Below are 54,902 nucleotides of genomic sequence, written 5' to 3' on the forward strand. Positions count from 1 at the left end.
CGGTGAGCCGGAACAGTCATGCGGTTGTTCGGGTTGTCACCAATCTGGCAGACCACGTTACCGTGGCCGTCATCGGTACCAACCTCAAGGCATTTCTCAGCGGTCTGGAAGAAAGAAATGTATACGAAAAGCATGCAAATCGAAATCAGGACAGACACCGCACCGGTGATAATACCGGTCAGTGCGAATGCCTTACCCGCGCCAACTTCCTTAGTCTTCTTCAGGGACAGCGCACCCAGAATAATCGCAGCAATACCCAGCAACGCACCAAACACGAGGAAACCGGTCAGAACAGCCGCAATACCGAGGATCATTGCCGCCAGCGCCATGCCGGGAGCCTTCTTCGTCACGGGAGCCGCATACGGGTAACCCGCGGGCTGACCGTAACCGTAAGCGTCCTGCTGGGGCTGCTGCTGGTAAGAGTTCTGCTGGTAGTTGTAGTCAGCGGGCTGAGCCTGGTACGAGGCTTCCTGGCCGTAACCGTACTGGTTCTGCTGAGCGGGCTGCGTCTGGTAGGATGCGTCCTGACCGTAGCCGTACTGCTGCTGACCGTAGGTGTTCTGAGCCGAAGCACCCTGGGCTGAGGTACCCTGAGCAACGTTCTGGCCGTAAGCATTCTGCGAAGAGGGCTGCGCACCAAACTGGCCGTACTGGCTCTGCTGAGCCGAAGACTGCTGAGCCGAAGACTGCTGAGCCGAAGACTGCTGGCCCGAGTTCTGCTGCGCCTGGCCGTAGCTGTTCTGAGCGGATGCGCTCTGACCGTAGTCCTGGCCGTAAGTGTTCTGACCCGAAGGAGCCTGGCCGTAATCCTGACCGTACGAGCCCTGGGCGGAAGAATTAGGCTGCTGAGCAGCGTAGGGGTTCTGTGCGTTCCCCTGGTTGTTTCCGTAGTTATTCTCAGACATCCGTCGTTCTTTCCTTCACAGTTGCAGCGAACAATTTATACTCGCCCAACGCACCGTTGCGCGCTGAGTTCGGTTCCATTATATAAATAAGCCGTCATTTGGGTCATCTGTGAAGTTCAAGATTTCAGATTCAGCGCCCAGAATCCACCAATCGGGCAGAATCAGCGCAGAAAAAGAGCAAGGGACCGAATAGTTCAACACTATTCGGTCCCTCAACGCTTCAAAGACTCAACGCGATTTAACGGCGGTACACCTTGTACTCATCGGGGCTCATCGTCATGGTTTTACCCTCGATGGTGCACACGTAGTTGCCGTTCGAATCCTGCACGGCCTGCTCAGCGCAGTCGCCGAGCATGCCAAGGCCAATCATGCCCAGAACCAGCACGACAACAGCAACAATCATGCCCAGCGCACCGGTGACAATGCCACCAATCGCCATGCCCTTACCGGAAGCGGTACCGTTCTTCACCTTCACCAGCGCAACAATACCCAGCACGATACCCGCCAGGCCAAGAGAAAGTCCACTAAAGATAAAAATACCGGTCAGAACACCCAAAATACCGCAGACCAAGGAGGCGATAGCCAGCCCCGAGCCCGGTTTCGGCTGGTAGCCGGGGTAGCCGCCCTGCATGTTGTATGCGGGTGCCTGCTGCGGTGCGGGAATGAACTCGCCCGGGTTCTGCTGGTAGTTCGGGTTCTCAGACATATGTCTCCTCAAAGAATGAATGGTGCTCGCGGTACGCCACGAATTTTTAACCATTATACGTGAGGAACCGCGCCCCGCCCCTACCGGCAAGTTCCTGGAGCAGCCGTGCATCCCGCCGTTGCCTCAGCCCTAGCCGAGGTTGCGGTAACGCATCGCGCGGCGCGCCTCCAGGTCATCCTGACGCTCACGCAAAGCCTGACGCTTATCGTACTCACGCTTACCGGTCGCCAAAGCAATCTCAACCTTCACACGACCATTCGAGAAGTACATCTTCAACGGAACCACCGTGTAACCGGTCTCCTTCAGCTTCTGCGCCAACTTATTAATCTCAGAACGATGCAGCAGCAGCTTACGGCGACGACGAGCCGCATGGTTCGTCCACGTACCGTAACCATACTCCGCAATATGAATACCCTCGAGCCACAACTCGTTATCGGTCACCTGGCAGAAACCATCCACAATGGACGCCCCACCATCACGCAGAGACTTCACCTCAGTACCCAGCAGAACAATACCCGCCTCATAGGTATCCACAATGTTGTAGTTGTGGCGAGCCTTCTTATTCTGGGCAATAATCGCGTTATTCGGATCCTTCTTCGCGTCTTTCTTCTTTTTCTGAGCCATCACTCAATCCTTATACGTCTTAGCTCTCTTCAGCCGCGCGCCCCGAAGCACGCCAGCGAATACCAGCATCAATAAAGGCGTTCAAACCGCCATCCAAAACATTAGAGGTATTACCCTCCTCATAGCCAGTACGCAGATCCTTCACCATCTGGTACGGATGCAGAACATAGGAGCGCATCTGATCGCCCCAGCTTGCCTTAATATCACCGGCAAGCTCCTTCTTCTTCGCGTCCTCCTGCTCCTTACGCAACAGCAACAGGCGAGACTGCAGCACACGCAAAGCCGCCGCACGGTTCTGCAACTGCGACTTCTCATTCTGCATCGACACCACAATACCGGTCGGCAAGTGAGTCATACGCACCGCCGAATCCGTCGTATTCACCGACTGACCACCCGGGCCCGAGGAGCGGAACACATCCACCTTAATCTCAGACTCGGGAATCTCAATAGCATCCGTCTGCTCAATCAGAGGAATTACCTCAACCGCCGCGAACGAGGTCTGGCGGCGGCCCTGATTATCGAACGGCGAAATACGCACCAGGCGGTGAGTACCCGCCTCCACCGACAGGCGACCAAAAGCGTACGGCGCGTTCACCTCGAAGGTCACCGACTTCAGGCCCGCTTCCTCAGCGTAGGAGGTGTCCAGAACCTTCGTCGGGTAGCCGTTCTTCTCCGCCCAACGCAGGTACATGCGCAGCAGCATCTCCGCGAAATCAGCAGCATCCACGCCGCCGGCGCCCGAACGGATCGTCACCACAGCCTCACGCTGATCGTACTCACCCGAGAGCAGCACCAGCACCTCAAGCTCTTCCAGCTTGGCGCGGATCTCACCGCACTCACGCTCAGCATCAGCGAGTAGCTCGGCGGCAGTCTCCGCATCCTCCGCTTCGGCAAGCTCCACCATCACCTCAACATCATCAATGCGAGAAGACAGCGAACGCAGACGATTCAGCTCCGACTGCTTATACGACAGTGCGCTCGTCACCTTCTGCGCATTCTCCACGTCATCCCACAAATCGGGTGCGGCAGCCTGCGCAGACAGGTCTTCAATGGCGCGCTCAATCCCCTCAATATCGCTCACAGCAGCAATAGAGGTGAAAATCGCGCGAAGCTCTTTAATCTCAGCAGAAAAGTCGAAGGATGCCATAGCTTTTAACACTATCGCGAAACTGCCAGAAAGTCCCGCCGTTACAGCCCGCAACAGCCCACAGCGCAGAAGGATAAGGCAGGCAGAGGGCAGAAGCCACGCAATGAAGACCTAAAAAGGGCATAAAACGAGGGCGCATCCGCTAGCCGTTACACTACCTTGCGGATGCACCCTCGCAGTCTAAGGGGGCTCACAACACACCAATAAGCGAGTGCGCCGATATGCCCGTGCTGATAAGCCCGTGCGCCGATAAGCCCGTGCACCGTTGATGGACGCACTAATCGGTGGACGGGCCCTGGCTCGTCTTCAAACGCGACGAACCATGAGCGGTTACCTCAATACCATCAGGCACCAGAATCGACAGCAGCGGCGGACGAATACGAGCCGACAGGTACACGTGCACACTGTGATCAGAATCCACGGACACGTTCTCCAGACGCAACGCCTGAAAATCCTGCCCCGGCTGAACCTCAGCCAGGTACGCGCTCGCATACTCCCACGCCGCCGAACCACTCGCTTCATCAGGAGTGCGCATCGTGCGGGTAATCGAGTTCGCCTGAGCGTCCGCCACATCCTGCAGATGCTGAGTTTGCAGATACGCGCCCGTAATCGCCACTGTCACCGAACCGATGAGCAGAAGCAACGCCAGCATGCCCACAATCAGCGGGGCAATGCTGCCCTCTTCCGGGTCTGAGGCGACCGGGTCAGCGGCGAGGCGGTCTGAGGCGATCGGGTCAGCGGCGAGCGCCCGGCTCTGCGCACGGGCACGAACCTGTAGACGGGCACGACGGCATGCGTTAGCGTAGCGCTCCCGCACCGAGGAAAGCAGGCGAGCCGGCGATAACAGGTGAGCGGGCGAACCATTAGGAATCAGCATGACCAGACCCCCAACTCGTCGCATGAGAACTCACCGGAATCACGCCGCCACCCATAAACGAAGGCAGAAGCGGCAGACGCGCCTGAACCGTCACCGTGGCGTACGCCTTCGTACCCGAGACGCACTCCCCCGACGCACAGCTCAACGACACGCTCACATCGGAAGGCTCAACCCCGTAATCAGCGGCAGCATGCGCCGCCAGACGCTGAGCCAAATCCGGGCCCACCGACGAGTCCTGCGGCTGCTCCTGCACATACAGCACCACCTGGGCGCTCGCCGCATGAGCCGCCATCACCGAAGACTGCAAGCTAAAAATCGTCAGAATACCGTAGAGTACCGGGATGAGCAGAGTAATACCCAAGCCCAGGAACTCCACAATGGCGCTACCCTCTTCAGAGTCGTGTTGCTCAGAAAGAGGCCGACCAGAGCGGCTCTTCAGGCGTTCCTTCACACGCCGCCGAAGCGAAAAGCCACTAATCACCGGAACGATGCTCCGCATAAATCGCATGCCCCTTCACCTCAATAGAATCCGGAAAACCCCACGGGCCCAGCACCGGCAAAGGAGACTTCACCGTCACCTCCAAAGTGCGCACACCCGTAGAATCACTACTCTGACGGTACGAAATATTCTCAGCATATGAAGACGGAAGAACCCCCTCAATCATCTGACGGGTACGCTCCATGCCCTCCTGCGGAGTGCGGTCACGCATCGTACCGTAACGTGCCCCAGCCGCCGCCGCATCCACCAACATGGTTCGTGTATACAGGGCGAAAGAAACCTGCAGAATCGCCATGGTCAGCAACACCAACAGCGCACCGACCATGACGAATTCCGCGCTGGCGTCACCGCGCTCGCTCTCCTCCACAGAATGTTCCGCAGAGGATAGCTCAGCGGCAGTCAGCTCAGAAGCGATGCGGGGCTTACGCATTACTGGTGAACCAGAGCAATCGCGTCGTTGAACATCTTGGTCAGAGCAGGCTGAGCAATCGCCAAGATAGCGGCAACCAGCACGGCGCTCATCATGGTGATCATGACCCAGCCGGGCACGTCGCCGCGCTCGGGGTCATCCTGCTTGTTCTTCAGGCGCAGAGCCAGCAAAGATGCGATAGCCAGGGCGATCAGCACGGTGAGGGTGGTGCGGAAACGACGGAACATAATTTTCTCCTTCTATCAAAGGGGGTAGTGTGTGGTTGGTGCGGCGCGCCAGGCAATCAGCCCAGCCCACCGCGGTGCAGCCGGTACAGTGTGTACCCGCCGCAAAATCTAAAAGTTCAAACGCATGAGCGACAGGCCCGGGAAGACCGCAAAAATTACAGTCAGCGGCAGGATGAAAAACACCACCGGGGCGAGCATCGCAATCTCCTTCTTACCGGCTGTTTCCATCAGCTCACGCTTAGCGTTATCGCGCACATCCTGAGCCTGCGCACGCAACACATCAGCCAGAGGGGTACCGCGCTCAATCGCAACAGCAATACCCTCAACGAAGCGGCTCAACGCCGGAACGCGAGTACGCTCCGCAAACTCCTGCAACGCGCTCAGCAGCGAAATACCGGTGCGGGTCTGCGCCAAAATCTCAGAAAACTCACGAGCCAACTCGCCGCGAGAGGTCAAACAGATACGTTCCAAAGCCGCCAGCGCCGACTCGCCCGCCGTCACCGACAGAGCCATCATCTCCGCCAGCGCCGGGAACTCAGCAACCAGCTGCTTCTCACGCTTAGTCACCGCCTCACCCAGCCACCAGTCACGCGCCAGAAAGCCGCTCAAACCACTCACCAGCACCAGCACAAGAGCCACCAGGATAGAGAAACGCTCCTGCACCACGCCAATGACGGTCAAGGCACTCATGACGGTCACACCGGCAAGAGCCCACAGCAGCTGCTCGGCACGAAACGCGCTCACACTCTGCGAAGAGCCAGCACGACGCAGACGCTCCTGCACCGAACTATCACTCAACGACGAGCCGCTCAACGACGAAGACAGCGAACGCAGAAGCGGTGCGCAGAACGCCGAAATCGCCTCCAGCAGGCTCGGCTCATGGCGCTCCTGCTCCTTCAACAGCGACTCACGCAGAGTCTCACCGCGCAGCTGCGACGCCACACGATCAGAAAACGAAATACTGCGAGTATTCAGCACCGACGAAAGAATCAGACCCACGCCGGTCGCCAACAGTAGACCAAAAATCAGAGGCAGGTTCACCCGAAAACCCTCCGTTCACGCGGCAACTCACCAATACGCAGCATCAGACGGTACGCCGCCAAAGAAATAGCGGCACCGGCAATCATCAGCATCGCACCGGCAAACGAGTTATAAACCATGCGCGCGGCAGGCTGAGTCGCCATCAGACACAGCACAAACCAGGGCGCCACGCAGGAAAGGCGAGCCGCATTCACAGTCCACGACTGGCGAGCCAGAAGCTCCGAACGGGTACGCGCATTCTCACGCAGAAAATCACTCAGCGTGCCCAGCAGCTTACCCAGGTCCGAACCGCCCACCTCGCGAGCAATCTTCAACGCCTCAATAATGGTGTCCGCCACCGGGTCAGAGAGGTACTCCTTCAAACGGTTCAGCGACGGCACAAACTCACCCGACGCACGGTAATCACGCGAGAAATGGGCGAAGGCATCACGCAACTCTTCCGGGCCGCGGTACGAGAGCTGAATCAGCGCCTCCGGCAGCGACAAACCCGCACGAATCGCCGAACGCAGGTGGTCCACCGCATCCGGCCACAACTGCCAAATACGGGCATCCGCCGCGCGAGCACGATGATTCACAATCACGCGAGGTGCCGCAAAACCACCAATCAGGCCCAGCAAGCCAAGCGGCAAAAGCTGAGTGACCATCAACAGCAGAACCGACGCGCTCACGCCGCTGGCAACGCTCACCCACATGAACGTGCGAGGAGTCAGCGAATGCATACCCGCCTTACGCAGCGCCACAACCAGCGCCGGGTCGTTACTCGGCTTCGGCGGCTTGCCGTTATCCGGAAAGCAGGAAAGGTAAATCAGGCAGACGCCCAACCCCAAAATCAGGCTCAGAAACAGAGGCATCACTGACCCGCTTTCGCGAGGGCCAGCACCTGCTCAGGACGGTGACCGGCACGAATCCAACGGTCCGGGTTCGGCAGCTCCAACGCCACGCACACCATCTGACCGTCACGGCGCACAAACAGCGGGGACATCTCAATCACTCCGTCCTCAACGCGGCCACCCAGCATGCTGATCTCTTCGACCTGACGCTGACCGCGCGAATCGCGGCCGCAATGCACCACAATGTCAAAGCAGGACGCCACGGTCGGCACCACGAACGCCGAGGAAATATTCTCGCCCGCCAGCAGCGGCAGGGTACAAATCTTGGTCACCGCGTCACGCGCCGAGTTCGCGTGAATCGTGCACATACCCGGCAGACCCGCGTTGAGCGCAATGAGCATGTCCAGGGATTCCGCCTCACGCACCTCACCAATGAGGATGCGGTCCGGGCGCATACGCAGAGCTTCCTTGACCAGGCGGCGCAGCTCAATCGCGCCGGTGCCCTCAAGGTTCGGCTGGCGGCACTGCAGGCCCACCACATCGCGTAGCGGAACCGCGAGCTCAAAGATTTCTTCGCACGTAATCACGCGCTCACGCGGCGGAATAGATGCCGACAGGCAGTTCAGCATCGTGGTCTTACCCGCCTGGGTCGCACCCGAAACGAGGATGTTCATGCCGCTCTCCACCGCCGCGTGCAGCAGGGACGCCGCGCCGGCACTCAGCGAGTTCATGCGCACCAGGTCGGGCAGGCGGCGGGCACGCACCACGAACTTACGGATATTGATGCTCGTGTGCCTGCGAGTAATATCCGGAATCACCGCGTGCAATCGGGAGCCATCCGGCAGGGACGCATCAACAAACGGGGAAGAAAGGTCCACGCGGCGCCCCGAAGGCTTGAGCATGCGCTCCAGCAGGCTATTGATTGCCTCGGCGCTCAGGTGCAGACCGGTCAATTCACTTTCGCCGTTGCGGGCGATAAAGATTTCATCGGGAGAGTTAATCCAGATTTCTTCAACGCTCTCATCATCGAGAAACGGCTGAATCACACCAAAGCCGCAGATTTCATCGTGCAGACGCTGAATCACGGATTCGCGGTCACCCAAATCCGGCAGGGAAATGCGGGCGCGCCGCTGCTCATAATCGGTCAGGTGCTCGTCAATGAGCCCGCGCACCGCATGCTGGTCCTCGTGCGGGTCCAGGCTGCGGTGGCGCATTGCCTCACGGATATTCTCCTCGAGCAGACTTAGATGCTCCGCCCGGGTATCCAGTACGGTGTTCTCCATTGAAATGATCCGATGCTGTGTGTGGTGTGGTTGTGTGGAATACGGTGAAGCATTGATACATCAATGCCACCATCACCCTACCCTCAGCACATCAAATTTATCAAAATGTAATAAAACGCCAATTAATATTTACGAGTATAGTATTTGAGTATTTTTGATGCATAGAATTGCACATATCGTTACCCAACGTGCACCAAAATCCAAAACACCTAGTCAGCTGTGACTCGCAGAACAGTTGCAGGTACGCCCCTCGAACCGCTCACCGTTGACCACCGCTATATTACACTCGGTGCACACGTAACATTTCGTCTTAAAAGCCGCAGCCCCCCTAGTAAACCGCAAGAACCCTACCCAGCAGCAGCGCCTTCCCGTGCGCAACTTTCGGGCGCTCCTTCCCAGGCACAGCAAAGGGGCGTGCACTCCCCCATCGGGAATACACGCCCCATCACAAGCGATACATCTAGCGGTTAGTCGCCGCCACGAATCACCTTCACGGCTTCCTTAATCGGACCGTCAAAACGCAGGTTACCGTGCTCCAGCACCACGCCGCGGTCACAAATCTTAGACACCAAATCCAGGTCATGGCTCACAACGGCAAGAGTCTTACCGGCAGAGCACAGCTCCTGAATCTTCGCAATACACTTCTTCTGGAACGGCTCATCGCCCACCGCAAGAATCTCATCCACCAGGAAGATATCCGGGTTCGTATGAACCGCAACCGAAAACGCCAGACGCAGGTACATACCCGAAGAGTAGAACTTCACCTCGGTATCGATAAAGTCGTGAATCTCAGCGAAATCCACAATCGAATCGAAGGAAGCCTCAATCTCATCCTTGGTCATACCCAAAATCGCGCCGTTGAGGTACACATTATCGCGACCAGTCAGATCCGGGTGGAAACCAGCGCCCACCTCAATCAGACCCGCAATATTGCCGCGCGTGAGAACCTCACCCTCATCGGCGCGCATCACACCAGAAATCATCTTCAGCAGCGTGGACTTACCCGAGCCGTTCAGACCCAGAAGAGCCACACGCTCACCCTGACGAATATCCAGGCTCACGCCGTTGAGCGCATTGAACTTCTCCGAAAGATCACCCTTGCGGCCCTTAATCAGCCACACAAAAGCTTCCTTCATCGAACGGGTGTGGCGCAGAACGAAGCGCTTCACCAAATTCTCCACGTGAATCACCACGGGAGCGTCCGGGCTCACCGGCGGGAACTCAAGCTTCTTAATATCCACAGAATCAGAGCTCCTGGGCGAAGTTGCCCTCAAACTTACGGAAGAGCAAATCACCAATCAAAACGGTCAGCAGAGAAATACCAATGGCAATCGGAGTCCAGAAGCTGAAGAGATGCGGAACCACCTGCGAAGCAGGAAGCGCCAAATCCTCAGGACGGAGCGTCGGATGCCAGAAGCCATAGTGGAACAGCTCCACCGCAACGGTCAGCGGGTTAATCATGAACACGTTGAACACCCACGGGTACAGGGTGTCACGCACCATGGTCCAGGAGTACAGCACCGGCGAGAACCAAGTAGCCACCATCAGCAGCATGTCCACGATGTTCTCCGAATCTCGGAAGAACACGTTAGCCACACCGAAAATCAGACCCAGACCATAGGACAGCAGCATCACGATGAGCATGCCCGCCAGAATCGACTCAAAAGCCAACAAGGACGGATGCCAGCCCACCGCAAAGCATGCCAGGAGCATGACCACAATCTGCGGCACAAAATGCACCAGAGCCACCCACACCGTAGACAGCGAAAACAGCTCACGCGGCAGGTAAATCTTGCGAATCAGAGCACTGTTAACCACCATGGCGCGAGCACCATTGCCGAACCCCTCCGAGAAGAAGTTAATAGCAATCATGCCCGAGAAAAGATACACAGCGTAGTTGTGCATACCGCGTTCCAGGCCAAGGAAAAGACCCATGGCAATGTAGAACACCAGGAACTGCACACCCGGCTTAATGTAGGACCACAGAATACCCAGCACCGAGCCGCGGTAGCGGACCTGGATTTCCTTATCGACCAGAAGTCGAAGCAGGTAGCGATTCTTCATCGCATCCAGGATGCCGCGGCCGCGACCGGGCGCCTTCAGGGGAACAGACTTCAAATCGCTCATCGGGTCAGCTCAGAATCCGTATGCTCAGCAAAGGTCTTAGCCCACGCATCGTAGGACGCAACCTCTGCAGCCTTCGAACGGTACTGCTCACGCAGCTGCTCCCAGCCGGTCACCAGCTGGACGTGCAGCTTAGCTGCCTGAGCCAGCTTCGACTTCAACTGCTCGGGGTCGCGGCGGTACCAGAACAGGCCGGTACCCTCAGCGTTAGTCGCCAGAGCCGAATCGAACTTCGACAGGGTCCACCAGTTGGTCTCACCGTAGTTCAGCTGAATCTGCGGGTGAGCCTTCGCCTCTTCGCTCACCGGCTTGAACAGCTGACGAGCAACAGTCTTCGCGGTCCAGGAAGCAAGCTTCTTGTAACCGGGGGATGCGAAGGAACGGCGGCCACGGAACGGAGGCTTCTTCGTCTGGATAGCCGGGAAGTCATCCACGTTCGGCTTCACCTGAGACTCCGGGTATTCCTTAGCCATCGCACGAATCACCGGCAGACGCTGCGAGAGCGAGGGGTGCAGGTGATCGGGGCCGGAGAGCAGATCCTCCAACGCCATCAGGCGGCCGGCCTCAGTGTAGTACTGCATGGACAGGGTGTGCTTGACGTCCAAGAACAGGGACTCCAGCAGCACGCGGCCACCCTTATCGAAGGGCGAGTGCAGCAGCGCCGTAATGAGGCGGTTGCGCTCGTGGTAGTACGCCTGCCAGCCGACCGAGTCATCCTTATCGGTCCAGGACACGTGCCACACGCCCGCACCGGGGAAGGACACGGTAGCGAAGCCCGCGGCCTTAGCGCGCAGACCGTACTCAGCGTCATCCCACTTCAGGAACAGAGGCAGGGACAGACCGATTTCCTTGATGACGGCGGTCGGGATGAGGCACATCCACCAGCCGTTGTAGTCCACGTCCACGCGGCGGTGCAGCCACGGGGTGTTACGCAGATTGTGGTGGCCCAGGTTGTGACCCATAGCCATGTCTTCGTGCGGCTTAGCGTAGAAGTTACGCCACGGGTCAACAACCTCACCGAACGCGTGCAGGACCGAGCGGTCGAACATGTCGAACATGTGCGCACCCACGATGGTGGGTTCCTTGCAGTAGTTCGCGAAGGTCACCATACGCAGAATCGACTCGGGCTCAACGATAACGTCATCATCGAGCAGCAGCACGTAATCGGAACCGTTGTTGACAGCCTCGAACATACCGCGCGAGAAGCCACCGGAACCACCCAGGTTGCCCTGGTTGATAATACGGAACTTACCGGAGAGGGGCTTAACGACCTCTTCGAAGTCCTCGTGGTCCTGCACCTTCTGGGTGCCCTGGTCCACAATCAGGAACTCGTGCACGGCATCGAAAATCTCGGGGCTCTCACCCAGAGCACGAATGTTGTTAATGCAGTACTCCACCTTGTTCATGGTGGTAATCTGCACAGTCGCCTGACCGGCCTTCACGTCTGCGCGGGGCTCAATATCGCCCAGCCAGTTCGCCTCAACCAGCTCAAGGTCGCCGGTGCCAGCCAGGTCGAACCAGTACCAGCCGCCGTCACCGAACGGTGCCAGGGGCAGGGTGAAGGTGTTGGTCTCCTCGCCGGAGAGCAGCTTCGCATCCACGCGCTGAATCACGCCACGGCCGTTGGACTTGTACACAATGACCATGCCCTCGCCGCGAGTCTGAACGCTCAGCACAACCTTCTGCAGGTCAGTCCAGCGGCGCCAGTACGAGGCGGGGAACGCGTTGAAGTACGTACCGAAAGACAGGCTCTGGCCCGCGTTCACGGTGATGGAGCGGCGGCTGTTCAGGCTGTTCGCGGCATCACGGTTCGCGCTAGCGTTCGACACAGACTGACCGGAGGTGTTCATCGCCTCCGCAATGGAGGTGGAAGCATCGCCGTCAATACGGGTCGGCAGCTGAACGCCGGTTGCGACACTCGCGTCCACGTACAGGGGCACGACGTCAGTCTCAACCGCGCTCGGGAAAATAACCCGCTGCAGGTTCTTCAAAGTCTTATCAGCCATGGTTATGCGTCAACACCACCGGACTCGAGCTTCGCACCGTTAGCGAAGTGCGGGCGGATCTTGTTGTCGAACATGGACAGTGCAGCGCCGATAGCCATGTGCATATCCAGGTACTTGTAGGTACCCAGGCGGCCACCGAACAGCACGTTGTTCTCGCCCTTAGCCAGGTCGCGGTACGCCAGCAGCTTCTCACGGTCCACGGAGGTGTTGACCGGGTAGTACGGCTCGTCACCCTTGTTCGCGAAGCGAGAGTACTCGCGCATGATGACGGTTGCGTCCTTGGTGTAGTCACGCTCGGGGTGGAAGTGACGGAACTCGTGGATGCGAGTGAAGGGAACATCAGCATCGGGGTAGTTCATCACGGAGCAACCCTGGAAGTCCTCAATCGGCAGGACTTCTTCTTCCAGGTCGATGGTACGCCAGGACAGGTCGCCCTCAGCGTAGTCGAAGTAGCGGTCAACCGGGCCGGTGTAGACCACGGGAATCTGACCCAGGACGTTCTCGCGAGAGTACTGGTGACCGGGCTCGAAGAAGTCAGTGTTCAGGTGCACCTCAATGTTCGGGTGCGCCGCCATACGCTCCAGCCATGCTGCGTAGCCGTCAACGGGCAGACCCTCGTACTTGTCGTTGAAGTAGCGGTTGTCGTAGTTGTAGCGAACCGGCAGGCGGGAAATGATGGATGCGGGCAGCTCTTCCGGCGGGGTCTGCCACTGCTTAGCGGTGTAGTGCTTGATGAACGCCTCGTACAGGGGGCGACCAATCAGGGAGATACCCTTATCGTTCAGGTTCTGCGGGTCGGTGCCAGCCAGCTCGCCAGCCTGCTCAGCGATAAGCGCCTTTGCCTCTGCGGGAGAGTAAGCTGCGTTGAAGAACTGGTTGATGGTACCCAGGTTAATCGGCATGGGGTAGACGATGCCGTTGTGGCGGGTGTACACGCGGTGCACATAGTTGGTGAACTCGGTGAAACGGTTCACGTACTCCCAGACACGCTCGTTGGAGGTGTGGAACAGGTGCGCACCGTAGCGGTGCACCTCAATACCGGTCTGCTTCTCCTTCTCGCTGTATGCGTTACCACCGATGTGGGAACGGCGGTCCAGCAGGGCAACCTTCAGGCCCAGCTCAGTGGCAGCCTGTTCTGCGATGGTCAGACCAAAGAGGCCCGAACCGACTACTACGAGGTCAGCGGTCAATGTTTTCTCCTGTATTATCACGGCGCACCGCCGCTTCTGCGAGGGCGGTATTCACCTACCAGATTGGACACATCCGAGTGTTCTCAGTCGCGCCGCAATCCGCACGGGTGGAGGCAAAAAGCGTCACCCGTGATGGATATAGTCATAATCTAAGATACCCGTTTATCATGCGTCACGCATACTTATGACGTGCTTTTAGGGGCTTTTGGACTATTGTTCGCGCACTCTTTCTCCGAGTGAATATTCTTCGCGAACCCCGAGGTCACGCCGGTCTGAGACAGTTCTTTCTTCTGCGTATTTTTACGGTCTACTCATGGTGAAGGAATTTTATTTACGGGTAAATATTCACCCTGCCCTAGTTGCGGCGGTAATTAGCCGCCACCTAGAACTGTAGGCGCAAGGGGTGGTTCGAGGGGGCGTTTCATGACTCTCACACGCTACAAAGAAGTACCCCCATCAGCACTTTTGGGGATGCACACCGGTGTATGCGAGAGGTGATTGAGGTGGTTTATCCACAATTTTTCGAAAAACAGGGCGAAAAATTCAAAAAATACGAACACTTTAGTTTATATACAGACAATTTATTGAGCCTTAATGCTTTTTAATGTTTTCTGAGGGTATGACTCTCTTCTTTCTCGACCACCACAACACCACCCTCCCCTACCCCCGCGTACTCCGACTCGACGGCGAGGCGGCACCCACCGGAATACAGCTGCGCCCCGGTAGCGCACACCGGCAGGCTCTAGAGCAGGCGCTCAACCACGCCCTGCAACACTCTGCCGCCGGCGCGCACGCTCAGGCACAGGAGACTACGTTCCAGCTACGCCCAGCGCACGATAAGGATCCCGCCGGAGCCTCGATTGCGCCAAACAGCCACATTCCGAACGAATCTCAAACTCCGGGCGCGCCCGCCGTCAGCCTCCTGCACATTCTGCGCGGACCCGACGCGGGCGCAACCTTCCCCATTATCCGCGGTCGCACCAGCCTCGGCAGGGCGGCACTACCTGCCCGTGGAGGAGAACAGCCGCACCACATTCACCTGCAAGACCCCTTCCTCAAGCCGGTGCACGGCAACTTCTACGCCGATAGCTCCGGCATCCGTTGGATCGAGAAACGCCCCTCCGCAAGCGAGGGTAGCGAGAAGGTGCAGAGCAGTATGAAAGCACAGGGCGGCAAGAAGGTGCAGGGCGGCAAGAAGGTGCAGAGCGCCGAGCCGCGCATCCTGCGCTGGGACGAGCCTTTCCGCCTCGGCTCCTCACTCTGCATGCTCACCTCACCCAGCGCCGACCGCGAACACACCGCCAAGAAGGCGAGCGCCACCGCTTCCACCGGTTCCTCCCTGGCTTCTTCCCCCGACTCTTCCAGTGGCGAGCCCGCGCAGACGCTCGCTCCCCTGGGCGATGCTGGCGATCCCTTTGAGCCGGTGGTGGTGAACCCTCCCGCGCCGCGTAAGCTCAAGCAGATTCTGTTGAGCGTGTGCCTGCCGATTGTGGTGGGCTTGATTATTGCGCTGGTGACCGGTATGTGGTTCCTTCTGCTAATGTCTGCGGCGTCTTCACTGCTGATGCTTCTGCATTTCTTTGGCGGTCGGGCAGAGAACCGTGCCGCATCGCAGCAAACTCATCAGGCGGCACTGCAAGAGAAGGAACGTGCCCTCGCCCTGCCGACCGCGGGCGACCTGGCGATTTCGGGTCCCTCCACTCTGCATGATGCCGCCTACCCGGCTATTGTGCTCGGGTGCGGTCCCCGCCAGCCCTACCTGCGCGGCCGCAACCTCCCCCTGAGCGCTCTGGATAAGCAGGATGCGCCCCACTATCTGCCGCTACCCACCCCGACTCTCGGTCACTACCTGCAGCTGGAGGAGGCGCATCTGCGCGCCTACCTGGTGCAGCTGGTGGCGGGTTATCCGGGTTCGGTGCATGTTCTGCTGGCTGACGCTGATAGAGCTGATCAGCTGCGGACCAATAGTCTCTTGCAGACTCTGGCTGTGGTGCCGGGGGTGAGCGTGCATTGTCTGCCGGGTGTGCAGCAGGAGAAGTATCTGCAGGCCCTGCAGAGCAGCTTGCAGTCGGAGCTTTCGGTTCCGCCGCTGATTCTCATGCCCCTGCAGGCGAGCCCTGTCTACGCTCCCCTGCTGACCGCACTAACCTCCGGTGCTATCGCTGAGGGTTCGCAATCCCGCGCGCTCTCCTCCCCGCGTGAGCAGAAGATGAACGCCCCTGCGCTCTGCGTGCTGGGCAGTGCTGAGGGTGATAATTCCGCACATGCACCCGGTGCGCTTTTTGGTGCCGCCTGGGTTGAGTGCGCGAGTGAGGGTAGCCACCGTCAAAGCATCCGTTACCGCGCGCAGGGCTATGCGATGCCTCCGGTGCAGCCCACCGAGGGTGTCTACCAGGTGCATCCTCTGGCGTGTGAGGGTCTGTGCCAGCACGCCGATGGGCTCAGCCTCGAGGCGTTCTGTGCCGCTCTTGAGAACCTGTACCGCGCCGGGTGCGAGCAGGAGCAGGGCGCGCTCAGTGAGGGGCAGGTGCACCAGTCGGCGCATCTGTTCTCATCTCTTCAGCAGCAGAACCGCGCCGATGACATGGCGGTGGAGTCTGTTCTGCAGCGCTGGTCCGCTCAGCGTTACGCCTCCGATATTCGCTGCTACCTGGGTGTTTCTTCGGGCGGTTCGCTGAATATTGGTTTATCTGAGCACGGTCCGCACTGGTTGCTCGGTGGCACGACCGGTGCTGGCAAATCGCAGCTGCTGCGTTCGCTGGTACTCAGCGCTGCGCTACGTTACCCGCCCGAGCGTCTGGGCCTGATTCTGGTGGATTTCAAGGGCTCTGCTGGTTTGGGTCCTCTGGCTCAGCTGCCGCATGCACTCAGCGTGTTGAGTAATTTTGATGTGTCGGCGGTGGAGCGTGCGCTCGAATTTTTGCGCGCCGATATTCACCGCCGCGAGGTGGATCTGCAGGCGCTCGGTGTGAACTCCTACCGCGACTACTTGGCGTCCTGCCAGGCTGCGGGCACGATTCCGCGCTACCCCGAGCTGCTGATTGTGGTGGATGAGTTCCGCATGCTCATCGATTCCATGCCGGATGCTATGGCTGAGCTGATGCGCATTGCCACGATTGGTCGCTCGCTGGGTCTGCATCTGGTGTTGGCGACTCAGCGTCCGCAGGGTGCTATTTCGCAGGATATTCGCGCCAATATTGCCGCGAGCATTTGCCTGCGCGTGGCGAGCGCTCAGGATTCCTATAACCTGCTGGAGCATGAGTCTGCGGCGTATATTTCGGCGGCGCATCCGGGTGCCGGGTATGTGCGCCTGCCGGATGGTCGTTCCCTGCCGTTCCGCGCCCCGCTGGTGGATGCGGTCCCCTCGAGCAGCGATGCCCGTCCGGTGCAGGTGTTGGGTCTTGAGGAGGGCGGCTGGCGTGAGCTGTCTGCCGCTTCTGCCGTTCAGAAGGGCGGCGGTAATGAGGATGAGCTGCTGATTCGTTCGGCGCAGCAGATTCGTGCGCTCTATGAACGCGAGTACGCGCCGAGGAGTCTTCAGAAGAATGCAGCGGTTCAGGATGAGTACTGCCCGATTCCACCGGAGCTTCCCGAGAACACCCCGCTGCCCGTGGTGGAGGCGCCGGTTAGCAAACCGGTAGCGTACGGCACTGACCCGGCGGCTACCCCGCAGGAGCCTGCAGACTCTGGCGTTGCCTCCGAAGGGTATCTATTGGGTGAGCTGGAGATTGCCCGCTACGGTGTGCGCCGCCCGATCAGCTGGTCGGGTCAGCAGGCGCTGGCATTGCTGGCGCAGAGCGCCGAACGAGCCCCGATGCTTTACGGGCTTTTAGCTCAGGCATTCGCCGCCCGCACGCCGGTTGTTCTGCTGACCTCTGACGGTGCGCTCTACCGCGACCTGGAACCCTACGCCGGTGCCTTTGAGTCGCTCGTGGGTGCACAGGAGCTTTCGCATCTGCGTTTCTGTCTGGAGGAACTGCGCACCCCGAATCTGTGGGGCCCCGAGGCTTCCGCCCGCCCGCTCATTGTCGTGGACGGCCTGGACAGCTGGCTGGAGGTGCTGGTCCGCCAACCCGATACGGAGAACCTGCTCTACGATCTGCTCTCACAGGGGTGCCGTCGCGGCTATTCGGTGGTGTTCACCTCCGCCTTGAACCCGCGCGGTCGTTTCGCTGCTGCGGCACATTCCACGCTGTTGAGCCGCCGCTTCTTGGAGGCCGATCTGATGCGTTCGACGAGCAAGGACTACCCGACCCCGGCGCAGAGCCACTACTGCGTGGAGGGTGCCATCAATGAGGAGTTAATCGGGGATCAGCCGCTGAGCGCTTCGATTCTTTCGCCCTGCGTTGCGGGTTTCCAGGAGCTGGTTCAGGTTCTGCGACGCAACGCGGCGAGCGCTTCGAGCGGGTCAAACACTCGCCCCGGCACTCTTCTGCGGCAGTTCCCCGAGTACTATCGCATGCCCTCGACCGAGTACGTGACCGCCGCCCACGCCGCATGCAATCCGCAGGGCGCTAAGCTGTTGGTCGCATTTGACCGCCGGCAGATGCCGGTGTGGTTGAGCGCCCCGGCTGGCGCGGTAGTTCCGGTGCAGGGTTCCCGGTCGGCGGGTAAAAGCACCCTGCTGAAAAGCATTGCTCGACTCAACCCGCAGCTGGATACCCTCGTCCTTGAGGGTTCTGGCGGCGCATCGGGTGATGGCGGCACGTCGGGTGAGCCGCCGAGCGTGGAGCGTACCCGCGCACTCCTGGACTCAGTGACAAACCCCGCGCGCACACTCGTGCTCATTGACGATCTGCAGTACCTGCAGCCCGCCGTTCAGCAGCTACTTCTGGAGCGTCGGGGCGAGTTCCGCGCCATGCTGGTCGCCTACACACCCTGGCCGAGGCGCGCCTCCTCACCCCTGCTGGCTGCGCTCATGGGATGCTCGCGTGCGCTTCTGCTCGCGCCCGCGTCCCTAGCGGATGCCGACATGTGCACGGTGACCGCGCTACCTCTGGATCGATTCACGCAGGGCGAGCAGCCCGCCGGTCGCATCGTGGTGGTCGATGGCGCCTCCGTGTGCGCGGCGCAGGTTCCCCTGGCACTGACCACGGCTGCACAGGCTATAACAGCTACGCAGAAGGTGCCGGTAGCGGTCTAAAGCTGAGCACTCTAGCGCCGAGCTATCTAGGGTTTAGCGGCGTTAGGGGTTTACGCTCTAGGGGTTTAACGGCGTCGGCGGCTGTACTTCTCCGCTTCTTCGCCCGACTCCTCAGTGACCGCCTCAATATAGCGGCGGCTACTGGGCATGAGCACGAAGACGAAGGCAACCGCCGCGCCAATAACACCCGCAATCGTGATGAGCTGGCCGATATTCAGGCCGTAAGCACTCACGTTCATGACGAGGGTGCTTGCGGTGACCCACAGGGTGCAGAGGGTAATCAGAATCATGGGCAGGCGCGAACCGAAGCGGCCGCGGTAAAAACGCAGCCCAAAGTAGGTCATGCCCGCTGCAATGAGCACCTGGAGTACGCCGCCCACAATCGCCTGGGCGGTAGACATACCGCTGACAATAAAGGGGTAGAGGATGCCGCGAATCAGAATGTATGCCGCAAAGACTTCGGTCAGAACAAATGCGTAAATGACGTTGAACGGACGTGACGTCACGGTGGGCTCCTCATGGGTAGTGGCGGGGCAGACCGGGGTGTATTCGGCCTGATGCGCTGGTGCGTTAGCGGGTGGGCGCTCCCCTGCCTCGGGTTCGCCTCGGGTTCACCGCCTCGTCGTCGGTGCGGTATTTCAGGGGTAGGTACCGCTTTATATTATGCCTGAGGCGCCGCTCACCCAGCCGCCCGCGCCTCGCCCATGAGACGGGGTGCAGACTATGCGTGTCAGGATGCGATTCTTCACCCCATCAATTAGACAAAGGTTTGCCTAAGTGATAGATGCCTCAGCGTAATACTGAAGTTTTTAGAGAAAAGTACTTGTCACATCCGCTCCAACATGCGAAAGTTGATAAGTCAATTTTCACCCTAACGCTGGGTGAGCATCCCGTCAGCGGATGTATTTGACACGCGCACAGGAAAATAGATGTGTCTTGCCACCGCGTGAGACCGTAAATCATGAAGGAGGTCCACCGTGGATTGGCGTAGTCGTGCAGCTTGTTTGGACAAGGATCCGGAGCTGTTCTTCCCCGTAGGAAACACCGGACCTGCCCTGTTGCAAATTGAAGAGGCTAAGACTGTCTGCCGCTCTTGCGAGGTTGTAGACGTCTGCCTGAAGTGGGCCATCGAGACCGGCCAGGACTCCGGCGTATGGGGTGGCACCAGTGAAGACGAGCGTCGTGCGATGAAGCGTCGCGCAGCTCGTGCCCGCCGTGCATCCTAACTTCCGGAGTATTCAATAGGGCATCAAAAGCGTGGTGCAGTGACTTTATGTCGCTGCACCACGCTTTTGCCATATACAGAACCTATCTAGACAGCAAACTGCCGCCACCCCGTACTCGGGGCGGCGGCAGTTCTACATGTCATACGAGAAGGGCTTAGACGAGCACCGCGGTAATCACCACGCGGGTGCCCTTCGGTTCATTAGCCTCCCAGCGAATCGAGCCGTTCAGCTCGCTCGCCACCAGGGTACGCACAATCTGCATGCCCAGGCCTTCCTTACCGGTCACCGGGCGGTAGGCGTTCGGGCCGGACTCTTCAATCTTCTTATCGCCCATGCCCTTACCGTCATCAGTAATCACGACGGTGAGGATGTTCTCACCCTCATCGTTGGTGCCGCGAATACCCTCGAGAGTCACGGTGCCGGTCTCGCCGTCCAGGCCGTGCTCCACAGCGTTCGCGACAACCTCGTTGATAACCAGTGCCAGAGGGGTAGCGAACTGGCTCGGCAAAGACCCAAAGGAGCCAATCAGCTTGGTAGACACGTGCTGACCGGGGGAAGCAAGCTCAGCGGCAAGGTGGAACTGACGCTCAATCAGCTCATCAAAGTCGACGTTCTGAGTCAGGCCCTGCGAAAGCGCCTCGTGCACGGTAGCAATCGTTGCCACGCGGCGCATCGCCTGCTCCAGGCCCTGACGTGCCTCATCAGTGGTCATACGGCGCGACTGCAGGCGTAGCAGAGCGGACACGGTCTGCAGGTTGTTCTTCACGCGGTGGTGAATTTCGCGGATGGTCGCGTCCTTGGTCATAAGTTCCAGTTCGCGGCGGCGCAACTCGGTCACGTCACGGCAAAGGATCACGGCGCCCTCACGCTCGATGTGAGCACGCCTCTGTGCCAGCAGCGGGATGGATCGCATGGTCACACGGGCACGAGCAATAACCAATTCGGTGCGCAGGTCGCTGCGTCCGGCAAGGACCAACTGCAGAGTTTCATCCGCCTGCTCACCGGCAGGAAGCATCGCACGGGTGACATCGGCAAGGTTTCGCTTTTCGAGGTAGCCGGTCATGCCCATGCGGTTGTACATGGAGTTCGCATTCGGGGAGGCAACCACCACGCGGCCGGCGGGGTCAAGCACAATAATGCCGTCGATCACGCGGGGGTTGCCCTGGGTGTTATTTCCCTGGGCGAGGGGGTCGGGCCACAGGCCGGAGTGCACCATGGAGAGCATGGTGTCAGCAGTATATTCGTAGACCTCGTCGCTGATGGAGGGGTAGCCACTGGGTGTGGCAATCTTGTGGCTGGTCAGCAACGCAATGGTGCGGTTGTTGCGCACGATAGGCACGAAGGTTACGTGTACGCGCGGGCGGGCACCAACGCCCTCACCGCTTCCTTCGTCGGTGTAGGTGCTGATGTTCTGGTCAATCCAGACGCGGTATGCTTCGTCGCGGATTCCGTCTTCCATGTCGTGGTCGATGATGTCGTGGTGGAAGAGGGTTCGGACATTGGAGGGGCGCACGTGCGCGAAGGCACGGAAAGTACTGGTTACGCTGGGACCGGATACGGCGTCCGGGGAGCTGCCGTCGGCAACAACGTAGTCGGTGGGGAACCATAGAACCAGGTCACTCTGGGCAATGTCAGAGATGACCTGCCATTCGCCCATGATGAGGTGAACGCGTTCAGTGTCGCCGGGACCGAAGTCGCAGGCGCTCATAATTCCTTCTGCAAAAGACATATGTTTGTGTGCTTCCCTAAGTTCGGGTGTGTTCAACCATTTTACGGTTTGTTCGCCGCAAATCCCATTCAAACGACAATACGTGGAATAGTTTACAGAGCATTTCTTGGAGCGCGCTTTTTAATCGCATATATGACGCAGCGCAATGAGATGCACCCCTCAGTTGTACAGTGAGGCATTCGCACTACTCCCCCGTTTCGACCCCCGTGTGAAGGCGCAAAAACCCGGCGTATCGGCGCTCCCATGTTCTGAGAGGAATACCGATAAGCCGGGCTTTTTAGCAAGCGCTAGTTATAGCTGACGGGCCTACGCGCCGGGGCGTACCGCGTACATACCCTCGAGCATCGCCTCCAGGGACTGCACGACCGCGTGGCGGGGTGCGACCTCCAGCAGCGCTTCACCGTTGCGGCGCAACCGGTCCATGACCTTACGCTCGTACGGGATCACGCCGGTGAGCGGAACCGACAGGTAGCGCGCCCAGTTATCGCTCATCTTAGCCTCGGGATTGAATCCGGCGGCTTCGCGGCGGCTACGATTGAGCCAGTACTGCACATCCGTTTCTGGGGCGAAAAGATCCGGGCGCGACTGCACCTCGCGGGCGAGGTTAATCAGGCGCGGCAGACCGATGACGTCCGCTTCGCCCAGCGCAATCACGCGATCGGCACAGGCGAGCGCGGTGAGGGTCGCGGCGTTACGGCGCGGTGCCGGGCCGTCAAAGGTCAGTTCCTCATCGACCTCAATGGGGGCGGCAACATCGCAGATGACCAGGTCGTAACGGTGTTTGAGCCATTCGAGCACCTCGGAGAAGGCGCGGGCACGCACCTCGGGCCAACGCGAGGAGGAGGTGATGCCGCTCAAGAAGTCGAAGGTGCCGTTTTTGAGGGGCACGCGCTCCATGATGGCACCCGCCTTTTTCTCGTCAAGCTGGGCACGGTCGGCGTCCGAGCAGAGAATTGCCAGGCCGGAGCCGGTATCCTCGAGCGCCATGAGCGCATCCAGGCTGGGCGCGTAGGTGTCTGCGTCGATGAGGCAGACCTGCTGACCCTGCTGCGCCGCGAGGGCGGCGAGGTTGAAGGCAATAGTGCTTCGACCGGGCGCACCGTGAGTGCCCCAAACGGTCACGATTTTGCCGAGGCGGTGGCCGGGCTGGTAGCGGGAGGGCGCGGCGGGGTCCTGGTTAATGTCCGGGTGTTGCGGCAGGGGGCCGTCGTTGCTCTCGTTCTGCACATGCAGGGCGTAGTCGCTGCCGGGTGCGAAAGAGTCGACGATGGCGGCGGCCTGGCTGAGCACGGATTCCTCGTTGCTGGGCACAACGGAGGAGGCTTCCGCCGGGTCATGCGCGCCGGATGCACTGGGTGCGCCGGGCGCGTTTCCAGCGGGCACCGCGGGGTCGATTCCGTAGCTTCCGTAGTCGGCACCGTAGGGTGCGCCAGCGTTTACGGCAGTACCCGCGGCGGGGTCGTAGCCGTAGCCGCCCGACCCATGGCCAGCAGCTCCGTTATCGTAACCGTAGCCGCCGTATCCACTGTCGTAGCCGTAGCCTGCATCGTAGCCGTAACCAGCGTCCTGACCGTAGGCGGCCTCCGGGTGGTGCACAACAGGCTGAACGGGCTGCTGAGCCGGCATCTGCGCGGGAATGCCGTAGCCTGCGGTGGGTCGGGCGAGCGCCGCATCCACAGCCTGTTCGAGCGAGCCCAGAATCTCTTCGAGAGCAGCTTCGGGGCGGATTCGGTGCGCCTGCGTGGGCAGCGGCAGGTTGTCCGGGGCGATAATCGCCAGGAGCACTTCAGAGGCGGCGAGCGTATCCACGGTGGAGGCGCTCATTTCGGCGGGCACATGGACGCAGAGCAGCACGCGGGCAATGCCGGTGTGCGCCATGCCGACGGCTTCGCTGAAGTCCTGCACGGTACGCGCCACGGAAACGCGGCCGCGCTGGGATTCGATGCGGGTCAGGAGCGAACCGTCATCGCCGTAGAGGATGACGGGGATGTTCACTGGCCCTCCCCGTAGGTGCCGGGGATGAGGCTGATCTTGGAGTCGCTGTTGCTTTCTTTCACGAGGTCGGTGAGGGCTTCTTCCTTGACCCACAGCTGCACGGTTGCTTTGCCGTTGGCGCCGAGCACGCCCTCGTCGACAGTGATGGCGACGATTTCTGCGTTGGTGACGATGGCGCGGGCACCGTTTTCGGCGCGGTTATCGCTCTTGGTGTCGGGGTTGCGCGGGCCGGAGGTCCACACGTCTACGCGCTCGCCTGCCTTGAGTGCGGAGGCGGCGGTGCGGTCAATGCTGACGGTGACGAGGCGGCGCCCCGGGGAGGTTTCAGTGCCTACCGATTCTTTGCTGATGAGGTTGCCGGCGGGGATGCGCTGAATCGCGATTTTGCCGTTCATCTGCGCGGCATCGGCGCGGGTGAAGTACTTGTCTTTGGCGGAGTCGATGTTCGCTTCGATTCGGGCTAGTTTGTCTTCGGTGATTTTTTCGCCGAGGCGGATTTCGCTTTTGGCGGTGTAGTACTCGGTTTTGCTGTTATTTGCCTGCACGTAGAGCTGCACGCCGGTGATGGAGGCGAGCACGAGTAGTACACCGAGAATGAATCGCCAGTCTTTGACGGTGGGCCTTTTGAGACGTTTGGCGTGGGGCTCGGTGAGGGTGGAACGCTTCGTCGCGTTCTGTCGTATGCGCATGATGTGGTTGTGCCTTTCGGTGCGGAAGCCGGCGGTGATTCCGGGTGTTGTTCAACTGACCGATGAGCGAGTGGTGTGTTTTCGATAGTGCTTTATTTGGTTCTGACACTAACCCTAACAGCATATTTCATTTAGTACTCTCTCTCAACAAGAGCCGTGTTTATGAAATATTTTTGAGTCTTGCCCCTTTTGAAGGGGTGATTAGATAACTTTTCAGCTCATATAAGGCTTTTTGCGAGCAAATTTCACGGTGATGGCATATACTGAAAGTACTCAATAGATGTTCTGTATGGACTCTATGTAAAAGGCTACTAACGGTAGCTAGGGGCCCAGGATTTCACTCACGGAAAGGATCCAATTCGATGACTGCACCTCGTTTCCTCACTCTGAGCGACGTCGCCGAGGAGCTGCAGGTTTCGCTTTCGCAGGTACGTGCTCTGGTGCGTAGCGGCGAACTTCCCGCCATTCAGATTGGTGGACGTAACCAGTGGCGTATTGAACGCTCTCGCTTTGAAGAGTACATTACCGAGCGCCACGAGCAGACTCTGGAGGCGATTGCTTCCGGCAAGCTCACTGCAAAGGCTAAGGTCGATTAGTAGTTCGACATGCACCTCGCGGGCGTAATGCTCGAGTGTTTTAGAAAGGTCCGCTCCTCTCGTTGAGATTTCAATGAAGAGGGGCGGACCTTTTTGTGTTTATTGTTGCTTCTATGCGGGTATTTATAATTGTCGAAGCATTTTTTGCGAGCGTACCCACGAATGGTAGCGCCCGCTATTTCCCCATGCTTTTAGCGTGAAATACGGGCGATGACTGCGCTAATACGAGCCAGCGGAATGGTGCGCACGCCGGCGCCGCGAGGTGCGCGGGAGTAGCCGGAGGCGCCCTGACCGTAACCAGCCTGCCCGTAGGCTCCCTGCGCGCCGTAGGTTCCCTGCGCACCGTAGGCTGCACGCGCGTACTGGTCGCGTTCGTAGATACGCGGGTACTGGCCGCCATTGAGCAGGCGCAGTTCGAGGAAGTCGGCGCCGACTCGCTCGATCACGCCGTCGTAGCTGACGGTGCCACCTTCGAGGGAGAGGCGGACGGGTTCGCGTGCCATGGCGAGGGAGCGGAGGGCGAGCTGAATTTTCATGCGGTAGCGTTCGGGGCGAATATCAGCGCGCCCGGGGGCGATGCCGCCTTCCCACCAGAGCATTCCGCGCAGGGGGATGATGATGTTCTCGCCGCGCGCTTCGATGCTGACCCATTCTTCGCCGACCATTTCGAGCTTGCCTTCGTAGGTTTGCATGTCGGTGGCGCAGATGCGAATGGGCCCGCCGACCTGCGCGAGGAGGCGGTCGTCGAGGGTGATGGTGGAGTACTGGACGCGGGCGACTTGGCGGGCATCCTGTTCCATATCCCAGGCGCGTTCGGAGGCGAGGCGCGCCTCAATGTCTCGTAGGAACTTTTCCATGCTCATGCTATGACCCTACCTGAGGATGGGGGTGGATACGAACCGGGGCATTTTCTGGTCAGATAATGATTCTCAAACCTGATTTTTGTGCCAAATTCCACCAAATTACATGTTTTTCATGCATTTTAATGCTTTTTGCTTCATTTTTAGCGTGACTTCCTGTATAAATGAAGCAACACCAAAACACATCAAACACACCATTTGGAGGTCATCGTGGACCATCTTTCCACGCCGGGTCAGGCGCCCGCAGCCTTCGCTTCGCATCCCCTTGCATCCGTTGCTCCTCTGGCATCCGGCGCTGACGCAGGTCACGAAACCAGCACCAAAGCTAGCTACCAGGATGCTCTGCTCTTTATCGCCCCTCCCCTACTTTCCGCCGCGGTCTTGGGTGCGTTGAGCGTGAATCTGCACCGCATCCCCTCGGCACACCCGCTGGCAGATGCTTCGTTGCTCTGCGCTGGCGCGGTAGCAATCCTCATTACCGCTTGGTGGTTCGTCAGCTTTATCTGCGCGCTCTTCTACGCTCGTTCCCTGCGAGTTTCGAGCCGCAACGCTGACCGCGCTGTGCTGCAGGTTCCGGCGATTTTCCGTCCGCGTTTTATGCGCCGCATCGTTCTGACGCTCGGCGGCACAGCGCTCGGAGTGGGGGCGGTTCTGGCTCCCGCGCAGGCTACGGTGGCTACGCCCAGCAACGCCGGGCTGAACGGCGCGGAGGGCATACCGCAGACAACCATTTCAGCAGTTATGGCAGCAGATTCATCGATTACCGCGGCGGCAGACGCCAGCTCAGATGCGGTTCTCTCCGATACCGCCCCGAATCAGTCCGCTACTCCCCTGACCCTTTCTGCTGAGGTTCCCAATATTCCCCTGGCTCCCGAGCCTTCGGAGGCGGCAGGCTCCCTGCAGGACCGTAGTCCCTTCTTTTCTCCTCCCCGCACCGAGGCGGGCACCTACTCCTACACGGTCCAGGCGGGCGATACGCTCTGGTCGATTGCCGCCGACCAGCTGGGCGAAGGCACCGACGCCTCCACCATTTACGACTACACCCTCGACATTTACGAGGCGAACAAGGACGCTCTGGGTCAGAACGCCGAGCTGCTCTACGAGGGGCAGGTTCTGCAGATTCCCGAACAGCCCGTTCACTAACCTCACCCGCGTCTTCCACCCCATTCCACCTCATCCCAACAGTCTTTCGTTCGCTCGACTCACCTCACATACCCCTGCACCGAAAGCCTCTGCACCGAAAGGAGCCGTCATGAGCTTCTCCAACCTTCTCCCCCGTTCCCCGTGGACCCCGCCGCATCAGCCTGCCTCCCGCGACAACCAGCCTGCCAGCCCGTACTCGAAGCGTCAGGCGACGTACCCATCCCAGCCGGTGACTCAGCCGGTGGCTGCCAAGCAGGTGGCTCCGCTCCCCGAGCAGGGGCAGGGCACGATGACTCTGGTGCAGAGGCGCAACAGCCCCTCGGTTTATTCGCTGCTTCCTCTGCCGCGTTATGAGCAGCATTCGGCTCAGCGCCCGAAGGTAGTGAAGAGGGGCCGCCCGCTGCGTCCGGCGGATGCGCTAGCTCGCCAGCTGGAGGGCCGTTGCGCGGGTGTGGCTATTGCTTACCTGGAGATTATGTCGGCTCGTCGTTCGCGTCAGCAGCTGGCGCAGTGGGTGTCAGCGGATTGTTTCCACCGTCTGTTGCCCTTCTTCCCGAAGAACCCGCGTCAGGTGCGCCAAGAGATGCTGTTGACTCTTCCTCCGGTTCTGCTGCGGGTGCGAGCGCAGAAGGTGCACGAGGAGCTCTACGAGGTGGTGGCGCTGCTGCGTTGTGCGGATAAGGTGCGTGTGGTGACCATGCAGATGCGCCTGATTCACGGCATGTGGCTGATTACCGCGATTGAGCAGCCGCAGAGCCGCTTGGACGAAGACTAAGGCTTCCCCGGCTTCCCCTACAAAACACACAGACAAACAGAGAGGGTGCGAATCCAGTGTTGGATTCGCACCCTCTCTGCTAGATCTATAGCATTTCAGCTTTTACGCTGAGGCTACTTGTCCTTCGAGCGTTCCACGTGAACCTGCTCGTGGCCGTCCTCATCCGGGGCGGAGTACTGCAGGAACTTCGGACGCGAAGGCTCAGCCAGGCGCACGGCAGAAGCCTGAGTGCGCTGCTTGGACAGGTCCAGGTTGAACAGGTAGGTCACGGTCTCTTCACGGATCGCGCCGAGCATCGACTGGTACATGTCGTAGCCTTCACGCTGGTACTCGACCAGCGGGTCACGCTGAGCCATCGCACGCAGACCGATACCTTCCTTGAGGTATTCCATCTCGTACAGGTGCTCGGGCCAGCGCTCGCCGATGACGGACAGCATGACACGGCGTTCGATTTCGCGCATGCTCTCTTCGCCGACGCTCTTTTCACGCTCATCGTAGATGAGGTGTGCGTCCGCCAAAACTTCCTTCACGATCTGGTCGCGAGTAATCTTGGTGCGGTCGCCAGCGTCTTCAGCGAGGTCGTCCACGGTGATGGAGATGGGGTACACCTGCTTGAGGGCGCTCCAGAGCTCGTCGAAGTCCCAGTCCTCGGCGTGGCCTTCAGCGACGCGCGCGTCGATGATGGTGGTCAGCACCTCGTCCACGAAGCCGGAAATCTGTTCCTTCAGGTCGTCACCGTGCAGGATGCGGCCGCGGTCCTTGTAGATCGCTTCACGCTGGCGGTTGAGCACGTCGTCATACTTGAGCACGTTCTTACGCTGTTCAGCGTTACGGCCTTCAACGTTTGACTGGGCGGTAGCGATAGCGCGGCTGACGATCTTGGAGTCCAGTGCGGAGTCCTCGGGGGCTGCCGCCATGAGGCGGGTTGCCATGCCGGTGTTGAACAGGCGCATCAGTTCGTCGGTCAGCGACAGGTAGAAGCGGGACTCACCCGGGTCACCCTGACGGCCGGAACGACCGCGCAGCTGGTTGTCGATACGGCGGGACTCGTGACGCTCAGTGCCGAGCACGTACAGGCCACCAAGCTTGGTGACTTCCTCGTGCTCTTCAGCTGCGGCGTCCTCGCATTCTTTCAGGACCTCGGGCCAGCGTGCCTCGTACGCCTCGGAGTTGGTGTTCGGGTCCAGGCCGAGCTCACGCATCTTCTCGACGGCCTCAAATTCGGGGTTGCCGCCGAGCATAATGTCGGTACCGCGACCAGCCATGTTGGTTGCCACGGTGACGGCGCCCTTACGGCCCGCCTGTGCGACGATAGCTGCCTCACGCTCATTGTTCTTTGCGTTCAGCACCTCGTGGCGCACGCCTTCCTTCGCCAGCTGGCGGGAAAGGTACTCGGAGTTCTCCACGCTTGCGGTACCCACCAGGATCGGCTGGCCCTTTTCGTGGCGTTCCTTAATGTCCTTGACGACCGCCTTGAACTTGGCGATTTCGTCGCGGTACACCTTATCGGGGTTGTCGATGCGCTGCACACCCTTGTTGGTGGGGATGGGCACCACGCCGAGCTCGTAGGTGTTCATGAACTCTGCCGCTTCGGTTTCCGCGGTACCGGTCATACCGGAGAGCTTGTCGTACATGCGGAAGTAGTTCTGCAGAGTCACGGTCGCCATAGTCTGGTTCTCAGGCTTGATTTCGACGCCTTCCTTCGCCTCAATCGCCTGGTGAATGCCGTCGTTGTAGCGGCGGCCCGGCAGAATACGACCGGTGTGCTCGTCAACAATCAGGACCTCGCCGTCAATGACCACGTAGTCCTTGTTGTTGGTGAACAGCTCCTTCGCCTTAATGGAGTTGTTCAGGAAGCCAATGAGCGGGGTGTTCTTGGATTCGTAGAGGTTCTTCACACCCAGGTGGTCTTCCACCTTGTCAATGCCGGATTCGAGGATACCGACGGTGCGCTTCTTCTCGTCTACTTCGTAGTCTTCACCGCGCTTGAGCAGGGTCGCGGCAATGCGCGCGAACTCTGCATACCAGCGGTTTGCCTCACCGGCTGCGGGGCCGGAAATGATCAGAGGGGTACGCGCCTCATCAATCAGGATGGAGTCCACCTCATCGATAATGGCGAAGTTGTGGCCGCGCTGAACCTGCTCCTCCACGGTCCACGCCATGTTGTCACGCAGGTAGTCGAAGCCGAACTCGTTGTTCGTACCGTAAGTGATGTCTGCGGCGTACTGCTTACGACGCTCGTCGGGCTCCATGGAGGAGAGAATCACGCCGCACTCCATGCCGAGGAAGCGGAACACGCGACCCATGAGGTTCGCCTGGTACTCAGCCAGGTAGTCGTTCACGGTCACAATGTGCACGCCCTTGCCGCTCAGCGCGTTCAGGTACGCGGGCAGGGTCGCGACGAGGGTCTTACCCTCACCGGTCTTCATTTCGGCAATGTTGCCCAGGTGCAGCGCTGCACCACCCATGAGCTGCACGTCGTAGTGGCGCTTGCCCAGGGTGCGCTTGGATGCTTCACGGACCACCGCAAAGGCCTCCGGCAGCATAATGTCGAGGGATTCGCCGTCCTTGACGCGCTCGCGGAACTTGTCGGTCTCTGCTCGCAGTTCCTCATCGGTCATCGATGCGAAGCTGCCCTCGAGCGAGTTCACCGCCTTAGTGTACGCTTCGAGCTGTCGCAGAACCCTCTTATCGCCGGTTCGGAGGATTTTCTCCAAGAAAGATGCCACTGAGCTTCTACTCCTTGCTTGTTTCGGTACCCTCACCAAGGGCGCGCGAAAGTGCGCGCGGTGAGGCCTTCCTACATATTGTATGGCAGAGCCGCCTAATTCGCCCGTCCGAGCTCTTTTTTACGCTCTGCGCCCACGAGGTGACATTTGGTGACACTCGAATCTTTCACCCTCCGGTTGAGGCAGAGCCGACCCATCCGTCTAAAGGAACAGATGTGTGGAGGGCAAAGAAAAACCCGGGGGCCTGGAGATTCACAGTGCGTGTTTCCAGACCGCCCGGGTCTTGAGCCTACTCGCTGGGCATGCCGCCTCAGCTGCCAGCAGGTACGTTGGGTTTTACTCGTTATCCAGAGTAATAATGCCGTAGCTCCAGCCCTTACGACGGTATGCCGCAGCCGGTGCGCCGGTCTCGCTGTCAATGTACAGGTAGAAGTCGTGGCCGACCAGTTCCATACGGTCAACAGCTTCTGCGGGAGTCAGACGCTCACCCTTGAAGCTCTTGTGGCGAATCTCAATGGGAGATGCTGCCTCGTCGGCGAGGGTGACCTCGCTGTTGTCGAATGCTGCTTCTTCCACCGGAACATCCGGCAGCAGAATCTCGGTAATTGCTTCGGTAACCACAGGAATCGATCCGGTAGCGTCCGCCACGGAGACGGGGTGCTTGCCACCGCGCTTGTGCAGCTTGCGGCGGTCACGTGCACGGCGCAGACGCTCCAGGAGCTTGCCGTAGGTTTCATCGAAGACCGCGAACTTGTCGTGACCCTGGGCTTCGGAACGGAGGACAGGACCGGTACCAACAACGGTAATCTCAACGCGGATGGACTCGCCACCCAGGTGACCGTCCTTGCTGAACTTGACGTCGATGTCCTTCACGTTATCGCCGAGCTGAGCGAACTTCTGAACCTTCTCGCTCACGTACTCTTCCAGGCGTTCGGTGACCTTGATATTGCGGCCGTAGATGTTGACTTCCACGATCATTCCCTCCAGGTTGGGGGCTTATACCGCGTCCGGCTGGACCCGGTACGGGGGTTCGACTCCAATGCCGTTCCCTTGTCTATATTCTAGTACGAAACATGTTTCATATCACTAGATATGACAAATATTTAGCCTAAATAATAGCTATTCGTCCGTCTGCGAACTTTATTCGCCAAAAATCGTGTATCTCTTGCAACTAACTACAAGAAACGCTATGTCTGAGCCTTTTTCGGTACCGCCGCCACCGCACACACGCCCAGCACCCGCGAACCGGATTCCTGCAGCACACGCACCATCTCAGAGGCGGTCGCACCGGTGGTCACCACATCATCACAAATAATGCTCACCCGACCCGCGCACAGGGCAGGTTCCATAACACGCAAGGCACCGTGCATCCGCTCGGCACGCCCCACAGCGCCCAGGCTCTTCTGCTCATTCTGCGCACAGGAAATCGCATCAGAAATAATGGAGGCGCCGCTCCCCCGCCGGTTGTGAGGAACGTACCCGATAACGTCCACAGCGCGCACCCGCACCGAGGCAGGCAGACGCTTATTAAGCTGACGCGCCGCCTCCTGCACCAAAAGATTCGCCGGCGCATAGCCGCGGCGGCGCACACTCTGCGCGGAGGACGGTGCCGGAATCAGCAAAACCTCAACCGGGACTGAAGAAGCAGACTCCGGCTGAAGCCCCTCCCGGTGAACCCGAAGAAGCTCATACACGCTACGCGCCAAACCCTCTCCCAACAGGGGCAGCAGGTCGGTACGGCCCGCATTCTTCAACGCCAACAGGGCACGCGGCATGATCCCCTCATAACGGGATGCCGCACGCACCTCGGGAGCAGCCGCGCCATCAAGAGGTTGCAGAGCATATACTCGCTCCACCTTAGCTAACGCCGAACGCAACTGCGGCAAGCAAGCCTCACACAGTGGCGAGCCTGCCCCATAAGTGACCGGCACCGCACAGCACGGGCAAGTACGCGGCATCAGCACCTCGCCCAAAGACCCGCCGGCACTCTTGAGAGCGCCAGCGAGTCCGGTCAGAGACCTGCTCAGAGACCCGTTCAAACCACGCTGTTCTGGACTCACCGAAAGCAACCTTTCCGCGCGCTATACCCGGTACCCGAGGCTAACCAGCGTAACTAATCTCGTGCAGGGTCGTATCCAAACGGATCCAGCCGCGCTCCTCCATCAGATAGCACGAACCATCAGAACGGTGGGCAATAATATTCGACGTATTATCTGCGGTGGAAATGCTCATCACACCATCCAGACGGTCCAGCTTCGTCTCTTCACCACTGAGGGAAATCACCTCAGACTCACCGTTCTTCACGTTCACCACCACGACGCTCTGGTCGCCAGCCCAACGGGCATTACGCGGAGTCACAGAAGAGCTCAGACGCACCATCTCCGTCAAGCGCAGAGGCTTACCTGCCTCATCACGCACAATACCGGAAATAATCACCGCCGACGCGCCCTCAGTAGCCGCTACAATCGCCATGCGCGCACCATCGTGCGAAACGTTCACGCTCGTAAAAATCAAATTACGCTGCCAGGACAAACCAATATCCACGCCGCGCTCACGCTCGTTCGCGTCCTCAGAATCCGGCTTGAACGCACGTACAACGCCCTCACCGTCAGCAGCCCACACCCAGCCGTACGCATCAAAACTAGGGGCAGTCAGAGCGGTACTCTGCCACACACGGCGGGCAGTGCCCTGGTACACCGTGTACAGGCTCGCAGCATCATTCGCCAAACAAGCGAACACATCCGCAGAATAACCCATCGCCGGGGAGCTCAACTGGCTCACACCGCGCAGAAGCAGCTGCTCGCCCGCATTACTCATATAGTCATCGCGCGCCACCATCTGACCATTCGAGTTAATAGCAACCGTGCGGGCAGGAACACCCGGGTTCAGCTTCACAACCGAGAAACCGTTCGGTGAGCTCTCCGGAATCAAGGTTCCGTTATAGAACACCTCAGTCTTACCCAGACCGGAGAAGTTCTCCAAGCCGTGCATAATCTGCTCACGCACGCGCGCCAAACGGTTGTCGTCCAGCTGTTCGCCCGAAAGGCGAACAAGAACATCCTGGTTATCGCTCATGTTGGCGGTCTCAAGGCTCATCGACTCATTCAACGCCGAAAACGCGACATCCTTCAAATAGGACGCCGGACCAATCATCAGAGTACGCACCAGCAACTCAAAATAGCGATCCGTATGCGGGAACCAACGGATATCCGGCACAGCATAACGGAACGCACGATCGTAGAAATACAGGCGACACGGGCTAAACACACGCTCAAACTCAGTGCCATCCAGCCACAAGCCATCCGGGCAGGAGCTAATACGCCACTGGTTATCTTCCATGACCACGGTGAAATCCTGAGTCTCAGTCTGAGCCTCAGGGAAGGTACTCGTAATACCCTGGCTGCTCACCGTAGCAGTCTGCTGAAAACGCACATGGTACGTACCCTCAGCGTTTCCGCTATCATCACTACGCGGCTGCACCGTATTACGGTACACACGAGTCGTACCGTAGGGATTCCAACGGCCCGCGAAAGAAGAGCTCAAATACTGGCGCGCCACAGCATAATTTTCGATACTATCCACGCCAGCACGCACGAAGCCCTCAATAATCGCCTCGGGGGTAGCGCCCGCCAGCGGTCCCGGCGCACGCGCCGGAGAAGTATTAACGCTCTTCACGTCCAGACCACTGCTGTGCTGAGTCACTCGGTCGTTCGAAGGAAGACCCGCGCAAGAGCTCATCAGCGTCGCCAAAGACACCGCGCACCAAGACAGCGCGGCGCGTCGAGAAACAATAGCCCTGTGAGACATGGAGGTCTTAACCTTCCTCTACGAACAAAGACAAACAATCACCAGCTACCACTGCAGGCCATCGCAGCGCGGCGAAAGAATCAACACAGCGAAATAGCAACACCGTGAAAATATATCTGCATTGATTGTACTGGGTAAACAGTGCAAATACGCAAGGATAAGTGCAAATACAACCGTACCGACCCCAATCCCCCGTTTCGTGACAGGGACCAGGGCCCCGCGACTCTTCTAGAGGTCGCCCCCAGCAGCCGTACGAGGAGCGATATTGGGCAGCGTATCCTTAGCCGTCGCCGAACGATGCGAGCTTGACTCAGGCTCACCCGTCACCAAAACCGGCGACTCACCCAACGGAGCGCCATGAACCAGGGGCAGGTTCACCGTGAAGCAAGCACCGCGGCCCTTCTCGCCCCACGCCTCAATCGTGCCACCGTGCAGACGCACATCCTCAGCAGCAATCGACAGACCCAGACCCGTACCGCCCAGGGTACGCTTACGCGAAGTATCAGCACGCCAGAAACGGTTGAACACCTGAACGGCTTCATCCTCAGACAAGCCGATACCGTGGTCGCGCACCGCAATACCCAGATTCGTGGCGTTTGCATCCACGTACACGTCAATCGGTCGGGATTCGCCGTGCTCAATCGCGTTGTACAGCAGGTTACGGAGCACACGCTCAATACGTATACGGTCCATATCCACCATGATGCTCTCATGGCTCGTATGCACGTTCAGCTTCGTATGCGTACGTTCCAGATGAGGCAGAGCCTCCTGCAAAATATTCGAGAGAACACGGATGAAGTCTTCCGTGTCAATGGTCAGCATTGCGCTACCAGCATCGAAGCGCGAAATCTCGAGCAGATCAGAAAGCATTGACTGGAAACGGTCCACCTGCTCATGCAGAAGCTCCACGCTACGGACCTGCATCGGGTTCATATTCTCACGCGAATCGTACAGCAGCTCAGTACCCAAACGCACCGTCGACAGCGGAGTGCGCAACTCATGAGAAACGTCAGATACGAAGCGCTGCTGCAAAGTCGACAGGCGCTCCAGCTGAACAATTTTCTCCTGCAGCGAGTCAGCCATCAGGTTGAAGGAATAGCCCAGACGCGCCGCCTGATGCTCACCGTGTACAGACACACGCTGATCCAGGTCGCCAGCAGCCAGCTTCTCCGCCGTAATAGCGGTCTGCGTAATCGGGCGGACCACAAAACGAGTCACAATCCACACCACAGAAAGCACCACAGTAAGCAGTGCACAGAAACCACCAAAAAGAACAAAGTTAATATGCGCAATCGTGGCGGAAGAATCCGTCATATCGTACACAAGGAACAAACCGTAATTAGGGTTCTGAGAAATAGAAATATGTGTACCAACGATAAGCACCGGATAGGTGCGCTCACGATTATTTTCGACAGTAGTCACCGTAGACGTCTGCCAGAAAATACCGTCCTTATCACGAACAGTTTTTTTAAAATCATTCGGAATACTCGAAGAATTCAAAGAATTATTACTGCTCTGCTCAGGAATAAAACCCTGCTTACCTTGACCTTCCAAAGGCACAAGAATCCAATTGCGCTTACCCGAGCTACCCGCGTCCAAGACGGTCAGGGTACGGCTCACATTACGACGAATCTCGCTGTCACTACGGGCTTCAGAGGAGTCCAGCACGCTCTGAACGTTGCGGAAACCACTCTCTGATTCCGCCAACGCCTGGCTCTTCTGATTCTCAAAAAGACTCGATGCAATCTGGCTCGACAAGGACCAACCCACCATCAAGAAGCTCAGGAACATCATGATGCCCGCGGTTCCCAGAGCACGGAACTGCAGAGATTCCTTCCACAGACGCTGAGCGCGCTGCATCAGGTTCCTACGCTGCTTCTGTGCCTTACGCGGCTTGGAAGTGCGGGTACGCGAAGAGGCGGAGGCTACCGCCTCCGCCGTCAAAGCGCCGTGCTCATGGCTCGACTTCGCAACAGACAATCAGGTTATCCCTTCGCCTATGAATAGGTTCCGATTAGCTACCGGAAGATCCCACCAGCTCGGTCGGAATCTTATAGCCAACGCCACGGACCGTCTGGATAAAACGATCCGCACCCAGCTCATCAAACTTAGCGCGCAAACGCTGGACGTGCACGTTTACCAGCGAATCGCTCACATCAGTGTAACCCCAGACCATGTCCAGCAGTTCCTGACGACTCAACGCCTGACCCGGGTGACGAACCAGCGCGGCCAACAGGTCAAACTCCAGAGGAGTCATTGGAACCTCAGTGCTGTGGTACTTGACGGTACGACCGTCCATATCCATGACAATATCGCCAATGGACACCACCAGCTGACGGCTCTCACGCGGACGCAAACGGGTACGAATACGCGCCAACAATTCAGCGTGCTTAAAAGGCTTAGCAATGTAATCATCAGCGCCAGCTTCAAGACCCTTAACAACATCTTCAGTGTCGCTTTTAGCGGTCAACATAATAATCGGCACATTAGAAGAACGGCGAATTTGCTGGCACACTTCAATACCGTTCATGCCAGGAAGCATCAAATCCAAAAGCACCAAATCGGGAGTGGAGCGCATAAAAGTTTCAAAAGCGCGGCTGCCATTTTCGCAGAAAACAGCGTTAAAGCCCTCTTGCGCGAGCACGAGGCCAATCATTTCCGCCAGAGCATCATCGTCATCAACCACCAAAATGGTGTGTGCGTCGCTTGCGCTCACAGTACCTCCCTAAAGAATTGTCGTAAATACTTACATAAAAAAGCTGATTCTCTAATCATACCGCGCACTCAGCCAATGCACGGGCACACTCTGTCACCCGCGCCAGCGAAGCCGTGGCATCCAGCATACTTACCGCGGCTGAAGTCATCCCAGCAGGCACGGAACCGCTCTGAATACGCTCATCAGGCATCAAACCCACCGCACTCAACTGCGTCGGCTCAAGACCAACCTCACGCCACAGGCTGTACAGGCGGCGCACCTGATCAGGAACCCGTGCAGAAGTCACCACCGGCAGCCACAGCTGGGTCTGCGCATCCAGAAGCTGCGCGACGGGCTCCCAGGAACGAGGGTCGCTCAGCGGCGGAACCTGCAGCGTGCCGGGCCCTTTGAGGCGGGCGCGATCAGGATGCAACAGCAAAGCGCAGGGAGCGCCGTCCTCAACACGCATCGCCTTCACAAGAGCCAACGCGTCAAGGGCGGGGCGGGACTGGCTCAGCAGCTTCAGCTCCTGCACAGGCTTGAGCGCGGTGCCATCCACGTCCAGGATGAGCTGCAGATTCAGCTCGGCGAAACGCTCCGAGATACGGCGGTACACCTGCTGATAGTAGTGAGGTTGCAATGCCGGCAGGGAGCGGAAGCCACTCACCGTAGGGATGGCCCCCTCCAGCAGACGCTGAAATTCGGATTCATCCAGCTGCACGGCAATCAGCGCCCGCGGAGCTTGCAGAGCCTCGCGCAGAGAACCCATCCAGCGTTCCAGGCCTTCCAGGAACGACTCCAGCAGGTCACGGCTCGCCCCTGCATCACTAATGGCACGCTCGCCGCCGGGCAGATAGATACTGGCGGCAAGAGTCAGCGGACCGACCAGCTGAATCTTATACACCGCAGCGGAACCCTCAGCACTGGAAGTGAACCTCTTCTTCTGCGCACCCACACGGTCAGCGAGAAGATTGATATCCGAAAGCAGACGGTCCTGAGCCAAGGCAGACTCGCGAGCTCCCCTACCGCCACTATGCACCATGCGCCAACCAAACGAGGCACTGTCAAAGGCAAGTCCCTCGCACACCGCCAGGGTGCGCGCCAGAGGAGTACTCCGCCAGCCCAGTGCCGGCAGATGCGGCAAGAACGGCAGGTGTGGAGAACCCAGCTCCCCTTCCACTCGAGACATTGCTTCGCCCAAATCATCGCCGGGAAAATCGCCCAGTCCGCTGGCGCGCACCGGCGGACGCTCCGTAGCGAGCGCGGCGAGGTCCTGTTCGGTCAGTTCGTCCCCTTCGGGGGCACGGTACTCACCGGGCAGTAGCAGGCGCTCCGGCATCGGTTCAGTACGGACGTTCTGGCGGCTGGAAGATTGAGCGGGCATAGGAGTGTGTCCAGAGGGGTCAGATGGAGTACAGGTTCAAACGCAATGATGCGAAAGTTGCGCGGTACTAGCCTTCGGAGTTCTCGGCTTCAGTTGCCTCGCCGTCCTGCTCAGCCTGCTCGTTTGCGATGCGCACGTGGTGGCGAATCACCTCAGAAATAATGAAGTTCAGGAACTTCTCCGCGAATTCCGGGTCCAGGCTGGATTCCTTCGCCATGGCACGCAGGCGAGCAATCTGTGCCTCTTCACGGCCAGGATCGCCAGCGGGCAGGTTGTGCTTAGCCTTCAGGACGCCCACGCGCTTGGTCGCCTGAAAACGCTCCGCGAGGATGTGCACCAGCGCTGCATCGAAGTTGTCGATGGAGCGGCGCATGGCGAAGAGCTCCTCGTAGACCTCCGGTGCGACTTCATCGCCCATGGAGGTGGCGTGGGGGTCAAATTCGCAGGAAGTGTTTTCGGGGGTCATCGGTTTCTCCTCGGATTGGTTGTGGTCTTCTATGCGGCTGCGGCTGCGGCAACGGGGCGGGAACAGCTGAGTGTGGCTATTCTGAGCGGCTAGTCGGCGCTGGTAGAGAAGCTAAGCGCCCAGGGTTTCCTGAATGTCTTCGCGGTCCAGCGAGTAGGCGCGGGCGATGGTGGACTGGCCCAGCACGCGGGTGCCCTGGTAGAGCACCATGGTCTGCCCCGGTGCCACACCGGAGAGCGGATCCAGGAGGCGCACTACGGTTTCCAGGCGCAGCGCGCCTTCTTCTTCAGCTTCGGGGTCGGGTGCCCAGGTCATGTACGCCTTGGCGCGGACCGGGTCGGCGTGCGCACGCACCTGTGCGGTCACCTCGAACTCTTCGCTGCGGGCGCCCAGCTGCGCGGGCTCTTCCAGGAAACGTGCCGCCTGTTCCACGGGGACACCCGCCCAGGTGGCGCGGATACCGCGGATTTCGTGCACGGCAAGTAGCTCGCGGGAGCCGACGATGACTTCATTTTCCTTGGGGCGCACCTCAAGCACGAAGCGAGGCTTGCCGTCGGCGGCGGGGCGGCCCAGCGCCAGGCCCTTACGCTGGCCTACGGTGTACGCCTGCGCGCCGGGGTGCTCGCCGAGCACCTCGCCGTGGGTGTCCTTGATGAGGCCGGGGCGCATTGTGATGTGGTCGCCCAGCCAGGCGCGGGTATCACCTTCGGGGATGAAGCAGATGTCGTAGGAGTCCGGCTTCTTCGCCACGGAGAAGCCGCGCTCTGCCGCCTCCGCACGCACCTGTGCCTTGGAGGGGGTATCCGCCAGGGGGAACCAGGCGTGCTTGAGCTGTTCGTGGGTGAGCACGCCGAGCACGTAGGACTGGTCCTTGGCCCAGTCGGCGGCGCGGTGCAGTTCGCGGTTACCGTCTTCGGTGGTGATGACGCGGGCGTAGTGGCCGGTCACTACGGCGTCGAAGCCGAGTGCGAGGGCGCGTTCGAGTAGCGCGGCGAACTTAATCTTTTCGTTGCAGCGCATGCAGGGGTTGGGGGTTCGTCCGGCTTCGTATTCGGAGATGAAGTCGTCGACGACGTCTTCCTTGAAGCGTTCGGAGAAGTCCCAGACGAAGAAGGGGATGCCCAGCTGGGAGCAGACGCGGCGGGCGTCCATGGAGTCTTCGAGGGTGCAGCAGCCGCGGGAGCCGGTGCGCAGGGTGCCGGGCATGCGGGATAGGGCTAGGTGAACGCCGACTACTTCGTGTCCTGCTTCTACGGCGCGGGCTGCGGCGACTGCGGAGTCAACGCCGCCACTCATAGCTGCAAGAATTTTCACTGCCTATCCTTCTGTTGTGTTGAGCTTCTAGGAACGTTCGGAGCGTGCCCTGTGTGCGGGCGGACTTTCCGTTACTGTAGCTACCCATTGTACGCAGGGGCTCGGCGGGATATTGGGCAGTGCACCCTCAGCCAGCCCTCAGCGAACGCTGAGATTGCAGGCTGAGGGCGGTTGGGTATCTTCTCTTCTGCTTTTCTAATGCCAGCGGGAGGCGTCCGGCAGCTGCGAGGACAGTCCCGCCTTTGCTGCCTGTTCGTAGGCGGCGGGTAGTGCCGCGATGAGGCGTGCGATATCGGCTCCGGTGGTGGAATGGCCGAGGGTGAATCGCTGGGCGCTGCGGGCGGTGTCTTCGTCCATTCCCATTGCCATGAGCACGTGGGAGGGGCGGGTCACCCCGGCATTGCAGGCGGAGCCGGTGGAGCTGCTGATGCCCTGCATGTCCAGAAGGAAGAGCAGGGTGTCGCCTTCTGCATTTTCGAAGGTGAAGTGGGCGTTGCCGGGCAGTCGCTTCTGGCCAGGGTATTCTTCGGTGAGCGGGTTTTCGCCGCTCAGGTGCGCCTGAGGGATGAGCGCGCTAATTGCCGCAACGAGTTCGTTGCGTAGCGCGGCGATGCGGGCGGATTCTTCGGCGATGTGCTGTACCGAGTGCACAGCGGCCTCTGCGAAACCTGCGATGGCGGGCGCGTCGATGGTGCCGGAGCGTACGGAGCGTTCCTGACCGCCTCCGTGAAGCACGGGGGTCAGCTGCACGGCGCGGGTTGCTACCAGCGCGCCGATGCCCATGGGCCCACCGATTTTGTGGCCCGAGATTGCGAGGGTCGCTACCCCGCTGGCGTGGAAGTCGATAGGCACCGCGCCGAATGCCTGCACAGCGTCCGAGTGCACGGGAATACCGTATTCAGCAGCAATGGCGGCGATTTCGGGGATGGGCTGTACGGTACCGACCTCGTTGTTCGCCCACATGACGGTCACGAGCGCGACGTCTTCGGGGTTCTTCTCGATGAGTTCGCGGACGGTCTGCGGGTTGACGCTACCGTGCTCGTCTACGGGGATCCATTCGAGCTGCGCGCCTTCTGCCTTTTCGAGCCATTCGCAGGTTTCTTCCACGGCGTGGTGCTCAATGGAGGAGACGAGAATTCGGGTGCGCTGAGGGTCTTCTTCGCGGCGCTTCCAGTAGATGCCCTTGACAGCGAGATTGTCCGATTCGGTGCCGCCGGACGTGAAAATAACCTCGGCGGGGTCGGCTCCAACAGCGCGGGCGATGCGTTCGCGGGCGTATTCGACGGTGGCGCGGGCGTCGCGTCCTACGGCGTGCAGGGAGGAGGGGTTGCCGCCGTTGCGCATCTGTTCGACCATCGCGTCGATGGCTGCGGGCAGTACGTCGGTGGTGGCGGCGTGGTCGAGGTAGACGCGGCCGTTCTGACGGTTGGTTTCTGCGCTCATGGTTCCTCCTACTGGGTTGTTTGGCGGCTTTTTTCGCCTCGCTTATTTTATCGCGCCCTGTCCGAGCTCTTCTAGGTGTGTTCACCTGCGGCTGGGTCGGCGAGCGCTACTGCCCCGGGACGCTCAATGCTGGTCGGGGGCTGTTCCGGGCTGGTCGGGGGCTGCGCGGTACACTTAGGAACGTGTTCAAGATTCTTTTCTATACCCCTGAGATTCCGGGCAATACCGGCAATGCTATCCGTTTGGCGGCGATTACTGGCGCTGAGCTGCACCTGGTGAAGCCGCTGGGCTTTAACTTTGATGATGCGCATCTGCGCCGTGCGGGTCTGGACTACCACGACCTGGCGGTGGTGACGGTGCATGAGACCCTTGAGGATGCGTGGGAGGCTCTTGCCCCGGAGCGGGTTTTTGCGTTCACGACGACCGCTTCGACCTCGTATGCGGACATTGAGTACCGTCCCGGTGACGTGTTCATGTTTGGTCCGGAGTCGGTGGGTCTGCCCGCTGAGGTTCAGCAGGACCCGCACGTGACTGAGCGGGTGAAGATTCCGATGAAGCCGGGCCGCCGTTCGCTGAACCTGGCTAATTCTGCGTCCATTGCGATTTTTGAGGCGTGGCGTCAGAACGGTTTTGAGGGAGGCGCCATCTAGCATGGCTGCAGCACACCATAATCTGCCGGGGCCTCTGGTTCAGCAGATTCTGGAGGCGCGCCCTCCCCTGGCTGAGCAGATTCGCCAGGATCCGCAGAATAGGGAGTTCACGGAGCAGGGTTGGGAGCCGGTTTATTCGGCGTCGCCTCATGCTCGTATTGTGGTGATTGGTCAGGCGCCTGGGCGTGCCGCGCAGGAGAGCCGTATCCCGTGGAATGACCCGAGCGGCGTGAAGTTGCGCGAGTGGATGGGCGTGACGGATGAGCGGTTCTATAACCCCGACCTGATTTCGCTGTTGCCGATGGATTTCTATTACCCGGGTAAGGGCGCGCACGGCGATAACCCGCCGCGTAAGAATTTCGCGCAGAAGTGGCATCCGCAGCTTCTGGAGCTGATGCCGGATGTGCAACTGATTCTGCTGGTGGGGGCATACTCTCAGAAGCACTACCTGGATGGTGTGCACGCCCCAAAGGCGCAGAGGAACCTGACGGAGACGGTTCGTGCGTGGGAGTCTTATCTTCCTAAGTTTCTGCCGCTGGTGCATCCTTCGCCGCTGAATTTTAGGTGGCAGGCGAAGAACCCGTGGTTCGAGCAGGAGGTTATCCCGGCTTTGCAGAAGCGCGTGGGCGAGGTTCTCGAGGGCATCTAATTCTCCCCTCATCTGCAACACCAATACAGTTTGCTGTACTAACGAAAGAAGCTCCCACCCCGCATATGGGGTGGGAGCTTCTTTCGTTACACCATGTGGCACTCTTTTGAAGTTAGAGTTACTGAACGGTAGAGCCGGCTGAGCGGGTGTTTCCCAACCGCGTTTCTACCTGTTCAGAGACAGAGTGCGTTTTACTTCTGGCTGTTTACTTCTGGCTGTCGGCGTCGCCCAGGGTCACGGTGATGTCATGGGTGGAGGAGCCGCGCTTAATCTTCAGCTTCAGATCAGAGCCTGCTGCCGCGGCACGCACGGTACCGTTGAGCTCGTCGCTCTTGGTCACGGCGTGACCGTCGGCTTCAATCACGACGTCGCCGGATCGCAGGCCTGCCTTCGCGGCGGGGCTGTTAGATTCTACCGAGGCAATTTCAACGCCGCCGGGGATGAGCTTGGACGAGCCCGAACCGGTGTCCGCGGGGCTGTTCTTTACGCTCGCGCCCAGGTAGCCGTGGGTTGCCTTACCCTTGGCAATGATCTCGGAGGAGATGCGCTTGGCGTAGTTGGAGGTAATGGAGAACGCCATACCGTCGGCGGTGCCGCCGTCCTGGCTTGCCTGACCCTGCGCGTTAATGCCGACCAGTTCGCCCTTGAGGTTCACCAGCGGGCCACCGGAGTTACCGTGGTTGATGGGCACATCAACCTGAATCATGGGGATGTAGTTCTGACCCTTCGCGTCAGCGGGCTGCACGCGGTTGACGTTCGAGACTACGCCGGCGGTCACCGATTCGCTACGACGATACGGCGCGCCGAGGGCAACCACGGCTTCGCCGGAGACCAGCTTGGAGGAGTCGCCCCAGGTGATGGGCTGCAGGTCCAGGCCGGAGGGGTTAATCTTCAGGACTGCCAGGTCAGCGGCAGAGTCCAGGCCTACCACGGATGCGGTGCGTACGGTACCGTCGCTCAGGCGAACCTCAATGGTGGATGCTTCTCTGGAAGATTCGAGGGTGACCACGTGGTGGTTGGTGAGGATGTGGCCGTCCTTGTCGAGGACGACACCACTACCGCCGCCGGAGGTGTAGCCACTTGAGGCCATGATGGTCACGGTAGAGGGCAGGACCTTCTTCGCGGTTTCTGCTACGCCTGCCACGGTGGAAGAGTTGCTGATATTGGAGCTGACGGAACCACGGGAGGAGGTGCTGGTGGAGCTGTTATTCGATGCTGCGATGCCGCCTCCGACACCCGCGCCAACGCCACCGCCAACGAGGGCTGCAAGCAGAGCCGCGGTGAGCACAACACCTGCGCCGTAACGCTTGTTGTTATCGGTGTTCTGGCGTGCAGACTGCGCCGAAGCGACCTGAGCAGCGGCTGCCTGGGGGTAGGTGTAGCCGGGAGAAGCATATGCTTGCGGGTATGCGTTCTGACCCTGCTGCTGGTTCGCGGGCTGGTAGCTTGCCTGTCCGTTCACGTTCTGCAGGGGACGGGTTGCATCCGTGACGCCGTCATTGCCGCCGTAGGACCATCCATTGTTTTGAGTCATGAGTTCTCCTAGAGTCGTGCGTATGCGTCACCCTGGGCACACGCTATCTTTCTACTGTAGATGGTGTTTCATTGCGTTCTATATCTTTTTGCTGTTGGTTATCGGGGAGTTCCCTGGGAATTTTCCGCGCGCCCTTTCATCGGCAGCTGATTCGCTGGTCTGAGATACCCGACGATTTGCTCGGCAGCTAGTTTATTTTGGGGCTTTGTTCGCTACTCACTCTCAGGTTTCTCTTTTAAAGCACTCGGTTTTTCTTCACGGTTTACACAGCATGACGCTTCTTGGTACACAGCTTGAACACAGGGTCAGTCCGTAATGTTGAAGGCGCATAGAGCCGAGAACAAAGGCAAAGGACAAAGGCAAAGGACAAAAGCAAAGGAGAAACCCATGATGATTGGCACCCTGATTTTCTGTGCGATCTTGGCAAGCTCCATCGGTATTGGTGCGGGTATTGTGGCGTGTTGCTCGGGAATGGTGTACCGCCGTCATCGTGCGGAAAAGGCCTCCGAGCTGGCTCAGCAGATGGCTACCCACGCACTGACTGCCGGTAGGTAGCGTATAGAGTTTGATAGTTTTCCGGGGCGGGAGATGAGAGCCCTGCACCGGGAGGGGCGAGAATCCCCAGTATGTCCCGAAGGGTCGGTGTGAGGACCGGCCCGGGTGTGATAGTGAGTTGAGTGATGATCGATGCGGCGTGAGCCCCTACATGAGGGCGCACGCCGCATCGTCTTTTAACCGTACTGCGGACGCAGGAGGCGCGGGCGGGAAGCACCCGGTCCCCCGGCTACTTCCCTTTTAGTATGCGGTAAGGCAACGGCGTTGCGAGCACCCGGGATTTAGCTGGGTTATGGTGAAGTCATGAGGATTATTTCTGCTGTTTTCGCTCTTGTTGGCGCGCTGCCGGTCATGCCTGCGGCGGTGGCGTCTTCTTTGGACAGCGCAACACGCCTGTACGCGTTGCTTATATTTGTTCTAATCTGCGCGGTGGTAGCGTTTTTCGCGTCGTTGAGCCCCTCGCGCCGTCGTGCGCGTGAGATTAGGCGGCAGGTATTGCAACAGCAGCAGAACCAGGCGATGAATCAGCAGGTACCGCCCACGCAAGCACCCAATCAGCAGGAGCCTTCACAGCAAGTACCCCCTCAGCCGGTTCCTTCGCAACCAGTACAGGGCGCGGTGAGCTACCCGATGCACTACCAGCCGAAGCCAGCGCAGCCGGGTAATAGCGCTCAGCCGGGTCATAGTACTCAGCAGAGTCAGCAGGCTCAGGCACCCTCGCCTCACCCTGCCTCATCTCAGCCTCCTCAGCCGGTGGCGGCGCCATCCCCGTTGGAGCCGATGCAGGCCGGTGGTGTCTCCGGTTCTTCAGCGCAGAACCACTCGGCACAGAACCACTCGGCACAGAACCACTCGACGCAAAACCATTCAGCAGAAAGCCAGGAGCAGCAGAGCATGACCCAGAACACTCCGGAGCAGCGTGAAGAGCGCCCGCAGCAGGAGACCGCCCAGCAGGCTCCCAAGAGTAACCCGGCGCCCTCCGACCATTTCTCTTTGAGCACCAACTTCAAGCTCATACCCCCTCTAGAGAACGCGCAGCGCAGCCGCTACCCCATGGTGCTTTCTGTCAGTACATCAGAGGATGAAGTCTTTGCACTGCCGTCGATTAGCGGTGTGCCGCAGCATCTACTGGTGGGCACGCAGGAGAATCATGTTCCGCTGAATCAGCGTCCGCGCCGGGAGCAGGTCAGCATCCTGGAGAACTACCTCATGCGTGCGGTCATGAACCTGCAGACGCTCGAGCGTGCACAGGTTTCTCCGTTGCACAGTTTCAAGGAGACTGCCCAGGCTGACCGCACGGTACTTGCCGCTGAGCTGGAAGAAACCATCCGGGTATCTCAGCTGAAGCTGAGCGGGGCGCTGGAGTTCTATACGTCCCTGCCTCGTCTGGCGGATACCCCGGGCTCTTTCGCTTTTGCCCGTGATCACGCGCTCTCTTTGAGCGCCGCCGTCATTAGCCTGGCCGAGGAGTGCTTTGAGCGTACCTTCCGTTGGCGTCTGCTGGAGGATAGCCTCCCGGATTCTTTGAGCGACCGTCTCTACGCGGTGCGTTATCTGCGTGAGAGTGCCCAGAAGCTGGCGGCTTTTGTGGAACTGAGCGAATTTGAGCACGCTATGCAGCTTGCCGAGACTTGGAAGAAGACTGTTCGTAAGGATTCGAAGATCGATGAGGTCAAGGTCTGGAATGAGATGGCGGAAGTTGCCTTTGACGTTCTGCCCGAGTTGCGAGAGCGGGCGTTGAAGGGTGTGCAGTCTACGTTGGAGTTTAGCGAGCTTTTCTACCGTCCCGGCGAGGATGGTACGCACCGTATGCTCCGTCCGGAACAGCTGAGCGAGTTTGAGCTCAAGGGCGTGCAGTCCACGCTGGAAGAGCGCCTGGAGAAGGTGCGTCTTGAGCTTCAGGATGCGGAGTTCTGCGCCGCGGTCTTGACCCTGCAGGCGCGCTCTGTCATTGAGCTTCTCCAGGAGCTTCTGCAGGTCGAGCAGGACGGCGTTCTGGCGGAGGTTGTGACCGATTTGCGGGCGCTTGCTCATGACTCGCCCGACCTTACCGAGCAGCCTATCCAGACGTTGATGTTCAGCCGCGAACAGTACGCCCCGGATGGGGAGGATCTGCCGACCATTGGCGAGCGCATCCGTTCCCTCTCGAGTGTTCCCGAGGTTCTAGCGTTCGTGCACTACGAGGGACCGGTGCTTCTGGTGGGCGTCTCGGATCCGTATAAGGCGTTTTCCGGGGAGAGTGCCGAGGGTCTGCTTTCGGAGGAGAAAAGGTTATCTTCCATGCCGTTGTCAGTGCTGCGCACCCATTCGCGGCTTCTACGGCAGGTGCTTCGTCTGCAGAATCTACGGTTGAAGCTGGCGTGGGTGAGTAGCTGTAGCGGTTACATGCCTTTGAGCCTGGTTGATCGGTATTACGTCGGCCCTTCTGCCGGGGATGAGGATTTGAAGGAGCTGACCGAAAATATTGAGGCGCTCGCTGAGCTTCTGGATGCCCATTCTAATTCCCAGGTGTATAAGGGCCGTGGTGTGCCGACTACGCCCTTTTTGTGGTCACAGATGCGAAAGCAGGCAGAACGCAGTTCTAGGCTGCTGAATACTGTGCAGTTCTTGGGTTGGATGTTCGCCTCGTCTTCGCGGGTTCAGGTGGTGAACGGCGTGGCGCAGAGTATCCACGATGTTGATGCCGCGGAGGTAGTGGAGCACCTGATGAGCAATCTGAAGATTGCGCGCCGGCGCTAACTAACTGAATAGCCGGTGGGCCGGGGTCTGGCGTGAGGCTAGACCCCGGCTCTCCTATATTCCGGCTTTCCTGTATAAAGCCTGGGAAGTCGGTAAACGGTCGGCAAACAGCGGCGCAATATTCTCGTATCTGTGCGTCTGTGTGGCTGTGCCACAGCTACACTAATAATGTGACCAGCACTAAGGTGTGCGATGAACAAGCACGCCGTGAAGTGCAGGTCCGTTCATACTTCACGACAACGGAGGAAAGACCATGACCGAGCACGCCTTTGCGCGTCAGATTCGTCCCGCACGCCCTCGCCTGCGCACTATCTTGGGTGCCACAGTGCTGGCGGCAGGTCTTTCTTGTGCCCCGGTGGTTTTGCCGGCTGGTTCTGCGTTTTTGAGCACATCGGCGCAGGCTGCTGACCCGATGCAGATTACGGGCACCACCGTGTACGATTCCACGAACTCTTTGGGTGATACCGCTACCCTGAAGTCTAAGATTTCTGCTCTGTCGAAGAAGCACAACGTGGATTTGCACGTTGTGGTCATCGATAAGTTTGAGAACCCGTCTACTTCTTCGAGCTGGACGAAGGCGCTTGCTACGAAGAACAATTGGGGTTCTGCCGATGTGGTGCTGGTGATTGCTACCGAGTCTCGCCAGGCGTATTTCTTGGCGGGTAGCACGAAGACCCTGTCGAGCGATCAGCAGACGAAGGTGTACCAGAACTACATCAAACCGAAGCTGCAGAATAGCGACTATTCGGGTGCGGCGCTTGCCGCGGTTGAGGGTATCGAGGCCCAGAAGGGCGGTAGCTCTTCGGGTGTTGTAACCAGCGTGCTCGGTGTGGGTGCTGCGGCGACCGTGGGTGCTGGCGGTTACGCGATGTACCGCCGCCGCAAGAAGAAGAACGCTCAGCAGCAGCCTCAGCGTTCCTACGGTGCGCCTCGTAACTACTCCCCCATTCCGGAGGTTCCGCTGGAGGAGTTGCGCACTCGCGCCGGTAGCGCCCTTCTGCAGGCTGATACGACGATGAGCCACGCGAAGCAGGAACTGGATTTTGCGCGCGCACAGTACAGCGATCAGCAGGTTGCTGAGTTCGCTCAGGAGATTGCGCGTGCTGAGGATCTGATGCGTAAGTCCTTCCAGCGTCAGCAGCTTCTGACCGATAGCATCCCGGATACTGAGGCTGAGCAGCGTGCCTGGTTGACTGAGATTATTGATAACTCTCAGGAAGTCACCCGTATTGCTCAGGAGCAGGACGCTAAGCTGGCTCAGTTGCGCAACCTGGAGCAGGAGGCACCGCAGGCTATTGAGGCTCTGGCTCAGCGTCTGCCGCAGCTGCGTGCCTCGGTGGAGGAGATTGCCGCCCAGTACCGCACGTTGAAGGAACGTTACCTGCCCAGCGCCCTGGAGCCCATTTCTAAGACTCCTACCCTGTTGGAGTCGAACATGGTGCTGTGCGCTGCGGAGGTTGAGAAGGCTCAGGCGACCGTTGCGACCGCTCGTTCGGAGGCGGTTGCTCACCTGCGCACCGCTGAGGAAGCCGCCTCGCAGATTCAGGCGCTGGGTGCGGCTGTAAATACCCGCGCGCAGGAGCTGGAGCAGGCTCAGCTGGGTCTGAGCACCGACTTGCTGAGCATTCAGCGCGACGTGGCGGAGGCGAAGAGCCTGGCTGCTTCTCAGCGTCGCGATGATTTGGGTGCGGTCGCTGCCGGTATGGAGGCGGTGCTCAACCAGGTCAACCAGAGCGCTTCGGCTCGCCCGAATGACCCGCTGACTCTGGCGAACCAGCTGCGTCAGCTTTCCGCCGAGCTGGATAAGGCAATGACGAATATGCGTGCTACCCGCGAGCGTTCTCGTGCGGCTTCGCAGAACCTGGATCGTACGATGCGTTCTGCCTACGCTGCGGTGAACGGTGCGCGTAGCTACATTAATAACCGCCGTGCTGCGGTGGGCCCGATGACCCTGACCGCTGTTTCTGAGGCGGAGCGTCACCTGGGTCAGGCTCAGCGCTTGGCTTCTTCGGATCCGCTGAACGCCATGAAGGAAGCCAACATGGCGATCCAGAAGGCGACCGACGCGCAGAACCGCGCTCAGAGCGAGGTCGGCAACTACTACAACAACCAGAATGACCGCGGCGGCGGTAGCTTCGGCGGTGACCTGGCAAAGGGCCTGCTGCTGGGCGCTCTGATGACCGCAATGAACTCCGGCACCAGTAGCTGGGGTAGCAGCGGCGGCCACAGCGGTGGCGGTAGTAGCGGCGGCAGCTGGGGCGGAGGCTTCAGCGGCGGCGGCGATTGGGGTAGCGGCGGCGGTGACGGCGGTAGCTTCTAACCGCCTCCGATGCTAACGATTCTGTCGGTCGGTTTCTGTAGGTTTTTCTACAGTCTGACCGGCGGGGTGGCTAGCTTACCTCACCGCTTTCTTCCCCAGTCGGAAAACACCTGAGGTAATTTACCAAAAGTTTAGGTTGCAGAAATCAGGCGTGCATCATTTTCACAGCATGCACCCAGAAATCTGCCACATAATTAGTTATACGGGCACGGCTCACGAGGAGCGTAGTGCTCCCCCGCAGCCCGTGAACAGAAAGTAGGAGATTATGGCTAAGCAGACCATCTTCGGCCGTATTGCACAGCTCACTAAGGCAAACATCAACGCTCTGATTGATGCAGCTGAGGACCCGGAGAAGATGCTGGACCAGATGGTTCGTGACTACACCAACAACATCCGCGAGGCGGAGGCTGCAGTAGCACAGACCATCGGCAACCTGCGACTGCTCGAAAAGGACCACGCTGAGGACGTCAAGGCCGCTCAGGAGTGGGGCACCAAGGCTCTGGCAGCTTCTAACAAGGCTGATGAGTTCCGCGCAGCTGGCGACGTTGCCAACGCTGACAAGTTCGATAACCTCGCGAAGATTGCTCTGAACAAGCAGCTGCTGGCTGAGAAGGCTGCACAGGCTGTTGAGCCTCAGCTGGCTTCCCAGACTCAGGTTGTCAACCAGCTCAAGGACGGCCTGGAGAAGATGCGCTCCAAGCTTGAAGAGGTCAAGTACAAGCGCGATGAGCTGACCGCACGTCAGAAGACTGCAGCAGCTCAGACCCAGGTGAACGACGCTCTGAAGGCGTTCGACGTTCTGGACCCGACCAGCGAGATGAGCCGCTTCGAAGAGAAGGTTCGCCGCGAAGAGGCACGCGTCATCGGTCAGCAGGAGCTGGCAGCTTCCTCCCTGGATGCACAGTTCAACACCCTGGACCAGATGGAGCGCGAGACCGAGCTGGACGCTCGCCTGGCCGCTCTGAAGGCAAAGAACGCTCCGGCAGCTCCGGCTCCCCTGGCTGTGGAACTCCCCACCCAGACTCTCTAAGCCTGAGATTCTCATGCCTGGTCTAGCGCATAGCTTCTTGAGCTAAACCCATAAAGAATCCGCCCCGTTCCTGATGAGTTCAGGAACGGGGCGGATCTTTATGTGTTAAGGGGTGCGAGCTTTAGTTCGCGTAGATGTACAGGTAGCCTGCCATCGCGGAGCGGGTGACCGCATCCGAAGAGGTGGAGCCGGTACCGATACCGTTGGAGGCGGCCCACGCCAGAGCCTGGGACGCGTAGCCGCCCTGAGCCTGTGCCGGGGAGCCAGCTGCACGGTACATGAACTCAGCCATGGTGGACTCGGTGACGGCCTCCAGGGGGCGGAAGTCGCTACCGTTGATGCCCTGCTGGCTCAGCCAGAAAATCTCCTTGTACGCGGGGTGGTTCGCCGGAACATCGCTGAACGGCGAAACAGCCGGTGCGTTCACGGCGGGGCGACCAGCCACGCGGTACAGGTAGGTTGCCAGCTGCGCACGGTTGACCGATGCGTTCGGGCGGAAGGTGCCGTCCGCGAAGCCGAGCATGATGCGGCGATCAGAGTTCCAGCTGATCTCGTTGTAGTTCGGGTTTGAAGAGGACACGTCGGTGTAGCCCAGCGCGGGGGTCTTACCGGCGAAGTCCAGGGAGGATGCCAGGATGTGCGGCAGGTCGTAATCGTGGTGGCTGAAGCCGTCAATCAGCTTCACGCGGGCGTCGGAGAAGCCAGCGCCCAGGTATGCGTTGTAGCCGGACTCGACTGCACCACGTGCGCTCCAGGTGACGGGGTTGGTGTTACCGGAGGTGTCCTTCGCGCCAACCCACCAGTACATCGGGGATGCCTTGGTGGTTGCGTCAGCGTCCACGGAGCCGTCCGAGTCGCCGCCTGCAACCATGATGGAGCCACCGCCGTTACGCCATGCGGTGTTGTGGTCGGTCAGCTCGTAGGTGATGAACTCAGCGCCACCGGAGTAGCCCATGGTCCACACCTGGGAAGCGTCCAGGTTGTTCTGGCCGATGAAGGAGGAAGCGAAGGAGCGGAAGAACTCACCGTTGGTGTTCATGTCTTCCCACCAGGTGATGCCGTCGCCGGATGCGTTGGTGTCCGGGGAGATGATCGGCACGAAGACCATGTTGCGGGCGTTAGCGATCTTGCCCATTGCCGCGAGCATACCCTCGTCGGGGGTGTAGACCTTGGACTCGTCACGCTGCCAGTAGTCACCGTCGAAGTAGAAGACCACGCCAACGGGCTTAGAGTAGTCCAGGTTGTTCGCGTACACGTGGTACTGGGAGGTGGTGCCCGCCGGGGAGGTGTAGCTCTGGTAGGTTGCGGAGCTCATGGTGCGGGCACGCTGAGTGTTCTGCTGCTTCTGCTCAGACTTCTGTTCGCTCTTCTGCTCAGCCTTCTGCTCGGCCTTGGGGGCGGCGGTTGCCTTACCCTTGGTAAGCGAGTTGCTCAGAATCTGCGAGAAGTTGTAGTCGAAGTGGCCCGAGCCGTTCAGAACGGTCGCGGAAGCATTGGTGTAGCCAGCAGCCAGGTAGGCGTCGTAGCCGCCCTCAACGGCGCCTCGTGCACTCCAGGTCTGCGGGTAGGTCTCACCGGTACCGTCGTTCGAGTTTGCGTACCAGAACATGGGCTGGGACTTCAGCGCAGCCGAGGGGGTACCCTCGTCCAGGCCGCCGCCAGCGACCATAATGGAGCCGCCACCATTGCGCCAGGTCTGGGGCTTGGTGTTCAGCTCGTAGGTGATGAACTCAGCGCCACCGGAGTAGCCCATGGTCCACACGTTGGAGGAGTCCACGCCGTTAGCCGCGATGAAGGAGGAAGCGAAGGAACGGAAGAACTCGCCGTTACGCTCCATGTCTTCCCACCAGCTCACGCCAGCATCGTAACGGTTGGTGTCCGGGGAGATGACGGGCACGAAGAGCATGTTCTGTGCCGCTGCGGATGCAGCCATCTGAGCCAGTTCACCGGAGGGGTCGTAGACCTTGGACTGGTCGTTACGCCAGTAGTCGCCGTCGAAGTAGAAGACCACACCAACGGGCTTGGAGAAGTCCACACCCTCAGCGTAAACGTGGTACTGCGAAGTAGTACCCGCCGGGGAGGTGTACGACAGGAAAGTCTGGTTGGTGCGGGTTGCCGCCACACCGGATGCCGACTGAGCATCCTGTGCGGTCTGCGCGGGCTGAGCGGAAGGCTGTGCAGCCTGGGTAGCCTGCGCAGCCTGTGCGGACTGGAAGGTAGCCGAGGGAGCAGCCTGCTGGGTTGCCTGTGCGGGCTGAACAGCCTGTGCAGTGTAAGTCTTCTGGATGGGCTGAACCGCGGTCGTTGCGGGAGCCTGTTGCGCCTGCTTTACCTGTTCAGCCTGCTGACGGATCTGCACAGCAACCTGAGAGAGGGTCGGCTGCACGGTGGAGGTGAACAGAGACTTCGGAGCCTGGGTTGCGGTAGCTGCGCCGGGGATGTCCTGAACGACGGGTGCAAAAGCGGAAGCGGGTGCTACCAGGGTGCTACCGAGCACGGAGGGTACAGCGATGGCTGCGAGAGAGCCAGCCTTAATAGTGCGGGGGCGAAGTGCCATGGGGTTGTCCTCGTTGTTGGTGTTTCTGGGGCGTGAACGCCCGTGAGTGGTTGAGTGATAGGTGGCCTATAGGTGAGAAGCCTATAGGCGGTCGGCCCGCGGATGTGACGCCGCACGAGACGCTTCCATCAACCATCCCCATGTGTGTTGCGGGGATGTCCTCATGTGATGGAGGGGTGCGGTGTGGATCCGGAGAGCTACGCGGCGGACCGCGGTGACCACGTACTCAAAGCTACCAGGTCAAAAAGCCTTTTCCAGCGGTTTTTTGGGGCTATTTTTGGGTATCGAACAAGACTCAATCTTAACAAGAGCTTTTTCTCAACTTCTAGCTTAACTTTAATCACCCTCAAGTAGAGGTTGAATGAGCTATTTTTCCTTGATTTTCCGGGGTTTTTGAGCGTTTTTTGAAAGGGTTTCAGAAAACCCTACAATTAACTTGAATGTTTTATATGTGACTACAATCACTTTCAGAGTGAATTGTTGCACTCGAAGACCATTTTCTTCCAAAAACCGCGGAATTCCGGGGCAAAACGGGTGATTTCCAAGCCCGGAATATAGGCACCTTTCGCATATTCCACTTTGAGAATGCACTTTGAGGCAAAAACAGTCCCCTCGCCACTCCCCCACCCAGGCATCCTATCGGACCCCTCATCACGCTCTTGAGACCCGCCCCAGAGCCCCCTTCAGGACCCCTTTCAGATCCCCTTTCAAGGAGCTCAAAAGCAGCGTCTCAAGAAGGCGTAACCACCCTCCAGCAACCGCTCGGAAGTGACTCCACCACCCCCATGGGCACACCCGCTTGAAGCCCCGATAGACGGACTGAGGAATACCTCGAAAGACGCATCGGGAGACGTTCCGAAACCAGTCCAGGGTACTTTCACGACGGTTCTATGAAATTCCGTGAGGAGGTTTCAAGAGGGGTTTCGAGAGGCCGAAAGATCCACCTCAAGCACCCCGGAAGGGGCAGCAGGCTGCCCCCCCCCCC

General features: G+C 59.4%; 43 protein-coding genes (1 of these 43 cut by a window edge). 11 read left to right on the forward strand and 32 right to left on the reverse strand.

Annotated elements, in window-relative coordinates; translation table 11 throughout:
* From HMPREF2884_RS01480 to glf, 15 genes are all read right to left on the reverse strand, one after another.
* Positions 1 to 905: the 5' portion of a DUF4190 domain-containing protein gene (locus HMPREF2884_RS01480; RefSeq protein WP_070614996.1), read on the reverse strand. It extends 4 nt beyond the left edge of the window; only the first 905 of its 909 coding nucleotides appear in the window; it begins with the start codon at positions 903 to 905; the stop codon falls past the left edge of the window.
* A 238-nt stretch (positions 906 to 1,143) separates the two neighbouring features.
* On the reverse strand, positions 1,144 to 1,611 hold the full coding sequence (locus HMPREF2884_RS01485; RefSeq protein ID WP_070614997.1) for a DUF4190 domain-containing protein: 468 nt from the start codon (positions 1,609 to 1,611) through the stop codon (positions 1,144 to 1,146).
* Positions 1,612 to 1,740: 129 nt separating this feature from the next.
* The gene (smpB, locus tag HMPREF2884_RS01490) at positions 1,741 to 2,235 is read right to left on the reverse strand and encodes an SsrA-binding protein SmpB (RefSeq protein ID WP_070507550.1); all 495 of its coding nucleotides are present in this window, start codon (positions 2,233 to 2,235) and stop codon (positions 1,741 to 1,743) included.
* Positions 2,236 to 2,254: 19 nt separating this feature from the next.
* Positions 2,255 to 3,382 carry a peptide chain release factor 2 gene (prfB, locus tag HMPREF2884_RS01495; RefSeq protein WP_070615000.1) on the reverse strand — a complete coding sequence of 376 codons (1,128 nt, stop codon included), beginning with the start codon at positions 3,380 to 3,382 and terminating at the stop codon, positions 2,255 to 2,257.
* Positions 3,383 to 3,659: 277 nt separating this feature from the next.
* On the reverse strand, positions 3,660 to 4,283 hold the full coding sequence (locus tag HMPREF2884_RS01500; RefSeq protein WP_083309147.1) for a pilus assembly protein TadG-related protein: 624 nt from the start codon (positions 4,281 to 4,283) through the stop codon (positions 3,660 to 3,662).
* Positions 4,246 to 4,767: a pilus assembly protein TadE gene (locus tag HMPREF2884_RS01505; protein ID WP_070615001.1), complete on the reverse strand. Its 522-nt coding sequence runs from the start codon at positions 4,765 to 4,767 to the stop codon at positions 4,246 to 4,248. Before HMPREF2884_RS01505 ends, HMPREF2884_RS01500 begins: the two co-directional genes overlap by 38 nt.
* Positions 4,733 to 5,188 carry a TadE family protein gene (locus tag HMPREF2884_RS01510; RefSeq protein ID WP_070615003.1) on the reverse strand — a complete coding sequence of 152 codons (456 nt, stop codon included), beginning with the start codon at positions 5,186 to 5,188 and terminating at the stop codon, positions 4,733 to 4,735. Before HMPREF2884_RS01510 ends, HMPREF2884_RS01505 begins: the two co-directional genes overlap by 35 nt.
* Positions 5,188 to 5,415, reverse strand: coding sequence for a hypothetical protein (locus tag HMPREF2884_RS01515; protein WP_070615005.1), 228 nt, complete (start codon positions 5,413 to 5,415; stop codon positions 5,188 to 5,190). The genes HMPREF2884_RS01510 and HMPREF2884_RS01515 overlap by 1 nt, the downstream gene beginning before the upstream one ends.
* Positions 5,416 to 5,523: 108 nt before the next feature.
* Positions 5,524 to 6,456 carry a type II secretion system F family protein gene (locus HMPREF2884_RS01520; protein ID WP_070615007.1) on the reverse strand — a complete coding sequence of 311 codons (933 nt, stop codon included), beginning with the start codon at positions 6,454 to 6,456 and terminating at the stop codon, positions 5,524 to 5,526.
* A complete protein-coding gene (locus tag HMPREF2884_RS01525) occupies positions 6,453 to 7,307 on the reverse strand; it encodes a type II secretion system F family protein (RefSeq protein WP_070615018.1) in 855 nt (284 codons plus the stop codon). Before HMPREF2884_RS01525 ends, HMPREF2884_RS01520 begins: the two co-directional genes overlap by 4 nt.
* Positions 7,307 to 8,569 carry a TadA family conjugal transfer-associated ATPase gene (locus HMPREF2884_RS01530; protein ID WP_070615019.1) on the reverse strand — a complete coding sequence of 421 codons (1,263 nt, stop codon included), beginning with the start codon at positions 8,567 to 8,569 and terminating at the stop codon, positions 7,307 to 7,309. Before HMPREF2884_RS01530 ends, HMPREF2884_RS01525 begins: the two co-directional genes overlap by 1 nt.
* Before the next feature lie 467 nt (positions 8,570 to 9,036).
* Positions 9,037 to 9,810 carry an ABC transporter ATP-binding protein gene (locus tag HMPREF2884_RS01535; RefSeq protein WP_005505398.1) on the reverse strand — a complete coding sequence of 258 codons (774 nt, stop codon included), beginning with the start codon at positions 9,808 to 9,810 and terminating at the stop codon, positions 9,037 to 9,039.
* A gap of 4 nt (positions 9,811 to 9,814) precedes the next feature.
* A complete protein-coding gene (locus HMPREF2884_RS01540; protein WP_005505397.1) occupies positions 9,815 to 10,696 on the reverse strand; it encodes an ABC transporter permease in 882 nt (293 codons plus the stop codon).
* The gene (locus tag HMPREF2884_RS01545; protein ID WP_060824554.1) at positions 10,693 to 12,699 is read right to left on the reverse strand and encodes a glycosyltransferase; all 2,007 of its coding nucleotides are present in this window, start codon (positions 12,697 to 12,699) and stop codon (positions 10,693 to 10,695) included. Before HMPREF2884_RS01545 ends, HMPREF2884_RS01540 begins: the two co-directional genes overlap by 4 nt.
* Positions 12,700 to 12,701: 2 nt before the next feature.
* Positions 12,702 to 13,889, reverse strand: coding sequence for a UDP-galactopyranose mutase (gene glf / locus HMPREF2884_RS01550; protein WP_060824553.1), 1,188 nt, complete (start codon positions 13,887 to 13,889; stop codon positions 12,702 to 12,704).
* A gap of 619 nt (positions 13,890 to 14,508) precedes the next feature.
* Between glf and HMPREF2884_RS01555 the strand changes: the two genes are divergently transcribed.
* The gene (locus HMPREF2884_RS01555; protein ID WP_246827905.1) at positions 14,509 to 19,032 is read left to right on the forward strand and encodes an FtsK/SpoIIIE domain-containing protein; all 4,524 of its coding nucleotides are present in this window, start codon (positions 14,509 to 14,511) and stop codon (positions 19,030 to 19,032) included.
* 65 nt (positions 19,033 to 19,097) lie between these two features.
* Here the strand turns inward: HMPREF2884_RS01555 and HMPREF2884_RS01560 are convergent, their stop codons facing one another.
* A complete protein-coding gene (locus HMPREF2884_RS01560; RefSeq protein WP_070615022.1) occupies positions 19,098 to 19,538 on the reverse strand; it encodes an alpha-N-acetylglucosamine transferase in 441 nt (146 codons plus the stop codon).
* 471 nt (positions 19,539 to 20,009) lie between these two features.
* Between HMPREF2884_RS01560 and HMPREF2884_RS01565 the strand changes: the two genes are divergently transcribed.
* Positions 20,010 to 20,258: a WhiB family transcriptional regulator gene (locus tag HMPREF2884_RS01565; protein ID WP_005505386.1), complete on the forward strand. Its 249-nt coding sequence runs from the start codon at positions 20,010 to 20,012 to the stop codon at positions 20,256 to 20,258.
* A gap of 154 nt (positions 20,259 to 20,412) precedes the next feature.
* Here the strand turns inward: HMPREF2884_RS01565 and HMPREF2884_RS01570 are convergent, their stop codons facing one another.
* The 3 genes from HMPREF2884_RS01570 to HMPREF2884_RS01580 form a co-directional block, all read right to left on the reverse strand.
* Positions 20,413 to 21,987 (reverse strand): sensor histidine kinase, encoded by a 1,575-nt coding sequence (locus tag HMPREF2884_RS01570; RefSeq protein ID WP_070615023.1) that lies wholly within the window; start codon positions 21,985 to 21,987, stop codon positions 20,413 to 20,415.
* 306 nt (positions 21,988 to 22,293) lie between these two features.
* Positions 22,294 to 23,982 carry a P-loop NTPase gene (locus tag HMPREF2884_RS01575; RefSeq protein WP_070615025.1) on the reverse strand — a complete coding sequence of 563 codons (1,689 nt, stop codon included), beginning with the start codon at positions 23,980 to 23,982 and terminating at the stop codon, positions 22,294 to 22,296.
* Positions 23,979 to 24,671, reverse strand: coding sequence for a CpaB family protein (locus HMPREF2884_RS01580; RefSeq protein WP_070615027.1), 693 nt, complete (start codon positions 24,669 to 24,671; stop codon positions 23,979 to 23,981). Before HMPREF2884_RS01580 ends, HMPREF2884_RS01575 begins: the two co-directional genes overlap by 4 nt.
* 362 nt (positions 24,672 to 25,033) lie before the next feature.
* Between HMPREF2884_RS01580 and HMPREF2884_RS01585 the strand changes: the two genes are divergently transcribed.
* The gene (locus tag HMPREF2884_RS01585; RefSeq protein WP_005505378.1) at positions 25,034 to 25,267 is read left to right on the forward strand and encodes a helix-turn-helix domain-containing protein; all 234 of its coding nucleotides are present in this window, start codon (positions 25,034 to 25,036) and stop codon (positions 25,265 to 25,267) included.
* A 191-nt stretch (positions 25,268 to 25,458) separates the two neighbouring features.
* On the opposite strand, the gene HMPREF2884_RS01590 is transcribed toward HMPREF2884_RS01585, so the two are convergent.
* Entirely contained in the window at positions 25,459 to 26,130 is a 672-nt protein-coding gene (locus tag HMPREF2884_RS01590) for a histidine kinase (RefSeq protein ID WP_070615028.1), read from the reverse strand.
* A gap of 207 nt (positions 26,131 to 26,337) precedes the next feature.
* Here HMPREF2884_RS01590 and HMPREF2884_RS01595 point away from each other — a divergent pair, with 207 nt between their 5' ends.
* Positions 26,338 to 27,270 (forward strand): LysM peptidoglycan-binding domain-containing protein, encoded by a 933-nt coding sequence (locus HMPREF2884_RS01595; protein ID WP_070615030.1) that lies wholly within the window; start codon positions 26,338 to 26,340, stop codon positions 27,268 to 27,270.
* A 109-nt stretch (positions 27,271 to 27,379) separates the two neighbouring features.
* Positions 27,380 to 28,045: an Rv3235 family protein gene (locus HMPREF2884_RS01600; RefSeq protein ID WP_070615031.1), complete on the forward strand. Its 666-nt coding sequence runs from the start codon at positions 27,380 to 27,382 to the stop codon at positions 28,043 to 28,045.
* Positions 28,046 to 28,158: 113 nt separating this feature from the next.
* On the opposite strand, the gene secA is transcribed toward HMPREF2884_RS01600, so the two are convergent.
* The 10 genes from secA to HMPREF2884_RS01650 all read right to left on the reverse strand — a co-directional run bounded on the left by secA (position 28,159) and on the right by HMPREF2884_RS01650 (position 41,883).
* Positions 28,159 to 30,774 (reverse strand): preprotein translocase subunit SecA, encoded by a 2,616-nt coding sequence (gene secA, locus HMPREF2884_RS01605; RefSeq protein WP_070615033.1) that lies wholly within the window; start codon positions 30,772 to 30,774, stop codon positions 28,159 to 28,161.
* Positions 30,775 to 31,110: 336 nt separating this feature from the next.
* Entirely contained in the window at positions 31,111 to 31,752 is a 642-nt protein-coding gene (gene hpf / locus HMPREF2884_RS01610; protein WP_239665130.1) for a ribosome hibernation-promoting factor, HPF/YfiA family, read from the reverse strand.
* A gap of 209 nt (positions 31,753 to 31,961) precedes the next feature.
* Entirely contained in the window at positions 31,962 to 32,660 is a 699-nt protein-coding gene (locus HMPREF2884_RS01615) for a ComF family protein (RefSeq protein ID WP_246827906.1), read from the reverse strand.
* A gap of 214 nt (positions 32,661 to 32,874) precedes the next feature.
* Positions 32,875 to 34,581, reverse strand: a complete 1,707-nt coding sequence (locus tag HMPREF2884_RS01620) for an LpqB family beta-propeller domain-containing protein (protein ID WP_070615037.1) — start codon at positions 34,579 to 34,581, stop codon at positions 32,875 to 32,877.
* Positions 34,582 to 34,809: 228 nt separating this feature from the next.
* On the reverse strand, positions 34,810 to 36,561 hold the full coding sequence (gene mtrB / locus HMPREF2884_RS01625; protein ID WP_070615039.1) for an MtrAB system histidine kinase MtrB: 1,752 nt from the start codon (positions 36,559 to 36,561) through the stop codon (positions 34,810 to 34,812).
* Positions 36,562 to 36,595: 34 nt separating this feature from the next.
* Positions 36,596 to 37,297: an MtrAB system response regulator MtrA gene (gene mtrA / locus HMPREF2884_RS01630; protein ID WP_005505360.1), complete on the reverse strand. Its 702-nt coding sequence runs from the start codon at positions 37,295 to 37,297 to the stop codon at positions 36,596 to 36,598.
* Positions 37,298 to 37,352: 55 nt separating this feature from the next.
* On the reverse strand, positions 37,353 to 38,660 hold the full coding sequence (locus HMPREF2884_RS01635; protein ID WP_070615041.1) for a uroporphyrinogen decarboxylase/cobalamine-independent methonine synthase family protein: 1,308 nt from the start codon (positions 38,658 to 38,660) through the stop codon (positions 37,353 to 37,355).
* 67 nt (positions 38,661 to 38,727) lie between these two features.
* On the reverse strand, positions 38,728 to 39,126 hold the full coding sequence (locus HMPREF2884_RS01640) for a chorismate mutase (RefSeq protein WP_049356519.1): 399 nt from the start codon (positions 39,124 to 39,126) through the stop codon (positions 38,728 to 38,730).
* A 111-nt stretch (positions 39,127 to 39,237) separates the two neighbouring features.
* Positions 39,238 to 40,440, reverse strand: coding sequence for a tRNA 2-thiouridine(34) synthase MnmA (gene mnmA, locus HMPREF2884_RS01645; protein ID WP_070615043.1), 1,203 nt, complete (start codon positions 40,438 to 40,440; stop codon positions 39,238 to 39,240).
* Between the two features lie 195 nt (positions 40,441 to 40,635).
* Entirely contained in the window at positions 40,636 to 41,883 is a 1,248-nt protein-coding gene (locus tag HMPREF2884_RS01650; protein WP_070615046.1) for a cysteine desulfurase family protein, read from the reverse strand.
* Positions 41,884 to 42,065: 182 nt separating this feature from the next.
* Here HMPREF2884_RS01650 and HMPREF2884_RS01655 point away from each other — a divergent pair, with 182 nt between their 5' ends.
* Positions 42,066 to 42,533, forward strand: coding sequence for a tRNA (cytidine(34)-2'-O)-methyltransferase (locus HMPREF2884_RS01655; RefSeq protein WP_005508556.1), 468 nt, complete (start codon positions 42,066 to 42,068; stop codon positions 42,531 to 42,533).
* A gap of 1 nt (position 42,534) precedes the next feature.
* Entirely contained in the window at positions 42,535 to 43,182 is a 648-nt protein-coding gene (locus tag HMPREF2884_RS01660) for a uracil-DNA glycosylase family protein (RefSeq protein ID WP_070615048.1), read from the forward strand.
* Positions 43,183 to 43,387: 205 nt separating this feature from the next.
* Here HMPREF2884_RS01660 and HMPREF2884_RS01665 read toward each other — a convergent pair whose 3' ends face one another.
* Positions 43,388 to 44,716 carry a S1C family serine protease gene (locus HMPREF2884_RS01665; RefSeq protein WP_070615050.1) on the reverse strand — a complete coding sequence of 443 codons (1,329 nt, stop codon included), beginning with the start codon at positions 44,714 to 44,716 and terminating at the stop codon, positions 43,388 to 43,390.
* Positions 44,717 to 45,103: 387 nt separating this feature from the next.
* Between HMPREF2884_RS01665 and HMPREF2884_RS09215 the strand changes: the two genes are divergently transcribed.
* From HMPREF2884_RS09215 to HMPREF2884_RS01680, 4 genes are all read left to right on the forward strand, one after another.
* Positions 45,104 to 45,271: a hypothetical protein gene (locus tag HMPREF2884_RS09215; RefSeq protein WP_168160863.1), complete on the forward strand. Its 168-nt coding sequence runs from the start codon at positions 45,104 to 45,106 to the stop codon at positions 45,269 to 45,271.
* Between the two features lie 303 nt (positions 45,272 to 45,574).
* Complete coding sequence (locus HMPREF2884_RS01670) at positions 45,575 to 48,010, forward strand: non-ribosomal peptide synthetase subunit (RefSeq protein ID WP_070615052.1); 2,436 nt, start codon at positions 45,575 to 45,577, stop codon at positions 48,008 to 48,010.
* Between the two features lie 253 nt (positions 48,011 to 48,263).
* Entirely contained in the window at positions 48,264 to 50,330 is a 2,067-nt protein-coding gene (locus HMPREF2884_RS01675; protein ID WP_070615055.1) for a TPM domain-containing protein, read from the forward strand.
* A 265-nt stretch (positions 50,331 to 50,595) separates the two neighbouring features.
* A complete protein-coding gene (locus HMPREF2884_RS01680) occupies positions 50,596 to 51,360 on the forward strand; it encodes a PspA/IM30 family protein (RefSeq protein ID WP_005505336.1) in 765 nt (254 codons plus the stop codon).
* Between the two features lie 121 nt (positions 51,361 to 51,481).
* Here the strand turns inward: HMPREF2884_RS01680 and HMPREF2884_RS01685 are convergent, their stop codons facing one another.
* Positions 51,482 to 53,917 carry an S-layer homology domain-containing protein gene (locus tag HMPREF2884_RS01685; protein WP_070615057.1) on the reverse strand — a complete coding sequence of 812 codons (2,436 nt, stop codon included), beginning with the start codon at positions 53,915 to 53,917 and terminating at the stop codon, positions 51,482 to 51,484.
* Positions 53,918 to 54,902 lie beyond the last annotated feature (985 nt).

Origin of the sequence: Rothia sp. HMSC073B08 (assembly GCF_001812975.1) — a bacterium.
Classification (GTDB): Bacteria; Actinomycetota; Actinomycetes; order Actinomycetales; family Micrococcaceae; genus Rothia; species Rothia mucilaginosa.

Coding starts and splice junctions, on each gene's coding strand:
- HMPREF2884_RS01675 (WP_070615055.1), top strand. CDS start 48,264: ATGACCGAGCACGCCTTTGCGCGTCAGATTCGTCCCGCACGCCCTCGC.
- HMPREF2884_RS01555 (WP_246827905.1), top strand. CDS start 14,509: ATGACTCTCTTCTTTCTCGACCACCACAACACCACCCTCCCCTACCCC.
- HMPREF2884_RS01635 (WP_070615041.1), bottom strand. CDS start 38,660: ATGCCCGCTCAATCTTCCAGCCGCCAGAACGTCCGTACTGAACCGATG.
- HMPREF2884_RS01685 (WP_070615057.1), bottom strand. CDS start 53,917: ATGGCACTTCGCCCCCGCACTATTAAGGCTGGCTCTCTCGCAGCCATC.
- HMPREF2884_RS01680 (WP_005505336.1), top strand. CDS start 50,596: ATGGCTAAGCAGACCATCTTCGGCCGTATTGCACAGCTCACTAAGGCA.
- HMPREF2884_RS01620 (WP_070615037.1), bottom strand. CDS start 34,581: ATGTCTCACAGGGCTATTGTTTCTCGACGCGCCGCGCTGTCTTGGTGC.
- HMPREF2884_RS01590 (WP_070615028.1), bottom strand. CDS start 26,130: ATGAGCATGGAAAAGTTCCTACGAGACATTGAGGCGCGCCTCGCCTCC.
- hpf (WP_239665130.1), bottom strand. CDS start 31,752: ATGATCGTGGAAGTCAACATCTACGGCCGCAATATCAAGGTCACCGAA.
- HMPREF2884_RS01500 (WP_083309147.1), bottom strand. CDS start 4,283: ATGCGACGAGTTGGGGGTCTGGTCATGCTGATTCCTAATGGTTCGCCC.
- HMPREF2884_RS09215 (WP_168160863.1), top strand. CDS start 45,104: ATGATGATTGGCACCCTGATTTTCTGTGCGATCTTGGCAAGCTCCATC.
- HMPREF2884_RS01525 (WP_070615018.1), bottom strand. CDS start 7,307: ATGCCTCTGTTTCTGAGCCTGATTTTGGGGTTGGGCGTCTGCCTGATT.
- HMPREF2884_RS01670 (WP_070615052.1), top strand. CDS start 45,575: ATGAGGATTATTTCTGCTGTTTTCGCTCTTGTTGGCGCGCTGCCGGTC.
- HMPREF2884_RS01540 (WP_005505397.1), bottom strand. CDS start 10,696: ATGAGCGATTTGAAGTCTGTTCCCCTGAAGGCGCCCGGTCGCGGCCGC.
- HMPREF2884_RS01640 (WP_049356519.1), bottom strand. CDS start 39,126: ATGACCCCCGAAAACACTTCCTGCGAATTTGACCCCCACGCCACCTCC.
- HMPREF2884_RS01485 (WP_070614997.1), bottom strand. CDS start 1,611: ATGTCTGAGAACCCGAACTACCAGCAGAACCCGGGCGAGTTCATTCCC.
- HMPREF2884_RS01585 (WP_005505378.1), top strand. CDS start 25,034: ATGACTGCACCTCGTTTCCTCACTCTGAGCGACGTCGCCGAGGAGCTG.
- HMPREF2884_RS01510 (WP_070615003.1), bottom strand. CDS start 5,188: ATGCGTAAGCCCCGCATCGCTTCTGAGCTGACTGCCGCTGAGCTATCC.
- HMPREF2884_RS01545 (WP_060824554.1), bottom strand. CDS start 12,699: ATGGCTGATAAGACTTTGAAGAACCTGCAGCGGGTTATTTTCCCGAGC.
- prfB (WP_070615000.1), bottom strand. CDS start 3,382: ATGGCATCCTTCGACTTTTCTGCTGAGATTAAAGAGCTTCGCGCGATT.
- HMPREF2884_RS01570 (WP_070615023.1), bottom strand. CDS start 21,987: ATGTCTTTTGCAGAAGGAATTATGAGCGCCTGCGACTTCGGTCCCGGC.
- smpB (WP_070507550.1), bottom strand. CDS start 2,235: ATGGCTCAGAAAAAGAAGAAAGACGCGAAGAAGGATCCGAATAACGCG.
- HMPREF2884_RS01650 (WP_070615046.1), bottom strand. CDS start 41,883: ATGAGCGCAGAAACCAACCGTCAGAACGGCCGCGTCTACCTCGACCAC.
- HMPREF2884_RS01515 (WP_070615005.1), bottom strand. CDS start 5,415: ATGTTCCGTCGTTTCCGCACCACCCTCACCGTGCTGATCGCCCTGGCT.
- HMPREF2884_RS01665 (WP_070615050.1), bottom strand. CDS start 44,716: ATGACTCAAAACAATGGATGGTCCTACGGCGGCAATGACGGCGTCACG.
- HMPREF2884_RS01580 (WP_070615027.1), bottom strand. CDS start 24,671: ATGCGCATACGACAGAACGCGACGAAGCGTTCCACCCTCACCGAGCCC.
- HMPREF2884_RS01660 (WP_070615048.1), top strand. CDS start 42,535: ATGGCTGCAGCACACCATAATCTGCCGGGGCCTCTGGTTCAGCAGATT.
- HMPREF2884_RS01505 (WP_070615001.1), bottom strand. CDS start 4,767: ATGCGATTTATGCGGAGCATCGTTCCGGTGATTAGTGGCTTTTCGCTT.
- HMPREF2884_RS01600 (WP_070615031.1), top strand. CDS start 27,380: ATGAGCTTCTCCAACCTTCTCCCCCGTTCCCCGTGGACCCCGCCGCAT.
- HMPREF2884_RS01530 (WP_070615019.1), bottom strand. CDS start 8,569: ATGGAGAACACCGTACTGGATACCCGGGCGGAGCATCTAAGTCTGCTC.